Genomic DNA, 57,671 nt, shown 5'->3' with positions numbered 1-57,671 from the left:
TTTCACTCTCGCTGCCAGTACATCTACGGAAACGGATTCCGTTTCGATTTCCCTGGCTATCTGTTGCAGTTCTTTGTAAGCTGCTTCGTATGTCAGACTAGTATCCATCGGTCGTTGTTTTTGAAGTGATTGTTGCATGTACGCCGGCATCTGCCATTTGTACGGTGATCTCGTCTCCGGGAGACAGCTGTGCGGCGCTGGTAATGATCTGTCCTTTGTGCTGTACCATGGCAAAGCCTTTTTGCAATAGTGCTGCCGGACTCATAATCCTTACCACTGTTTCATGATGTACCAGTTTTTGTTGCTGCTGTTGCAGCAGTTTACGGGCATATACCTGTATATCCTTGCGGATATGCGCCAGTTCCTGTAAGCGGCTGGCGGTTACCTGACCCGGTTTCGCCAGTAATTGTCCGGATAACTGTGAAATGGCATTGCGCTGTCTCAGTAAGGTATGCCGGGCTCTTTGCGGGATGGCCTGCTTTGCACGTGTCAGTCCGTCTCTGTGTACACTCAGCAGATCGCGTGAGCGGTTAATGATACCTGTATGCAATGAAGACAGTTGCTTTTTCCTGCCTGCAATCATCTGTTGCATCCGGATAATGATCTGACTTTGCTGTGTCAGTAATGCTTCCTCAAAGGTACGGTTATGTGCAATGATAAGTTCAGCTGCTCTTGTAGGGGTTTTAGTGGCGGTATGGGCCAGCATATCGGTAATGGTCTCGTTCTTATGGTGCCCGATACCGGTGATGACTGGCACCGGGAACCCGGCGACTGCTTTACCCAGTGCATACTGGTCAAACAGCAGCAGGTCGGTCTGTGCGCCACCGCCACGGATGATCACAACAGTATCATATTGTTTGCCGGAAGCGATGATCGCGTCCAGTTGTATACATACCTGTGTTGCATTTGCCTCACCCTGTACCGCTGTAAAGTAATTGTCCGTATAGAATATATACTTATAGGCATTGGACTGCATGGTGTGCATGAAATCCTGGTAGCCTGCAGAAGAAGCAGAGGAGATGACAGCAATACGCTGGATGACCGGATTAAGCCGCAGCGCCTTATTACGGGTCATGTATCCGTCCGGCGTCTTCTGTACAATGTCAGCACACTCGGTCACTAATCGCTGTAAAGTGGCCTGTTTCTGCTGTTCCAGCTGACCGATGGTATAGCTGGGATCAATATCCATCAGGGACAATTTAAGGCCGTATACGGGATGAAACTCTACGGCAACACGTACGAGTACCTGCATGTCATTAGAGAAACGTTGTCCGGTTACATTCTCAAATTCTTTGATACGCGTGCTTCCATTTCCCCATGCTGTAGTGGATATCTTCGCAATCATCTGGTGACTGCGCGGATCTTTTTCCACCATATCAAAGTAGTGATATCCTTTGGCAGGATAAAAAGAGTGACTGGTGATATCGGCCACCACCCAATAACTCTGTCCTGAAAAAGCGTTTTTGATAGTGCCCTGTATGCCGGCTGCCAGCTGTGATAACGTTATGTAGTTTCTTGTTTCCAAAGCAGACACAAAGGTACAATAAAAAAGGCCGCCTTGAAAGGCAGCCCTTGTCTAATTCCACGTTATGAAAACAAATTTAAAAGTAGTTTGACTACTTTTCTATAATGGCAATATTAGTACTTCACCAGACGAATTGAGTTAATGAGAAGTTAAGCAACGGAACATTAACATTTTCTTATAGCCATTAACTGCCTGATTCATTTTCTGTAAATACAGCCTTCGCACGTTCATCTCCTTTTCTGATATATGGTCGGATGATCAGGCGGTTGCCTTTATCAAATGTGAACAGATTCCAGATCCAGTTTGTCAGTACCAATAGTTTGTTACGAAAACTCACCAGGAAGTTCACATGCACAAATAACCAGATCCACCATGCCAGTCTGCCGCCAAGATGAATATTCTTTGGGAGATCCGCTACTGCCTTTCCCCTGCCGACTGTCGCCAGCGAACCTTTATCAAAGTATTTAAATGGTTTTACCTTATCACTTCTGTGGATGGCATACAGGTTTTTACCAATGTACTTACCCATCTGTATGGCAGGCTGTGCTACGCCGGGATGACCTTTGGGATAGTCTTCCAGTTTCATGAGAGCAATGTCGCCAATGGCAAAAATGTTCGGGCTACCTATCACTCTGCAATTAGGATCTGTTAAGAGACGTCCGCGCTCTGTCCATTCTTTAGGTATCCCCGGGAATGTTTCTCCCGTTACACCCGCGCTCCATACTACGAGGAAAGACTTGATCTGTTCTCCTGTTTTCAGTGTGATCGTCTCTCCATCATAATCCTGTACGATCGTATTCAGTTTAATGATGACGCCCATCTTCTCCAGGTATTTCTGTGCACGGGCGCTGGACTTCGGATGCATAGGCGGCAGTACGCGATCAAGACCATCCAGCAGGTATATTTTCATCTTACTGAAATCCAGTGCCGGATAATCTTTGGGTAATACATTCTTCCGCAATTCTGATAACGCGCCTGCCATTTCAACACCTGTAGGTCCTGCGCCTACTAATACCACATTGAGCATATAATCAGAGATAGCAGGATTACCATTCAGACTGGCCCATTCAAACAGCTGCATCAGCTGACTACGCATGTTTAGCGCATCAGGTATCGTTTTCAACGGCAACGCGTAACGTTGCATGTTTTCGTTACCGAAGTAATTTGTTCTGGCCCCGGTAGAGATGATGAGATAATCATATTGTAAAGGCCCTGCCGAAGTATTGATAGTATTGGTGCCCGGATCAATAGAAAGCACCCGCAGCATCCTGAAGTGAAAGTCTTTTGTATCATGGAACAGGTTTCTTAGCGGCCCTGCAATAGAATCGGCCTGTAAAGCAGCAGAGGCGACCTGGTATAACAACGGCTGAAAGGTGTGATAGTTGTGTTTGTCGAACAGTACGATCTGGAATTTATCATCCGGCAGCGACTGTGCAGTGTTCAGTCCGCCGAAACCTGCACCTACAATCACTACGCGGGGTTTGGTCGTCGGCGGAATATTCAGGGTGATCTGCCTCATCTGTTCCATAAAACAATGATTTTGTATACGCTCTGCGGCCCAAAAACCATGCCCCCGGAAAGTGTGTTTTACTGTACAATACTGCGGCGTTCGCCTATCTGCTGGCGCCACATCGCATAATACAGTCCCTTTTGTTCAAGTAGTGCTTCATGGGTGCCTGTCTCTACGACCTTACCTTTTTCCAGTACGTAGATAGTGTCCGCATGCATAATAGTGGATAAACGGTGAGCAATCAGTATGTTCAGTTGTTCCCTTCTGGCGGAGATATTCCTGACCGTATCTGTAATAGCTTCTTCTGTGAGAGAGTCCAGCGCAGATGTCGCTTCATCGAAAATTAGCAGACGTGGATGGCGTATCAGTGCACGTGCGATGGATATACGTTGTTTTTCCCCACCTGAGAGCTTTAATCCTCCTTCACCGAGCACAGTATTCACACCATGGGGAGAACGCGCCAGTAATTGTGTGCAGGATGCCTTATGCAGGGCTTCCAGTATTTCTTCATCAGTCGCGTCAGGCTTTACAAATAAAAGGTTATCCCGGATGGTACCTGCAAAGAGCTGTGTATCCTGTGATACAAAGCCTATCTGGCGGCGCATCTGGTTAAAGCGGATCTCTCCGGAGGGAATATCATTGAAATAGATCTCTCCGGATACGGGTTGGTATAAACCCAGCAACAATTTTACGAGGGTAGACTTACCTGAACCGGATGGTCCGACAAAGGCAATCGTATCTCCGATACCTGCCTGGAAGCTGATGCCGTCCATGGCGTTCTGTGTGGCAGTCTGGTGACGGAATATGATATCTTCAAAACGGATGCTTTCCAGGAAACCCAGTTCCACCGGACTGGCAGGTTTTTGTTCCACCGGTTTGTGCATCAGCTGGTCGAATAACTGTAAGGAGCTTTCTGCTTCGCGGTAGAAAACGATAATATTACCCAGTTCCTGCAGCGGGTTAAAGATCGTGGCAGATATGAACTGCATGGCAATGAGTTCACCGGTACTTAATACCTTCCGGAAGATCAGCCAGAGTAATATGAACAGAATAGATTGCCGTAATAAGTTAAGCGTGGTGCCTTGTATAAACGACAGCGTACGTACCTGCTTTACCTTCTTGATCTCCAGGTCATAGATGTTCCGGGTGAAGGTGCGCAGGCGGCGTATCTCCGGGAATGTCAGTCCGAGGCTTTTTACGAGTTCTATATTGCGGAGCGATTCGGTAATAGAGCCGGAAAGCTTCAGTGTTTCTTTATTGATAGCGCGCTGTATTTGTTTCATCTTCCGGCTCAGTAGGCCGGTCAGGGTACCCAGTACGAGTACGCCAAAGAAGAAGACAGGTACCAGTGCCCAGTGTTTGGTGACAGCATACCATATCAGGAAGCCGACGCCTACCATGGAGGAGAACAGGATATTGATAAAGGCGTTGATAAAGCGTTCCGTGTCATTGCGTACTTTCTGCAGCAATGCGACCGTTTCACCACTGCGTTGTTCTTCGAATTCCTGGTAGGAAAGGCGGAGGGTTTGCTTCAGACCATCATTGAATACCTGCATACCGAAGCGCTGTACGACGAGACGCATGACGAATTCCTGGAAGGAGCGGCAGAGTCTTGCGATCATTGCTACGCCAATGGCTATGGCCAGCCAGAACAGCACGCCTCTTACCAGTTCATCCTGAGCTTTATTACCGGGGTGTAGTGCATAATCGTCGATGATCTTACCAAAGATCATGGGGTCTACCATAGTTGCCAATTGGCCTATGCCTGACAGAAAGAGGGATAAGGCGATCATCCAGCGGTGGGGACGCATATAAATCCAGAAGATCTTCATGCTGTGGGAAGTGGCAAAAATTGCACCACCTGCCGCCTGTTGCGCCTAAATGTCAGGTTTAGCCCGCTTTTTTGGTACTTTATTCATTTGCAATCGGTTATAAGAGGGATCGGGTATTGACTGCTATGCTGTAGCGAGGGCATACAATTTGCATTACAGGGGGTAAAAAGTTATGGAAAAACGGGTTATCGGGATGCTCCTGACTTTTCTGGGAATTGCCGGTCTGATAATGGGAGCTGTCAGCTTTATGAATAGTACCGGCGGTACGAGGAGCATCAAGGGAATTATCATCTATTCCATACTGGGAGCGATCTTTTTCTTTGCGGGCATCGGTCTGATTCGTAATACCAGAGACCGGCCATCCTGATAGGTGTCTGTCCTCCTGTACGTCCCTGATTTGTTAACTGCAATGGTCCGGCCGTAAGGTAATACCTTCCGGTAGCGCCTTACGCCGGCGAGCAGTTTTACTGCTTGAGCGTTTTTGGAAGAATACCGTATTTCTTCCTGAAAGCAGCGGTAAAATGCTGCTGATGCTGATAGCCCACCAGTTCTGCTACTTCTCCGACTGTTTTCTGTTCGTCCAGTAATAATTGTTTCGCCTTTTCCATTCTCACATGACTGACATAACCGAAAATGGTGTGTCCGAATAAGACCTTAAAACCCTGTTTTAGCTTTTTCTGATTTAGTCCGACCTGTCCGGCCAGGGAAATAATGGAACAGTCTTCCGCAAAATGTTGCCCGATATACTGTCTGGCGGCATGTAAGGCATCTATTTCCTGCGGACGCAGGGTAGCCGGTTGCAGATACTCCTCATCATAACCACTCACCTGTAACAGGAACAGTTCGATCATTTTTGCTTCCAGGAACAGTCTTTTCATCTGCCCTTTATAGGTAGTCGTATGCATCTCCGTAATGATGTGGTGCATCTTTGGCGTGATATGCATACAGTATCCCGGCCACAGGTAGTGACGGGGTGTTTGTAGTTTGTGGAAGAAGTTTTGGAGGAACTGACTTTCGTCTGTGACAAGGGAGCCAAATACAGCCATGGGCATTTCTATTTCAAAGAAGGCACTTTCCTCTCCGGGGAAAAGAATGTATTCTCCTTCCAGTTCCCGTTGATAGAAAATGCTTTGCTGATTGGCTGTCATGATAAGATGCTGGTCCGCATAAGATACACCGGAGCGTCCCTGCAATTTGAAGTGCAGTTCGACCCTTTCCTTTTCCAGGCGCATGGGAATGTGGTATTCCTGGTCGGCGGTATACTTGTACCAGAGCATCCGGGCGCTATCCATTTTCACCTCTTCGTACCGGATCACAGGACCTGTGGTCTCTTCTTTCGTAAAGGAACGGGTGATTTCTTCCATTTTATAGGAGTATGCAGGAAATGGCAGTGATGGCAATGGTTGCATAAATAGAAAATAGCTGATCAGACCTTTTTGCGTTGATAAAAGTTCCGTTTGCGTTAACCGGGAACTCTGTCTGTTGCAGATCTTTGTACAAAAATAAAGTATTATGGACTACAGGCAGCCACACGAAGTGTTACTTTTCTTTGGGAAAGGGAGGAACTGGGAGCAGGGGAATAAGGACTGCCTGGTCGCTCAGCAGCAATACTATTATCAGTTGCAACTGGAAGGTAAGGTACTGCGGACCGGTTTGCAGGTCCATGAAACCGGCCTGTTTGTTTCCCTGTTTGTCGACTCGGATGCGGCACTATTTGCTATCCTTGAGCAGGACCCTGCCCTGAGGGAGGAGGTCGCAGAGGTATTACAGGCGATTCCCCTGGCTACTGGTATAAGAGAGGCCATATAGCTGTTACCCTTAGCAGCCATGAACTTACCCTGTTCCGGCTATCCTGGCGGACCTACTTAAATGAATAATCCCGTACCCCGGACTTGCATTTCTCGATATCATAGAGTATTTTGTACATATATGTATTGTAGTCAATGGCTTATGCAAACGTTTGCGTATTTCATAAAATACCGTACATTGTATTCAGTACTTGTTATGATTTTACCGTAGAATTTATCAATCAAAGAGAGCTTGTATCCCCGGAATTTGTGTAAGTGAGCTATATCGCGATATGAAAAACAATGCTGGCAATGTTCAGGGGAACAGCCGTATAACTATCTAACCCTTACCTCATGGAAAGACGTAAATTTTTGAAACAGGCAATCGTTTCAGCTGCGGGTAGTGCATTAATACCCGGCATTGTAGCAGGCCGTTCACTATGGGAAGAACAACCTCCGTTGATAATTGACACCAAAGTGCAGGGACGCACATTTTCACACTTCTGGAGTAAATGTGTAGGAGCAGGCCGCGCTGGAGAAGTACTCCGTACGGGATCCCCCTGGCTGGAACACCTGCAGTTGGGCCAGAAACATTGCGGCTTTCAATATTGTCGTCTTCACGGGATCTTTCATGATGATATGTCTGTTTACCAGGGTGGCGTTTATAATTGGCTCCGGGTAGACGATGTGATCAACAGAATGTTGAAAGCCGGTGTAAAACCCTTTGTAGAGCTAAGTTTCTTTCCCAGGGAAATGGCCGGCGGCGCTGCTACTGCTTACTGGTGGAAAGCGAACGTTTCCCCTCCGGGTGATTTTTCAAAATGGTCACAACTGGTAACCAACTTCGCCAAACATTGTATCGAGAAATTCGGAATAGGAGAAGTCAGCAGCTGGTACTTCGAAGTCTGGAATGAACCGAATATCCGGGCTACCTGGGATGGCAGTAAAAGCCAGTATTTTGCGATGTACAAGGCGACTGCACAGGCGCTTAAAACCGTTTCTCCGCAATTGCGTGTAGGTGGTCCTGCCACCAGCAACTTTGTGGGTGATGGCCGTTTTGATGGCGAAACAGAAGATAAATCAAAGATATCAGTGACAGCAGGAGATCCGGAAGCATTGAAGTGGAAAGGCGTGTGGATAGAAGATTTCCTGGAATATTGTAAACAACAGCAGGTACCTGTTGACTTTATATCTACCCATCCATATCCGACGGATATGCCGTTTAACAATGGTAAAGGCACACTGAGAGGTGTGGATGCTACGCTGAAAGACCTGCAATGGTTGCGGGCAGTTGTGGATAAAAGCGCCTTTCCAAAGGCAGAGATCCATCTCTCTGAATGGGGAACCAGTTCCTCCGGCAGAGATGCTATGCACGATGCGCTGCCCAGCGCCGCTTATATCATCAAAGCAAATGTGGATAGTATCGGTCTGGCCGACGGCATGGCTTACTGGAACCTGACTGATAGCGGTGAAGAGGGCAGTGGTGCACAATCCTTCTCCGGCGGTAACGGATTACTCAACTACCAGGGTATTGCCAAACCCGCTTTTCATGCTTACCGCATGTTGCATACATTGGGCGATGAACTGCTGTATAACAAAGACGGTATCATCGTCACACGCCATAAGGCCGGTCAGCGGCTTACCGCTCTTGTGTATAACTATCCGGCAACACTGAAAACAGTACCTCCGTTTGGTGGTACAGATGTAGCAGAGAATACACTGAAAATGGGAGAAGCCCGCGAGTTTAACTTTAAACTACTCAATACCAACAAAGACGCACGCTTTAACGTCGAAATCCTTGACCGTGAAAACGGTAACGCACTCAATGCATTGCAACAGGCGGGTAATCCGGATGCCCTGAGTGGGGATCAGTTGCGACTCATGCAGCTAAGAGCAATGGCTGTGAGAGAAGAACAGGTATTGTCGAATAATACAGGCATATTGCTGATCGGCAAGACGCTGCAACCCTGGGATGTGATGCTGATAGACGAAACACATTAGTGCGGAACTGCCGTTCATGGAATTATGTGTTAATTATACAATCATTTTTTGCACGTATAAGACATCATTTGTATTTTGAAGATGCAAAGCATACAATTACAACATTGTCACCCAATGTGTAATTGTATGCCTGTTACAGGACCAAAGACACAGACGACATGATCAACCTTGTCATGTGTCATTCGTAATTGAAAATTGACTTTCCGCTGTTATGAAAAAACTAACCCTGCTGTTCATTAGCATCTCTCCATTCTATGCACATGCGCAAGAAGCATTGAAATTATGGTACAAGCAACCCGCCGGTAACGTCTGGACGGCAGCTCTGCCCGTCGGTAATGGCCGTATCGCCGGAATGGTGTTTGGTAATCCGGCAGAAGAACTGCTGCAATTGAATGAAGCAACTGTATGGACGGGCAGTCCGAACCGGAATGAGAATCCGGAAGCACTGGCTGCATTACCACAGATCCGTCAGTTGATCTTTGACGGTAAACAGAAAGAAGCACAGGACCTGGCGGGAGAAAAGATACAGACCAAACTCTCCGGTGGTCAGATGTACCAGCCTGTAGGGACTTTACACCTTGCCTTCCCTGGTCATGAGCACTATGATAATTACTACCGTGAACTTGACATAGAAAAGGCGGTCGCTACTACTACTTATATGGTCGACGGTGTTAAGTATACGCGTGAAGTATTTGCTTCAGTACCTGCACAAACTATCATTGTTCGCCTCAGCAGCAGTAAACCAGGTACACTGGGATTTTCAGCCTATCTCACGACTCCACAGAAGAATGCGGTGGTCAAAGCCAGTGGGAAAGATTTAACTGTAAATGGCATTACCGGCAGTCATGAAGGTGTGGAGGGAAAGGTGAAATTTAACGGGATTACCCGGGTGATTGCCAGCGGAGGAAGTGTCGCCACTTCTGATACCGCTGTTACCATAAAGAATGCGAATAGTGCGTTGCTGTTTATCTCCATGGCGACGAACTATGTGAATTACCAGGACCTGAGTGCAGATGAAGTAAAGAAAGCAAGCGCCTACCTGAATGCAGCGGTTAAACAACCTTATGCTACTTTACTGAAAGAACACATTGCTGCTTATCAACGTTATTTTAATCGTGTGAAAATAGACCTGGGCACTTCTGATGTGGCAAAAGACCCCACTGATGTACGACTGGTCAACTTTTCCAAAACATATGATCCGCAATTTATATCCCTGTATTTTCAGTTTGGCCGCTACCTGCTGATTTCCTGTTCGCAGCCTGGCGGGCAACCAGCTACTTTACAGGGCCTCTGGAACTCAGAAATGTCGCCTCCATGGGATAGCAAATACACAATTAACATCAATACTGAAATGAACTACTGGCCGGCAGAAAAGGATAATCTGCCGGAAATGCATGAGCCCCTGGTACAAATGGTAAAGGAGTTGTCAGTTACCGGACAGGGTACTGCCCGTATACTCTACGGTGCAAGAGGATGGGTGGCCCATCACAATACGGATCTCTGGCGTATCACAGGTCCGGTAGACCGGATCTTCTACGGTATCTGGAGTATGGGAGGCGCCTGGCTGGCACAGCACCTCTGGGACCGTTATCTGTACAATGGCGACAGGCGTTACCTGGCTGACGTCTATCCGGCTATAAAAGGCGCCGCTTTGTTTTTTGTAGATGACCTGGTAGAAGATCCGAAGCGTAAATACCTGGTGGTGAATCCGGGGACTTCTCCTGAAAATGCACCTTCCACCCGTCCGAACGTTTCTTTTGATGCAGGATGTACTATGGATAACCAGATCGTTTTTGACGCACTGAGCGCGGCTATCAATGCGGCTGAGATACTAGGGAAAGATGCTGCCCTGGTGGATACATTCAAGACTGTCCGCCGCCGGCTCCCGCCTATGCAGGTAGGTCAGTACGGACAGTTACAGGAGTGGATAGACGACCTGGATAATCCGAAGGATAATCACCGCCACATTTCTCACCTGTATGGTCTGTATCCTTCTGCACAGATCTCACCTGACCGTACACCCTTATTAGCCAGTGCTGCGAATACTACCCTGCTGCAACGCGGTGATGTATCGACGGGCTGGAGTATGGGCTGGAAGGTAAACTGGTGGGCCAGACTGCAAAACGGAGAACACGCCCTGAAACTGATCACTAATCAGCTGAGTCCTGTAGGCCAGCATGGTGGTGGTACTTATACTAATCTTTTTGATGCCCATGCCCCTTTCCAGATTGACGGTAACTTCGGTTGTACTTCCGGTATCACAGAAATGCTCATGCAAAGTCATGATGGGGTTATCTATGTATTGCCGGCTTTACCTCCACAATGGAAGAACGGCAATATCAAAGGCTTACGTGCAAGAGGTGGTTTCGTGATTGATGATCTGGTATGGCAGGACGGTAAGATCACCAAACTGGTGATCACCTCTACCTTAGGGGGGAATTGCCGGATCCGTAGTGCGGCGCCTTTAAAAGGGAAGAGCCAGCTGAAGCAGGCATCCGGAGAAAACAGTAACCCTTTTTATCAGGTGACGCCGGTGGCAGCGCCATTGGTACACACGAAAACACTTGCGCCATTGGAAAGCGCAGTACCGAATACTTATGATGTAGCGACTGAAAAGGGAAAGAGCTATCACTTTACAGCGTTATAGTCGTATCACTTTTAATCAAGCGGAAAGGCGTTCACCATTGGCGGACGCCTTTCCGCTTGATATCCGGCTAAAAATTCTTTGATATTCATACTAAATCCTTTGTTTTTACTAATTGCCGGCAGTCAGATTATCCTCACCTTTGTACACATGAATAACGGCGTCAGAAAATATGTACAGTATGATGCATAAAATCGTCACCCGTAAGTTTGTTTTTTGAAGGTTGGTTGCTGAAAGCATAACATATACACCACTATACATAAAGATAGCATCCTGCCAGCGCGACACGGGTATACTTATTGATGCATTAAGAGAAGTTTGTACAAACTGACACAACAGTAATATCTCACTTATTTCAGGATTGATTTAAAACAAAGAAAATGGCAACAAGCACAAAAAGCCTGACTTTCTCCTTAGGAGGTCAGCTGGAAATCAACCGTCTTGGTTACGGTGCAATGCAATTGACAGGAAAAGGAGTATTTGGAGAGGTGGCTGACCGTGAGAATGCGAAGAAAGTGCTACAGGCTGCGGTTGCAGCTGGTGTGAACTTCATCGATACTGCGGAAGCATATGGGCCTAAGTTGAATGAATCACTGATCGCAGATGCTTTACATCCTTACAAGGAGGGGCTGGTTATCGCTACCAAAGGCGGGTTCAACCGTCCGGGACCTGATCAATGGGTACCGAATGGTAACCCGGATTACATCCGCGAAAATATTGAAGGTAGTCTCAAACGGCTAAAGGTAGACACCATCGACCTCTGGCAATTGCATCGTTTTGACTCCAATGTTCCGGTAGAAGAAACACTGGCGCCTGTTGCAGAAGCCGTTAAGGCAGGTAAGATCAGGTATGTAGGTTTATCTGAAGTAAATGTAGCGCAGATCGAGCGTGCTGAAAAGGTATTGCCGATCGTCTCTGTACAGAATCTCTACAACCTGGGCAATCGTCAGTGGGAAGAAGTACTGGATTACACCACTGAACGTGGACTGGCATTTATTCCGTGGTTCCCGCTGGCTTCCGGTCCTGATACACTGGCCGACAAAATCAGTAAGATCGCTGCTGCTCACGATGCTACTACGGCTCAGATCGCATTAGCATGGTTGCTGAGACGTGCGGATAACATCCTGCTGATACCTGGTACCAAGTCTATCACGCACCTGGAAGAGAATCTGAAGGCGGCTGATATAGAACTGACGGACGAAGAGTTTGACCAGCTGTCTAAATAAGACAACACGATTACAGTAAGCTGTCCACCTGTTAAAACGGGCGGGCAGCTTTTTATTTTCTAAAAAGCAGGGAAAAATACCCAAATTCCGAGAATAGGTACAACCGTAAATCGGCTGATCTCAGACATATTTGTAGGTGTAAAAACTCAGACAGATATGATGAAGACACCGGAATTAAAAACGAATAGCCTGCACTGCGATTCTCCGGATAAGATTCCCCTTACAAAGGAACACTTCGACGCCTTGTCCATCCGGGTGTATAGCCGTTCTGACAAAGACAGCAAACATTCCCTTTTACCCCATCGGAGGGATTTTTATAAGATATTGATGGTCACTGAAGGCCAGGGTATGTTAACCGTAGGCGCCAGTACTTACTACATTGAGGAGCCCATGATCATCTTCCTGCATCCCTCAGATATTATTTCCTGGAAAGGACTTTCTTCCGGGCAGGAAGGTTACAATTGTCTGTTTAGTAAAAGTCTGCTGGACAAACATCCATTGCTTAAAATGACGATCGAAAAGTATCATCTTTTTGATGGACAGAAAAATATCATCCGTTTGCGGTATTCAGATGTTGCAGCATTGTGTACTATATTCAGTAGTATGCAACAGGAAGAAATGTCAGGTAAGCGACTGAATGAAGATGCGATGCAGACTTATCTTCAACTGTTACTGATACAATGTGCACGTATTACAGATTTTAAAGAGCCGGATCATATATCAGATGACTACAGACATGTACATACTTTTTTCAGTCTGCTGGAGAGGGAAGTAATGAATGTGCATTACACTCATCCTATTTCCATGAAAACAGCAAAGGAATTCGCCGCTAATCTCAATGTGCATCCTAATTACCTCAACACCTTATTAAAAAAACATACAGGTCAGAATGTAAGTACGCATATACGTACCCGCTTGCTGGAAGAAGCGAAGAGTTTGTTATTACAGACGGACTGGACCCTGCAGGATATTGGCTACTGTATTGGATTTGCAGAGCAACCTAATTTTAGTTTGTTTTTTAAGAAGAATGCGGGGATTACACCAGCGGAATACAGAAAGAAAATTAGGAATTAGGAATTAAGAATTAGGAATTCTTTTTTTAATAGTCTTCATATTAACAAATAAAGTCGATTCAAGTGAATCGACTTTATTTGTGTTTAAGCCTTGAGTAAGTAATTCCTAATTCTTAATTCCTAATTGAGAATTATCTATTCGCTGCTTCTTCAATTACTGCTGCTACTTCTTTCGGATGTGAAATAAACACCACATGGCTTGCTTTTATCGTAGTCACTTTTGCACCGGAACGTTTTACCATATCCTGCTGTAACTCAGGGTTGATGCTTTTGTCATCAGTGGTGAGGATGGCGTAAGCTGGTTTGTATTTCCATGGTGCATGTTTCACTGGCGTAACGAAGCAGGACAGCGCAATTGCGCCATGAGAGGCGTACATGAATTCTGCTTTTTCTTTAGGTACGTCTGCACAGAATCCAGGGTGGAATTTAGCTTTGTCATAATAGATGAAGCCTTTGTCATCCGGAGGCAGAATACCATTTTCCGGCAGAACTGGTCTTGTCTGTACCAGCTGAAAGGTAGATTCAAGAGAATCCGGCTCGAATGCAGCTACATAAACCAGGCTGGATACTTTGGGATCTGCACCTGCACCGGTAATGATTGTACCTCCATAGGAGTGTCCTACCAGTACGGTTGGACCATCCTGTTTATCTATTGCACGGTTCAGGGCGGTGATATCATCATCGAGAGATGTCATCGGGTATTGTAATGCGGTCACGTTGTAACCTTTTGCCGCCAGGATTTTGTATACGCCTTCCCATCCGGAGCCATCTGCGAAAGCGCCGTGTACGAGAATGATGTTTTTTACTTTAGGTGTTTTTTGTGCCTGCATTACTAATGGGGCACTAATAATGACAGCTGAAAAGAATAGTGCTCTGATCCACTTGCCCACGCTGGAGTTGAAATTGTTCATGATGAGTGTTTTTTTATTATGGAGATGTGTGTTTTTATCTACCCTACAAAGGTGCGGCAGGAGAGACGCGTGGCTTATAGCAATATCAAATCAGGCGTATATGAATTTCAAATATCGGGGGAAATAAAAACCGTGAGGAAGTCTCCTCACGGTTAAAGCCATTAAAAGCCGAAAGTGATTTTAACTCTACCATGGGGATCGCGACTGTATTTTGTCTTCATGTGCTTTCGCATCCACTGCTTTTTGTTTTTGGAAACCAGTTTCCAGTTGTAATGGAACCTGAACCTTAATTTGTACGGCGTACCATCCAGATCATCGGTGTAGGTCATTTCGTCCATTGGCTGGTCATAGCAGCATTTCCAGAAAGACCCATGCCATCTGCAACGGGCGCAATAGGCATGTAAGTTTTTGTTAGCGCGATTGTAAGAACCACGGTGGGTAGTTGTGTTCAGAACGCTTCTGAAGCTTCTTTCTGACGTTTTAGGAATCATATTACATTGTCTTGGTCACGACAATGCGTCAAATTCTTTTTTCATGAGGTGATAGATATGTGGTAAATGTAGAATATTCTGATTAAACCTCCGAAAGGTTGTTTTTACCATTTTTTATGTTTACTTTTTTTCCCTGTTTAGACAAAACGTTATGATGAAATCCACGGCTCCACAAAAAATCACAATAAACTACACACATGTTCTCTTATCCTGTTAGAATAGCGTTAATCGCTGCCCTTGGCGGGTTCCTGTTTGGCTTTGAAACGGCGGTTATATCCGGCGCAGAGAAAACGATTATGGAATTATGGTCGCTCAGTCCCTTCTGGCTGGGCTTTACAGTGGCTTCGAGCCTGATCGGTACTGTGTTAGGTTCGCTGGTAGTGGGCGTACCTGCCCGTATCTATGGCCGTAAGAAGGTACTGTTGGTCATCGCCGGTTTGTATATTGTTTCAGCTATTGGCTGTGCTTCTATTTCAGCCTGGCTGTTGTTTGTATTATTCCGTTTTTCTGCCGGTGTGGCCGTAGGTGCTTCTTCGGTAGTCGGACCGATGTATATTTCCGAGATATCGCCGGCACATTTACGCGGCCGTCTGGCCGGTTCTTTCCAGCTGAATATTGTAGCGGGGATCTTTATTGCCTATCTGACCAACTTCCTGTTTGTCGGTATGGGAGATGAGTCCTGGCGCTGGATGCTGGGTATCATGGTGGTACCGGCGGTCTTGTTTGGTATTCTGCTGCGTACGATTCCTGAAAGTCCGCGCTGGCTGATCCTGAATAACCGGGAATCGGAAGCTGTACCTATTTTACAACGTTTACAGGAAACGAATGTCGATGCGGCTATCCGTGCGATCAGGGAGTCTGTAAAGACCCACCAGGAGAACCTGTTCCAGAAGCGCTATGCAAAACCGATTATTTATGCGGTATTGCTGGCGATGTTCAACCAGTTGTCAGGTATTAACGCGATCCTGTATTATGCGCCCCGTATTTTCGAACTGGCGGGCTTTAGTAAAGAGCAGGCTTATCTGCAACCGGTATATATAGGAGCGGCTAATCTTATATGTACTTTGCTGGCGATGACGGTGATTGACAGATTTGGTCGTAAGACGCTGTTACTGATTGGTTCTGTGGGAATGATCGTTTTCCTGGGACTGACGGCCTACGCTTTCCGCGATCCGGCCACTCTGGGTGGTAATGTACTGATCTATCTGATAGGTTATATTGCGTTTTTCGGCTTCTCCCAGGGGGCGGTGATATGGGTATTTATATCTGAGATTTTCCCGAATTCTGTACGGTCGCAGGGAGGTGCATTGGGTAGCTTTACCCACTGGATCATGGCTGCCATTATTTCCTGGACCTTTCCGATTATTGTGTCAGGAAGTGTGATGGGAGGTTTCTATTCCTTTGTATTCTATAGTGTTATGATGCTTTTACACCTGCTGTTTGTCTGGAAGATGATGCCGGAGACCAAAGGCCGGTCTTTGGAGGAAATCCAGAAAGAGCTGGGTATAGAATAAGAACCGGTATTATTCCTTCGATTAAAACCTTACTACGCCGTTATTACGCCGCTATTTCTTCGTTCCGGAACGGACAGATAAGGGGGTAATAACGGCGTAATGGCGCTATACAACGAAGAACAAAGGCTGATATCGAAGGTGACAGGGTTTTTAGTTCATACAGCCTTTTGACCGGTCATCCCGAATCGGTCTTTCCGGCAGGTTCACTTCACTTTTATTTCCTACTTTTAGTGAAAATCAAAATCAAACCAAACAAAATTTTAGCATGAAGCAATTATTAGCAGCCTTACTGCTGTCCCCAGGTGTGTTGTTAGCCCAGAAAGGGGATTTCACAATCAAAGGCAAGATCGGCAACCTGAATGCACCTGCCAAACTGCACCTGGTGTACCGTACTGGTGGCGTTGAAGTAAAGGATTCTGCTGAACTGAAAGATGGCGTATTCCAGTTCAAAGGATCAATAGAAGAGCCAGGTCAGGCGATGATGGTATTAAAACATGTTAATCCGCCGGCAGATCCACGGATGAGAGATATGATCGTTTTCTACGTAGAAAAAGGTACAATCACCCTGAACAGCGCTGACTCCCTGAAAAAGGTTACCTTCAGCGGTTCTCCGTTAAATACTGATAATCAGCAGCTGCAGGAATCTCTGAAAAGCGTAACCACTGCTTATCAGGCACTGAATGGCGAATATATGGCTGCTGATGAACAGAAGCGTAACAGCCCTGAATTCCAGCAGTACCTGGATGAAAAGCTGGCGGTAATCCGTGGTCAGCAGGGTGATGTTTATAAAACATTCATTGCCAAGCATTCAAAGTCAATGGTGAGCCTGGATGTGATCCAGCAGTATGCTTATGAGGCATCCGATAAGGTAGGTCAGCTGGATTCTATGCTGAACAGCCTGGATGGTTCTCTGAAAAAGACCAAGAATGGTCAGGAACTGGCAAAACTGATCGGTAGCTGGAAAGCAACTGTGATCGGTGCTGAAGCGCCACTCTTCACTCAGAACGATACCCTGGGTAAACCAGTGAATCTGAAAGACTTCCGTGGTAAATATGTATTGGTTGACTTCTGGGCTTCCTGGTGCCGTCCGTGCCGTATGGAAAACCCATATGTTGTAGCAGCTTTTAACAACCACAAGGACAAAGCTTTCACCATCCTGAGCGTATCCCTGGATCAGCCAACCGGTCATGATGCATGGATCAATGCAATCCACAAAGACGGTCTGGCCTGGACACACGTATCCGATCTGAAATTCTGGGACAATGACGTCGCTAAACTGTATGGCGTAAAATCTGTTCCGCAGAACTTCCTGCTGGATCCACAAGGTAAGATCGTTGCTAAGAACCTGAGAGGTGAGGAGCTGGATAAGCGCCTGAATGAGTTACTGAAATAAGCGCGACGCTACAGGGCCGTTTTATGAATAATGAACGGCTGACAGCATTCGCAGTATAATAAATAGTCCATAGCAGACCGTAATTATTGTAGAGTTATTCGCTGATCAATTGTTAATTTGGTAAGCAGATAACTGTACAGGGACGACGGTACCGCTATGGACTATTGTATTTTCCAGCCATCCGTCTCCTGTTTAATAACCGGAAAAAAGTCACAGATGAACGTTTTTATTGAAGACAAAGATATTCCCTGGGAAAACCCTGATCCGGGCATACGCCGGAAGGTAATGGCTTATAATGAGCAATTAATGATGGTAAAGGTAGAGTTCCAGCAAGGGGCTGTAGGGGCATTACATTCGCATTATCATACCCAGATGGCGCATGTGGAAAGTGGGGTGTTTGAGATTACCATTGATGGCGAGAAGAGGATACTGAAAGCGGGAGATGCATATTATATACCGTCCAATGTGGTACATGGCGCAGTATGTCTTGAGCCGGGTGTGCTGATTGATGTATTTAATCCGTACAGGGAGGATTTTATAAAGTAAAAAAGCCCATAGCAGGTACAGGAGGTGACGGGAGTACTGTTTTTGCATTCTTTCGTTGGCGCCTGCCTGATGGGAGGGGGACAATAACGGTAATGGATGCTTTTTTGAGGAATTGTGAACAGAGAACATCATGAAAAAGAAGCATTTAAATTTTCCGGAGCGTGATACGGGCTCAGGAAATTCAGTATTTTTAACCTGTTCAATTCTTCACTTAAAAAGCGAATTATATGTTGTCACAAAGAATGCAGGAAGCCCTGAACGCCCAGGTAGCGATGGAAGCACAATCTTCTCAGGCTTATCTGGCAATGGGCAGCTGGGCAGATATTCAGCCTGGTCTGAAAGGCGTCACCAAATTTTTCTTCAAGCATAGTGATGAGGAACGTATGCACATGTTGAAATTGATCCATTATATCAATGAAAGGGGTGGTTTTGCCATCGTACCCGCACTTGCGCAACCGGTACTCACATTTGTGTCTTTAAAGAAGGCATTTGAAGAGTTGTTTGCTCACGAGGTGAAGGTAAGTGAAGGGATCAATGAGCTGGTGGATATCGCATTACAGGAAAAGGACTATGCGACCCACAATTTTCTGCAATGGTATGTAAATGAGCAGATTGAGGAAGAGCGTCTGGCACGTGAGTGTAATGACAAGCTGGAATTGATCGGTGATGACAAGAGTGGCTTATACCTGTTTGACCGCGATATCATGACTATGGACCAGGAATAGTTTGATATACAACTAATTGAAGGCCCGTTCTGCGCAAGTGGAACGGGTTTTTTATTACCCCATCTGAGGGGTGGATTTTCCTAATGTATGGTAGGAAATATATATTATAAATAATTAATTCAGAAAGTTTTATTATTTTTATTTGCCATATACTTTTACTACATTGCCGTCTGAAATATAAGGAAAAGTTAGAATGCAAAAGGAGGTTAATATAAATGATCTATGGGAGCGCATCACAGTTGATAGCGACTCTAAATCATTTGAGGTTTTTTTCCATGAATTAAACCCAAGACTCGTGAAATTTTGCACAATGTATGTTCAGTACCAGCAGGTTGCGGAGGAAATAGTGTCGGATGTTTTTGTAAAATGCTGGATGGACAGGGCTAAGATGCGGGACGTTCAGAAGCCTGAAACCTATCTTTTCATTGCTGTAAAAAATCATGCTCTCAACTACAATAAGCGGTTCTCCAGTGTCCAATTGGTGAACCTGGACGACCATGAGGGAGGTGCGCAACTGGTTAACAGTGCGTCTCCGGAGATGGAGCTGGAGAAAAAGGAGCTGCTTTTCCATATGGATCAGGCCATTTCTTCTTTACCCCGTCAGTGTAGTATCATTTTCCGGCTGATTAAGGAGAATGGTATGAAATACAAGGAAGTAGCCGAAATCCTGAATATATCCCCCCGCACGGTGCATACGCAGATGCTACGTGCCATGAAGAAGATGACTGTAGCGATGGAGCCTTATCTGAAAAAGGCAAACAAACAGACGCCGGACAATATTGATAGTATTGTGACGGCTTTACTGCTGATATGGATATTTATGGGTAATTAGCCCTTAATATTATATGTTAAAAAAAATTTTAAACCTTGTACGCATAACAGGTATTAAATGTTGTCTTATATGCAAAGGGTTATTCCAACGGACAATGAGTGAACGTTTTTTTGAAATTGTTATAAAGGACCTGGCTGGTGATTCAACACCTGAAGAAGGCCAGGAACTGAAACATATCATGAGTGAGGATGCTGTCGCTGCAAGACAGTATGAACTGTTCCGCATGTACTGGGCCCAGAATCATCACGATCATATCGATAACAGAAGACTGTTTTCAAATGTGCAGATGCGTATCAGTGAACTAGAGAAAGAAGCAGGTACTGATGATATAGCACCGCTGATGACGCCGGTACGCGGAAAAGGTCGCCTGGTATGGTTATCGGGAATCGCTGCTTCTGTAGCGTTGCTGATCACTGCCAGCGTGTTTTATTACCGCTCACAGCATGATCCTCTGACGGCTAAATTCACCTCCAGGGGTGAAAAGTCCACTTTCATGCTGGACGATGGCACAAGGGTTACGCTGAATGCAGACAGTAAACTGGAGTATGCAGCTGATTTTCCAACGAAGAGCAGAGAAGTGTATCTGACAGGTGAGGCTTTCTTCGATGTACATGGCGATGCGCAGAAACCGTTTATTATTCATACGGACAAAATGGATATCAAGGTGTTAGGTACGGCATTCAACGTGAAGTCCTATCCAAACGAAACCTCTACGGAGGCTACATTGCTGAGAGGTGCGATTGAGGTGACGGTAGCTGATAATCCGGATGAAAAGATCGTACTGAAACCATCACAGAAAGTAGTTGTAAGCGACTACGATTCTACCCGTAAGAAAGCGGTCGCCTTGAAAGATGTAGTGCCATCCTTAACAACGATGACCTATTTCAGCCAAAAGGATACCATGATCATGGAAACTTCCTGGTTACAGAATAAACTGACTTTCCATGATGAAGATTTCGCGACGCTGGCAAGGAGAATGGAACGTTGGTACAATGTGAAGATCAGCTTTAACGCGGATCGTAAAAAGCAACTCAGATTTACCGGTATCCTGGAAGGAGAGACAGTAGCGGAAGCATTCCATGCACTGAACCTGACAGAAGATTTCGCATATAAGATTGAAGATTCGACGATAGTGATATATTGATCCGAACGATGGGACGAGAATAAGAAGCCTAAAAATTCCTTTCAAACATTGGAAGGTGAGATGAAAACCCTATATGAAGCCAATACCTATGTTAAAACACTATGATTATACCTATGTATGCGCTCTTTCATTTCACCAGAAACAAAGTATTAACGCCTAAAATTTGTCTATGGGAAATGAATTTGACTACTACTAAATAATGCGGGCACTGTTTTTAAGCGGTACCCGCGAACCAAGAATCAATATCCTTACAGAAGGTTTTGAACAATCCTGAAAATTTGAAAGACTTTAATCACCCTTAACATCTAAGTTATGATTTCTATCCTACGTCCCAGGGGCGTAAAGATCCCTTACGGGCTTTTAAAGCCAATGCTACTTATGAATGTAGTACTGGGATTGGTGCTTACCACCAGTCTTAATGTACTGGCAAAAGCTTCTTTTGCAACGAAGATCACTCTTAATCTGCGTGATGTGGAATTTAAGAAAGTGCTCACTGTAATTGAAAGCCAGAGCGACTATCGTTTCATGTTCAGTAACAGGAACATACCAAATGATAACAAGGTAGACATTAACGTGAAAGATGCTCAGATCACCACAGTGATGGATCTGATCCTGAATAATTCTGGTTTTACTTACCAGGAATTATCTAACAACCTGATCGTGATCATGCCAAAAGGCGCTATGCTGAAGGCGATCAAAGTAACAGGTAAAGTACTGGACCAGACAGGTGAAGCGCTGATCGGTGCATCTATTAAAATAAAAGGGACTTCCGATGGGGTAGCTACGGATGAAAATGGTGCCTTCACCATTAGTGTTCCGGATGACGCTGTGCTGGTTGTATCTTATGTAGGTTTTAAAACACAGGAGATCCCTGTTAGTGGTAAAACGGCTATTACAGTTACACTGCAACCAAATCAAAGTATAATGAATGAGGTGGTAGTAACGGCGCTGGGTATCAAAAGAGAGCAAAAAGCGCTCGGATACGCGGTAAGTACTATCACATCTGAACAAATTACAGCTGCCGGCGCTACCAACTTTGCTTCTGCATTGTATGGTAAAGCTGCTGGTGTGAAAATCACCACCGCTCCAGGTGGTGCTACCAGTGCGGTGAATATCCAGATTCGTGGTGTGAACTCCCTGAACTATAACACCCAGCCGCTGTATGTAGTGGATGGTGTGCAGATCAGGAACAACAACGAAAAAGGTGCTGGTGGTACAAACAATACTGATTACTGGTCTGATAACCGTATCCGTGGTAACGGTATCCTGGATATCAACCCTGCAGATATCGAAAGTCTGACAGTACTGAAAGGTGCAAGTGCGACTGCACTGTATGGATCTGATGCAGCGAGTGGTGTGGTGGTAATTACTACTAAAAAAGGTATGAAAGGAAGAGGTCTGGGTGTTGATCTGAACTATTCACACACCGCAGAAAGGGTTGCCTTTGCACCAAGATATCAGAATGAGTACGGTTCCGGTTATGACAGAACAACTGCGGGTGCGAATGCGAACGCAGCAGGTTGGGTCCCCATTGGAACTGACGGAACAGTAAGGCCTTACTTCAGGGCCTATGCGCAGTTTGGACCAAAATTGGACGGCCAGCTGGTACCCTGGTGGGATGGTAGTATGCACTCATATTCCCCCCAGCCCGACAACTATAATCAACTCTTTCAGAAGGGATACAATTCAAATTTGAATGTATCCCTTTCGAATATGACAGAAAAAGCGAATTACCGCTTCTCTTACACCCGTAACGATTACAAAGGTGTACAGATCGGTGGTGATCAGCAGCGTAATACTTTCAACCTGAACAGTACTATCAAGCTGCACAACAAGGTGAGTTTAGACGTGGTAAGTGGTTATGTAAACACGAAGATCACCAACAGACCATTACAGATGGCGCGTATCTTCAATGACTTCGCCGGTTACTTCGGTCGTCAGGAAGACTTAGCGGTTGTGTTTGATAAATACAAAACCAGCAAAGGTTACAAATATGTTACGCCTGAAAATGCGGCACAGAACCCTGATGAAGCTATCAAATATCCTATCCGTGCTTACAACCTGCTGGATTTCCTGTGGAAACAGCTGCGTAACCAGGAGATAGAAAAACAGGATCGTTTAATATCCAGTGTTACATTGAATATTGACCTGGCAAAAGGACTGAGATTCCGTACCAGGTTAGGTAATGACTTTACCAGTGTGAACACTGAAACTAAAGAATACAACGAAAAGCCGATCGCGTTCAATAGTGGAAGCAGTACCGGATCTTATGGCGTGGCAAAAGGCCGTTACAGCATTGTGTACAGTGACCAGTTACTGACTTTTGCAAGAGATGAAGAGAAAAGAGTATTTGGTTACTCTGTGAGTGCAGGTCTCCAGACACGTAAAGAAACCTATAGTGATCAGGTGTCCACTACCAATGGTGGTCTCGTAACCGCAAACTGGTTCAGTATCAATAACTCCTATAATATTCAGAATACATCTGAGCGTCGTAGTGGTGCGTTTAAATACGCATACCTGGGTATCCTGAACCTGAGTTACATGAACTACCTGTTCCTGGAAGGTACTGCCCGTCAGGAGTACTCTTCTACACTGCCTCACAAGAACAACAGTTATTTCTATCCTTCTGTGAACTCCAGCTTTGTGTTCACCGAAGCGTTCCATCTGCCTACTATCTTCTCTTATGGTAAGGTACGTGCTTCCTACGGTCTCGTAGGTAACGCTCCTCCTCCATTTGAGTCTAACGTTACCTATACGCAGAAACCAATTTCTACAACTACCGGTTCTATTCCTTTGCTGATCGCACAGAGTGATTATGGTAATGAGCAGCTGAAATCAGAGAAGAAAACAGAGATAGAGATCGGTACAGAGGTAAAAATGCTGGATAACCGTTTTGGTTTTGACATCTCTTACTATGACAGTAAAGTAACTGACCTGTTAATGCGTTTGAACGTTGCGGTAAGTAATGGTGCTAAAACAAGGATCACCAACGTAGGTAAACTGCACAGTAAAGGTATCGAGGTAGCGTTGACTGGTACTCCGGTAAAAGGTAAAATTACCTGGAATACCCGTCTGAACTTTGCGAACAGTACTTCCAGCATAGAGGAACTGACGCCAGGTGTATCTCAGATCGTAATGCTCTTTGCATCCAGAGATGCGGTGAAAGTAGTAGCTGAAAAAGGCCAGCCTATCGGTAATATCTACATGTACCCACGTAAGAGAGACGATAAAGGAAACCTCGTTATCACTGATAATGGACTGTATGATGTTGATATCACCAAGTATGAGAAGAAAGGTAACCTGTTGCCTAAAATCGTTGGTGGTTTCGCGAATACTATCACTTACCACAACTTATCACTGGACTTCATGTTTGACTACCGTTTCGGTGGTATGATCGTTGCTACGCCGTTTAAATTCATGACAGCTGCCGGTATGTACGAGAACACACTGCAGTACCGTGATGAAGCGCATGGTGGTCTTCCTTACTACCTGGATACTGATGGTAAAACAATGATTCAGTTGCCAAGTCACAATTCAATTTCGCCAAATGGTCCGGTTTATCATGATGGTGTGATCCTGGATGGTGTGACTAAGACTGGTGCGAAAAATACCAAGATGGTACAGGCTGGTTATTACTACCTGAACCAGTTCAATGACTCTCCAACCGCCTGGAACGAAGTGACTCTTTCAAAGAACGATTACGTAAAACTCCGTGAGGTAGTACTGGGCTACAACATTTCCAAAGCAACAGCTGCAAAACTGCACCTGCAGAGTCTGCGTCTGTCTCTGATCGGAAGAAACCTGTTGTATGCATATAGAACTATGAAGAACCTGGATCCGGAAGCTCCAATGGGTAGCAGCTGGTTGAAACAGGGTATTGATGAAGGTTCTTCCGGTGCAACCCGTAGCTATGGTTTCAGTCTTAACGCCAGCTTCTAATTAATAAATGTGACTTGTTACAAACAGTTATGATTATGAAAAAAACATTAATAAAAATAGGTTGTTTTATCGCGCTGAGCGTTGGCCTGGCGGGATGTAAGGGCGAACTGGATGATTATTATATCGATCCTGATAAAACCAGCAACCCTACTATTGAAAAATTATTTTCTTCTATACTCGATAATAACCGCGTAAGACCTAACTATAGTGAAATGCGCGAGATCGTTCTTCCGATGTGTGCAGCTTTCTGTCAGACTGCTGCTTCCGATAACAAGGAAGAAAGATACCTGCAGCCGGCCAACCCGGTTCAATCGCTGTGGAATGATTACTATACGCCAAGTAACCAGGGTACTGATCTTAACTATAATACCGGTAATGGTATCGTAGCGCAGTATCGTACGATGGAGCGTCTGTATCGTGAGCTTCCGCTGGATGAACGTCCGAACTTTACCATCTTCATGAAAGCCGGCCAGGCATTGTTACTGGACCAGACTGCACAGATGGTGGATATGTTTGGTGATATTCCTTTTACAGAGGCAGGTTCACTGGATATCGACAACACCATTTCCAATGCGAAATTTGATGACCAGCGTATGCTGTATGATACCGTACTGGTAGGTCTGAAAGACCTGGCTGACTGGTTCACTGCAACAACGCCTAATGCGATCGCTACTGCTTCTTTCAATGCACAGGATTACCTGATGAAAGGAAGTATTGACAAATGGCGCCGTTATATCAACTCTGTTCGTCTGCGTTACCTGATGCGTATTTCCAGATCAGATGTTGAAGAAGCAAGAGCAAAATCAGAAATACAGGAAATCCTCGCCAATCCGATCCTTTATCCACTGGTAGACGGAGATGGTATTGGTGATAACTACAGTCCTGCAAGCACTGACATCCTGTTATATCAGCTGACGAACTACACCAACACGCCGATGAACTCCTTTACAGAGATCAGGGCACAGATGGCGCCGGACTACATGCTGAATAAGGTAATGTTACCATCCAACGATCCACGTATTCCTTTCATGTTTGATAAGAATACCCGTACGGATAAAACACCAAACCGCTGGTATCAGGCAATGAGCCAGACGGAAGTACGTCAGACGGACAGTATGAATAACTATTCTATCTGGGATTCTACTACTTACCTGACAAACGGAAAACTGCCAGGTATCTATATGTCTGCAGCAGAAGTAAACTTCCTGAAAGCGGAAGCCTTTGAACGCTGGGGACTGACCGGTGGTACTGCACAGGGTAGCTATGAACTGGGTATCCGACAGGCAATTGCATTCATCAACTTCCTGAACAAGCAGAACCCAAGTGCAAGAGAAGCGCTGCCACAGCCTTCTACTGCAACTGTATCTGCCTTCATCAGTAATCCGAACATTGCCTATACTGGTACTTCAACAGAAAAACTGGAAAAGATATATATACAGAAATGGCTGCATTTTAACATATTGCAGGGCCGTCAGGCATGGGCTGAGTACCGTCGTACCGGCTATCCACGCATTACTGTAATTCCTTCAACGCGTGTAGATTATGAGTTGCCTCCTACCAGGTTCCTGTATCCTGCGAGTGAGACAGGTTATAACTCCAGCTACGAAGCTGTGAGGGAGAAAAATACGCGTAATGCAAAAATTTTCTGGATGGGAGAATAACAGACAGGATTTAAGAATTATAATTTAGATGGGGGGCAAGGCCACAAAGCTAACAATGGCAGACATTGTTATCTTTGTGGCCTTGCCAGTTTTACATAGGTCTCATATGATGAAGAAGTACATGTTGATAGCGGCGTTGCTGGTCGTGTCATTGTTCGCCGCCAACGCTCAACGCAAAGCCACCCTCGTCAGGGAGGAATTTATTATGGAAAAGCCGCCGGTACCGGCAGCACATGCGTCTACTATTACCGCGCTGCCGGATGGTGATCTGCTTGCCTCCTGGTTTGGCGGAAGCCGGGAAAGTGCACCGGATGTTTGCATCTATACAGCCCGCTTTCATAAAGGAAAATGGTCTGCTCCTGAAGTAGTCGCCAGTGGGGTAATCAATGACAGTACCCGCTATGCCGCCTGGAACCCGGTATTGATCACCACAAAGGCTGGACGGGTGATACTGTTTTATAAAGTAGGACCTAATCCCCGGGAATGGTGGGGGATGCTGATCTCCAGTACAGATAATGGACTTAGCTGGTCCGCTCCGGAGCGTTTGCCTGGTAATATACTCGGACCTATCAAGAATAAGCCGGTGCAACTGGCAGATGGCAGCATCTTACATCCTTCCAGTACTGAGAGCCTGGATGAGAAGGACTGGCATATTCATGTGGAATTGTCAGACAGTACCGGGCATCAGTGGAAGCGTGTGCCTATTGACTGTGATACTTTTGGGGTAATACAACCTTCTGCACTGTTTCATGCTGGAAAGCGCTTACAAATGCTTTGCCGTAGCAGACAGAATGCGATTGTACAGACCTGGTCCACCGATAATGGGCAGACCTGGTCTCCGCTCACGAAACAATCAATGCTGAATCCTAATTCCGGCATAGACGCAGTCACTACCCGGAATGGCCAGCAGGTACTTGTGTATAACCCGGCTGTGTCCGGAAAGGATTGGTGGAATGGGAGGAATGAACTGAGAGTGGCGGTATCTATAGATGGAGAACACTGGAAAGATGTATATGTACTGGTGAAGGAAGCGAAAGGCGAGTTCAGTTATCCGGCGATCATACAGACAAAAGATGGGATACTACACATTACCTATACTTATGACAGAAAGAATATCAGGTATGTGGCACTAAAATTATAAGGTTATTATTTATATAAGAAGCAAGAGGTAGTTCACCCGAAAGGGCGGACTGCCTCTTTTTTTTGAAAAGATCTTCCGTAATTCGTAGTATAAAAATGCTTTCTTATGGCTCAACCTGAAGTATGGATGCGGGGGCCGCTTCCTGGTGTACCCGCTTTATTGCAACCAGTGGCACATGCGTTATTGCAGGCGCAGGAGGAAATACATGCCCTGTTACAGGACTTTCCTGATGAACTTTTATGGGAGCAGCCGGCAGGCGTTGCTTCTGTCGGATTCCATTTGCGGCATATTGCCGGTGTATTGGACAGATTATCTGTGTATGCAGCTGCAGGGACATTGTCAGAAGCGCAGCTTGCTTATCTGGCAGGAGAGAAGATACCGGGAGCGGTAACAACAGAGATGTTGCTGGCAGCATTAGATGAACAGATTGCAAAGACGATTGCAAAGTTAAAGGAGACAGATGAGACTACACTGACAGCATTCCGTGGCGTCGGCAGGAAGCAGTTGCCGTCTACCGTAATGGGTTTATTATTTCATGCAGCAGAGCATACGATGCGACATACCGGGCAATTACTTGTTACAGTAAAAGTGGTACAGTCGTAACCGTTAGTAGGAGCAATTGTTAACCTTTTTTATTTTTCTAAGAATGTTTATAAAATTTTTAACAAATAGTATTTGTGAGATTTTTACTAAAAAAAGTAATAAATGCCCCAAAAAATAGATGTTGACAAATATTTTCCTACTTATACTACTAGTTTTTGCAACTTATTAATTGTTAATGAATTTTTAAAATTGTTAATGCAAATTAAAATTAACAGTTAATATTTTGCATTGTGAAAAAAGTCTCTATTTTTACCGCAGATTGCTAAAACGATTATGCAGAATAAGCTGTCTGAAAAACCGTAACAACGTAATGGAAAAAAGGGGAACATGCTATGTCAGCGAACGGTGTATGTCATGTGTCTATTCAAAAAAATAAACGTTATTGAACAAAAATAATTTCACTTGTTAAAAACCATTTGTTAATCGGAACCAGTATCATTTTGCGAGTAACTATTATGAACTTATTTCCAGCTTTAGCTTAAGGAAATGTTTGATCCCGTGTAACTGTGATATGCAGTACATAAGGGGATTTTATTAACTCAGCTTTCATTACCTGCAAGGTTAATGAGATAGGGAAACGCATGCTTGATCCCTGCTGTGCCACGTGCAGCATGGGGATGGGGCCGTATTGCCAGATACGCTGCTTTATTACCAAAATTGAAATATATGAAGAGAGGCTTCTCATTTTTTTCCCGGGTATGCCTACACAGCTTATGGATGCTACTCCTGTCGCTGGTAGCGTTTTCCCAGAACAAGGTCATCACCGGTAAAGTAACCGATGCACAGGGGAATACTCCCTTACCAGGAGTGACGGTACAGATACAGGGTACGAGTAAGGGTACACAGACTGCACCGGATGGTACTTACAAACTGGAAGCGCCACAGGGTGCTACTACACTGGTTTTCACGTTTGTCGGATATAAGAAACTGGAACAGCCTATCAGTGCTTCAGGCACTACGAATGTGACGATGGCGGCTGACGTTACTGCATTGAAAGATGTGGTGGTAGTCGGTTATGGTACACAGAAGAAAACAGAGGTTACTTCCGCAATCACTTCTGTTACAGCTGAGGACTTCAGACAGAGTGGTGCGCGTAACGCAATGGACCTGGTACAGGGTAAAGTGGCTGGTTTACAGATCACACGTACCAGCGGTTCCAACCCCAATAATGGTCCGGCTATACAGCTGCGTAGTGTGACCACATTGAATAAAAATCAGGGGCCATTAATTGTAGTAGATGGTATTCCTGGTGGTAATCTCGACCTGCTGCAACAGGATGATATCGAGTCTATCTCTGTGCTGAAAGATGGTTCTGCTGCTGCGATTTATGGTACACGCGCAAACGCGGGCGTTGTGCTGATCACTACGAAAAGAGGGAAGGCGGGCGCTCCACGTGTAGACTATAATACGTATTTCCGCAAAGAGTATACACAGCGTATGCCCAAGTTCCTGACAGCTGATGAATATGCTGCAAAGATTGCCAGTGGTGAAATCAAATCAGAAGACAAAGGCCACAGAACTAATTTTCCTGATCTGCTGATCAATCATGATAATCTTACACAGTATCATAACCTGGCTTTTTCAGGGGGTAGTGAAAATACCAGTTACCGTGCGAGTGTATATTATTCCAATCTGGAAGGTGTATTAAAAGAGAATGAGCGCCAGCAGTATGGTGGTCGTCTGAGTATTACCTCAAAAGGTCTGGACAATCGTCTGACCGGCCAGTTTAACCTTGCCACTAATGTTAACAATGCGAATCTGCTGACGGATGGTGGCAACCTGGTGGGATATTTTACTTTCCAACCTACTTATTCTCCTTATAATGACGATGGTTCCTGGTACTTCGAACAGACGAGCACCAATGAACTGGCCCGTTTACACCAGCAGACTTACAAACGTCAGCAGCAGACAACTTCTGCAGATGCAAAAGTGTCACTGGATCTCGTGAAAGGATTGAAGGCATCCATCTTTGGTGCGGTAACCCGCGATAGCTGGACAGATGGTCAGTACGCTGATCGTGCGTCTGAGCTTTCTATAGAGACCTATCAGGGAACTGGTTGGGCAGCACAGAACAGTGAACTTAAATTAAAGTATGCAGTAGAGCCTACGCTTGAGTATAATCTGACTGCGAATCAACATACGATTTCAGCAGTAGCTGGTTACAGCTATCGTTATGATGTGGATCAAGGTTTTGATGGTAGCAACTATGGTTTTCTGAATGACAGATTTCATGAAGACAATCTGGGCGCTGGTAACCAGATCAAGTTAGGTAAAGCGACACTTGGCAGTTACAAAAACGACAATACGCTGATCGCATTCTTCGGAAGAGTGAACTATGTATTCAACGATAAATACATGGCATCAGCTATTATACGTCGTGAAGGCTCCTCTAAATTTGGTGTTAATAATAAATGGGGAAATTTCCCGGCTATCTCTGCGGGATGGAATCTGCACAAAGAAGATTTCCTGAGTAATGTTAGTTTCATTGATCAGTTGAAAGTACGACTTGGTTATGGTGTAACCGGTAACTCTGATTTTGATAACTATGCTTCCCTTGTACTGTTAGGGACTGGCGGCGCATACATTTATCCTGATGGTGTATGGCGTGAGACGTATGGCCCTAACACGAATCCGAACCCGGACCTAAGATGGGAAAAGAAAGCTGAGTGGAACTTCGGTATTGATTACACCTTCTTTAAAGGTCGTTTAGGTGGTTCCATTGACCTGTTTAGTCGTAAAACAACAGACCTGATATCCACATTTAAATCTCAGGTACCATCACAGGTACAACAGGACATCTGGACTAACGTGGGTACTTTCAAGTCAAAGGGTATAGAGTTGATGGTGAATGCTGTAACAATGGATAAGAAAGATTTTCGCTGGAATACAGATGTTACTTTCAGTACGGCAAGTAACATAGTGTCTTCTTTCTCTAACCAGACTTACAAGATGACATTCCTTGACCGTGGTGATATCGGTGGCTATGGTGCACTTGGAAACGCGCTGAGAACATATGAAGGTGGTAAACTGGGTAACTTCTATGGTAAACGTTTTGCCGGATTCACTGATGATGGTAAATGGCGTTTTTATAAGAGAGACGGTTCTACAGGTCCTGCGGACGAGATCAGCCGTGACAATGATCAGACGGTGATCGGAAACGCTATTCCCAAATACTATGCATCCATGACGAATAGCTTTAAATATAAAAACTGGGACCTGCGCATCTTCATGCGTGGTAAGTTCGGCTTCGATATTCTGAATACTAATGAATTGCTGTATGGGAACAAGGCAGCTTTGCCAAGTAATGTGCTGCAAACTGCATTCACCAAACACGCTAAACTGAATGATAGTTTCCAATATTCCGATTACTATCTTGAAAACGGTAGCTATTTAAAACTGGATGAGGTAACCCTTGGTTACAATGTTCCATTCAAAAATAAATATATCCGTAACATGCGGGTATACTTCACAGGAGGTAATCTGGCAACTATTACCGGTTACTCAGGCAACGATCCTGACTTTGTAAAAGATACAGGTCTGAATCCGGGTATTGATGCATTGAACAACAGTGATGACCGCAGATCTTATCTGAGCACAAGATCCTTCATGCTGGGATTAAATGTGGGCTTCTGATAACCTAATTAAAAAATTAAGATGAAACGAATTTCGAAAATAGCAACATATGCAGCGCTCGCATTACTTCCTGTATTTGGGAGCAGCTGTACCGACTTGACTGAAAATGTGTATGACCAGATCGATACACGTAATTTCTATAACAATAAAGAAGAAGTAGTATCGGCAGTATTAAGACCATACACCCATGCGAATGCCTGGGTAACGCCTGGTCAGAATGGATGGTGGCGTTTGAGTGAGTTATCGGCAGATCAGCTGGCATGGCCACAGAAAGGTCGTCATGGTTATGATGGTGGTAACTGGATACGTCTGCACTATCATACCTGGTTGGTGGATGATGGTCCGATCCTGGACTGTTGGTATTTAACATGGACAGGTTTGGGCTTTTGTACAACAGCTATTGAGAATCTGGAACGTCGTGAGGCCGGTGAGATGGGTATTACTCAGGCGGAAAAAGATGCATACGTGTCTGAGTTAAGGTTATTGCGTGCATTCCACTATCTCCGTATCATGGATATCTGGGGTAATGTGCCTATCGTGACACAAGTAGGTATTCCTGTTAGTCCACCTACAGCAACGCGTAAAGAAGTATTTGACTTTGTTGAAAAAGAGATCCTTGATCATATTGAAGATGCGCCGTTGTTGAGTAAAGCGTTGATCGGACGTATGTCCAAAGCGGGTGCTTATTCCATGCTGGTAGAGCTGTATCTGAATGCGGAGAAATGGAGTGGTACACCAAGATGGGATGACTGTATCGCTGCTGCCAATAAACTCATCAATGGTGAAGCGGGTGGTATGAATGGTACACTTGCGCTGGATACTAATATCACAGATACTTATAAGCCGACCAACGATCTGTCTAAGGAAATCATTTTTTCTATAGCATATGATTACCAGGTGGCAGATTTTACACCACAGTGGACCGGTGACTTCTATCACTTTAACCAAGGTCTTATCAATGGTAATGACCGTAATGGTAATGATGGTGTTGTTGTTATTCCTGGTGTGTATACCACTTTCAGCGATGCAGATAAGCGTAAGAAAGAATGGATATCAGCAGGTCCGCAATGGAAATATGGTTCAGCCGATACAATACCTGTAATTGCAAGTGGTGGTAACGAGTATAACGGCGAACAGCTGGTATTCGTTGACAATATCCGTAAGAACAAGCTTGGCAGCACTACATCAGATATGACACAGGGTGAAGAAAACAGCGGTGTTCGTTTCAATAAATACAAACTGGGACCGATCAACGATCCTCATTACAGAAGCACTGACTGGGCTGTATATCGTCTGTCATGGGTATATTTTGCAAAGGCTGAGGCACTGATGCGTAAGAATGGCGGAACAGCTACTCAGGAAGCGGTTGACCTGGTGAATGCCTGTAAACAACGTGCTTTTGCGCCTGCAGTATGGGAGGCGAATAAGTATACTACTTCTACGCTGACTATGGATGAACTGCTGGCCGAACTGGGTCGTGAGTTTATCTTTGAAGGTTACCGTCGTCAGGAGCTGATCCGTTGGAATAAGTTTACCACTGCTACCTGGTGGGATCACAGGGCTTCTGAGTCATTCAGAGAACTTTTTGCAATTCCTCAGGTACAACGTGCACTGAATGTTAACCTGGAACAGAATCCTGGTTATCCTAAATAGTCGTATATCCGCATTGTTTGCCGTGCGGTTTACATAACACAAATGCCGTCCGCTTAGCGCGTGACGGCATTTGTGTTTAAAGCGATCCTGGATTGTATGCAGGAATGAAAATACTACAATAGGGTTATTGATTATACATCATCAAAGAGGGATAGTTGTATGGTATTATCCGGCCGGTTATTGACCGGTACGATCTCTCCAAAATTAGACAACGAGATCCCCAGTAAGCGTACCGGTTTGTCTTCCGGTTCTGTTGACAGTAACAGTTGTTTCGCCGTTTCCAGTATTTTTTCCAGGTCACCGACAGGAACAGGGAATGACTGATTACGTGTGATCTGTCTGAAGTCGCTGTACTTGATTTTTAATGTAACCGTTCTGCCTTTCAGGCCATATCTTTTTAGTCGTTCGTATACCGTTACTGCGATCTTTTCCAGTTCGGCATTCATTTCTTCTGTGCGCGTCAGATCATAGGGAAAGGTATCTTCTGCCCCCAGGGATTTTGTTTCACGATGTGGCTGTACTTCTCTTTCGTCGATGCCTCTGACAATCCTGTAATAGAATGCGCCCACTTTCCCGAAGTGTGTTTTCAGGTCATTTTCTGATAAGCGTTTCAGGTCAGCACCGGTGTGCAGGCCCATTCGCTTCATCTTATCTGCCGTGACTTTTCCTACACCAAAGAATTTTTCGACCGGTAGTTTTTCCATGAAGGATTCAATAGAGGAAGGACCGATGAATGTGAGTCCGTCGGGTTTATTCAGATCGGATGCAATTTTTGCGACAAACTTATTCACAGATACGCCTGCGGATGCGGTGAGTTGCAGTTCATCTTTTATGGCTTGTTTGATCAGTTTTGCAATTTCGATGGCAGAGCCGATCTGTTGTTTGTCTTCGGTCACATCCAGGAAGGCTTCATCGAGCGAGAGGGGTTCTATGATATCGGTATGGCGGGAGAATATCTCCCGTATTTTGCGGGAGGCTTCTTTATACACATCAAATCTCGGGCGGATAAAGATCAGTTCAGGGCAAAGCTGTAATGCTCTTTTGGAAGGCATAGCAGAGCGTACACCAAACTTACGTGCTTCATAGCTGGCTGTTGCCACTACGCCGCCTCTACCTTCGGGAGATCCTCCAACTGCTATTGCTTTACCGCGATATTCAGGGTTGTCGCGTTGCTCTACAGATGCATAAAATGCATCCATGTCAATATGAATGATCTTCCGTAGTTTCTTATTTGTTTCACTCTCCATGTTAGCCGTAGAAGTACAAAGCTACGTCAGTTTGCCGAGGAATTCTTCTGCATGATGCAGGTGTGATTTTAGCACCTGTTTATCCATCTTATCGAGCATCTTTACCAGCATACCCAGCCTTTGATTATCTCCCAGAAAATCCCTGTGTTTATGCATAAAACGCCAGAAAAGACCATCCCATACCTGGCACCAGTCGCCTTTAGGGTAGTTGCTCATTTTCAGGATGTAGTTACTGCTGCTGATGTAGGGTTTTGTGCTCATCAGTCCACCGTCGGCAAACTGACTCATGCCGTACACATTGGGCACCATGACCCAGTCATACGCGTCGATATATAATTCCATGAACCATTGATAGACGGCATCCGGGTGGAGCTCGCAAAGCAACATGAAATTGCCCAGTATCATCAGCCGCTCTATGTGGTGCGTGTATCCATGTCTGAGTAATTTGTGGATGGTCTGGTCGATAGGCGGAATGCCTGTATTACCGGTATAAAAACTATCCGGCATTGGCCGTTCATGATCCCAGAAATTGGTCGTACGTTGTTTGCTGCCTTCGCGTCTGTAGAGTATTCTGATAAATTCCCGCCAGCCGAGTATCTGGCGGATAAATCCTTCCAGTGAGTTCAGCGGCACTTTATGTACAGGGGCCATGGCGATTGCTTTTTCAAGGATCTGCATGGGTAGTAGCAGTCCTATGTTTAATGCAGGTGTGAGCATACTGTGATAGAGAATGCTTTCTGTCTGCACGATGGCATCTTCGTAGATACCAAATTTGCGGAAACGTTCTTCCAGGAATTGTTCCAGCCAATGCTCGGCCTGCTGGTGTGTAACGGGATAGCGACATGTAGTTGCGTCTCCGGGATTGTTTTTATAGTGTTGTTGTACGTAGCTGATGGCTTCTTTTAAGTATTTACCGGCAGGAGGGAAGCGGGGATCAGGAATGCTTTCACCTTTGGGGATCTTTTCCCGGTTATCAGCATCGAAGCTCCAGTGGCCGCCCACAGGTCCCTTGACGTCGATAAGGATCTGACGAGTTTTACGCTGATGAATGTAGAAGTCCTGCATGAAATAGCGCTTCCGTCCGTCAAAGAAAGTCGTCACTTCATCAAGACGGTTAATGAACCCAGGGTTGATGTAAGTTACAGGAGCGATGTCGTATTGCCGGCAGTAACGGTTGATACGTCGTTCCAGTAAATAATCGTCTGTTTCTGCGTAGTGCAGTTCATATACTTTTTTACTGTGTAACCATTTGATCAATGCCTGTATCGTTGCGTGTTGTTCCGTGCTATCTATATAGCTGACCTGATAGCCTTTCTGTTCCAGGAAATGAGCGTAATACTGCATACTGGCGCGGTGTAAGGTGAGTTTATGCTGGTGAAAGGGGTATTGCGTGAAATAGAGCGCTTCTTCCACCAGGTATACCTGTCTGCTTTTATCCAGTGCCGGATGTTGTTCGTATAACTGATGTGGAAATATCAGCGTGACCGCTTCCAGTGTCATATGGGGCTATTTTAAATAAGAGCAGCAAAGAACATACCCTTTCCAGATAGGGGAGGATTCGCCAAAAAAATGTTAAAGTGGTCTCTTCATTTATGGAAAGACCGATTTTGTAGCATCATACCGAAAACATTCATTTACCCTAAATTCTATTATGCTATGCAGTATGCCTTACTTTTCCTTGCAAGTTTATCAGTACCTGTGTGGCTGAGTTCCGGTCCGGGCATTTCCAGCCGTCGTACGGAGAAAATAGCTTCCGCGCTGACAGACGATAAAAAGGTCATCGAATGGTATGTGAAGCCGGGTAACAATTGGGTATATCAGAACAGCAACGGCGATTGCTATCTGTATGTCAATATCAAAGGCGGGGAGGGAGAGGCGAGTAAGCCAAGGGTGCCGCTGAATATATCACTGGTGCTGGACAGAAGTGGTTCCATGAGTGGGGACAAGATCAAATACGCCAGACAGGCCGCAAAATTCCTGATAGATCAGCTGAATAGCACGGATCATCTGTCGATCGTCAACTATGATGACCGGGTAGAGGTGACCAGTCCTTCTCAGTCTGTTAAAAACAAAGAAGCGCTGAAGGCCGCTATCGATAAGATCCACGACCGTGGCTCTACTAACCTGAGCGGTGGTATGCTGGAAGGCTATACACAGGTGAAAAGTACCCGTAAAGAAGGATATGTGAACAGGGTGCTGTTACTGACAGACGGGCTTGCCAATCAGGGGATTACAGATCCGCTGGAATTGAAAAGACTGGCTGAGAACAAGTATAAGGAAGATGGTATCGCGTTATCCACCTTTGGTGTGGGAGCAGACTATAACGAAGACCTGCTGACCATGCTGGCGGAAAATGGCCGGGCGAATTATTACTTTATTGACAGTCCGGATAAGATCCCACAAATATTCGCCGGGGAATTAAAAGGGTTGCTGAGCGTCGTGGCACAGAACGCCTGGGCGGAAATCAGTATTCCGCAGGATATGGAATGTACATATGTGTATGGCTATCCTTACGAAGTAAAGGGAGGTAAGGTCCTGGTCCGTTTTAACGATCTCTATGCGAATGATGAAAAGGCCATCCTGATCAAATTGAAGAGTAAGGGCACCTATACGACGAATCTGCGTTTTGACTGTACTGTGGGGTATACCAATGTTTCTTCCTTTGAACAGGTAAAAGAAAGTAAACCAGTGCAGATAAAGATGACCAGCGATAAAGAACTGGTGGCAAGCGGAGAGGATAAAGAAGTGCAGGAAATGCTGGCATTGTTTGAATCCACCCAGCGCTTTGATGATATCATGGCCGATGTGGATAAAGGTCAATACGATGCAGCCCGTAAGAAAGGACAGGCGGCTGTGCAGGTGCTGAAGGATAAACAGCTCCGGTATAATTCTCCTAAGCTGCAGGAGCAGGTCAATAAAATGTCCTCCTATGTACAGCAGATGGATTCTGTGAGTGTGATGCGGGAATCTGAGAAGAGTATGTATCAGAAGATGAATAAGTCTTCCAACTACAATGTGAAAAAGATGAAGAGTGTTAAACAATAACGGCAACCATCAATAAGAGAACGCCTGATCATTATGATCAGGCGTTGCTGTCTTATTTACTGTAGTGCTTAGTCTACCATAACGAGCACCTACATGATAATACATACTTATGCTTTCTCCAGTACTTCGAATTGTTCATCTGCACTTGGACCATAACTACCCGGGATTTTAACATCCAGGAGGCGGAGGTCTACACCTAATTGCGCCCTGTGGTGTACGATCTGGGAATAGCTGATGCGGATGAATTCAGCTTTGGTGGATTTGCTATAGATATCTTCCCCATTTCTCAGGATCCATTGTTCATTCAGTTCAGGCAGCTGTGCTTTCTCCAGTCTTGCTTTTCCGGCGGCCAGGGTTTCTTCGAAATAGGCCAATAATTCTTTTACATTGGTGATCACTTTAGGATCGTAAGGGGCAGTGGCGAAGTCCAGTTCTGCTGTATCCAGCACCATGCTTACCCAGCCTGGAAGCTCGGCGATGTGCGTGGCGAGTCTGATCACAGACATGCTTTTTGGATGGGGTTGCCAGTTGAACTTGTCTTCCGGAATGATAGAAAGCATCTTACGGGTGGTTTGTGCTTCCTGTTCCATTTCTTTAAGGAGAGATTGAATGATGTCCATATTGCGTTGTTTTGTGATTCTGAAACAAAGTAACAAGCGCCTTGTGACAACCCTATGTCAGTAGTCCGTCAGTACCTGAAAAATTTTTTCTAATCTACCAGTAATGCCTGGTATTCTTTCTCAAAAGACTCCTCGTAAATGTGATCGTATTCCTTTGCAAAGCTGTTATAAACCGCTCTGGCAGCGGCATGTTGTTTCAGGGGGACCAATGCCCTGCATTTAAACATAATGGTGTCTTCGCTGAGCGGGTCAAAGTTGAGGATGCTGTTGGCGATGGCAATCACCTGTTCCGGGGTGTATAGCTGTATTCAATGATGCTAACTGGTATTTTACCTCTGCTACGTATGGTAACGGTCTGAGCTTTACCAGGACATTTATCAACACCTGCCTGAATATTGACGGTACACCGTTCACCAATGAGGCGGGATATGCGACGCAGACATTCGCGCAGGAGACACAGGGCCGCGACATGCGTTTGCGACAGACGATCCGTATGGGATCTTATACCCGTACCGATAATGGAAAAACGGTTGCAGCTCCGCCTGTATTTTCTTATACTTACACTGGCTATATGCCGATCAAGTTTACGCTGGATGATACTTATTATGATGGCGGTACAACCAGGACGAATTCTATCACCCTGATGCGTTATGCAGAGATCCTGCTGAACTATGCGAGGCGATGGCGGAACTGGGTAAGTTGTCGGATAATGACTGGGCGAAAACGGTTGGCGCACTGTGTGCCCGTGCTGGTATTACCGGTGGTATTACGGCTAAGCCGACGGTGGCTGACAATTACCTGAAAACAAAATATTTTCCAGGTATTATGGACCTGAATAGCGATGGCGTGCCGGATGTATGTTTTTACAAGACCGCACCAGCTGAGCAGGTAAAGGGAGTTACGTATATCAATGTAAGCCCTGTGCTGAGCAGTGGTACGATCTGCAGGTACTGTCGGATGATATACATGGTGAGTTGTACTGGCTGGATAATGTATCCCGTGAGTGAGCTGATTACAAGTATCTTTATCCGGTGCCTTATACCGATCTGCAGCTGAACCCTAAACTGGGACAGAACCCGGGTTGGGAGCTGTAAGGAATTAAATTAAATGATCATTATAAACACGAGATGCAGATGAAAAGAAAGATGCTCCTGATGGCTGTTTTTACCGTGCTGAGTTACGCTGTAATGGCGCAGAAAATGACGGTGGCCACTTACAACATGCGTAATGACAATAACAAGGAAGACGCTGCTCATGGCAACGGTTGGAAACAGCGGTATCCGGTGATCGCTTCCATGATCCGCTTTCATGGTTTTGATATTTTCGGAACACAGGAATGTATGCACCACCAGTTAGAGAACCTGAAAGACAGTCTGCCCGGTTATGCGTATATCGGGATAGGCCGTGATGACGGAAAGGAAGCCGGTGAATATTCTGCTATCTTTTACAATGGTGTAAAGTTTAAGTTGCTGGAACATGGAGATTTCTGGATGGCGGAAGAAACAGACAAGCCAAAGAAAGGCTGGGATGCGGTATTGCCAAGGATCTGTACCTGGGGTAAATTCAAAGAGATCAAAACAGGATTTACTTTTTACTTTTTCAACCTGCATATGGACCACGTAGGTGTGAAAGCGCGCGCGGAGAGTGCGAAGCTGGTAATGGATAAAGTAAGAAAGATGGCAGGGAATATTCCGACCATTCTGACAGGTGACTTTAACGTGGATCAGCAAAGCGAATCTTATACACTGATCAATACTTCCGGTTTGCTGAAAGATGCGTATGAAACGACTGCGATCCGTTATGCGGAGAATGGTACTTTCAATGCATTCAATCCAAACAGCAAAACTGACAGTCGTATCGATCACATTTTCCTGACCAGACAATTCCGTGTGGAAAAGTATGGTATACTGACGGATACTTATCGTGGTCCGGTGGTAACAGAAAATGGAGACGACAAAGTGAGTTCGGCTGATTTTCCCAAAGAGGTATCACTGAAGAAGTATGTGGCGCGTGTGCCATCAGATCACTTCCCGGTGATGGCGATTATTACCTGGAAGTAAGCGATCTGTAAATAATTATGTAAAAAGCTCCTGTCGGTACCATCCGGCAGGAGCTTTTTGAATTTTTTCTGAAAATATTTTTTTTTAAGATGCTATAGTTAGGAGAGCCTGCATGCTGGTACTGATAATCCCCATATGCTGTTTGACTAAGAACTGTTTAAAAATGTTATTTTTTCTTTCTATAACGAGTAGTAGTACTCACTTGTGTTTCAATGAGTACATATTTTAGGGGCTGCTGATTAGCAACTAGTTGGAGAAAAAGCGAAAATGGAATCTGTTGGAACACGCAATTAACGGGCATCCTACTGAAACTACCAGGGTATATATTGCGTATGTTTCTCATATATTATACACGCTTAAGCTTTCGTAATTTTTTATGATGCACTTACCTGAAAACATGATCATTACTGTAGTATTTGGACTAATGCTGGCCCTCATTGTTTTTCTGCTGACCAGGCATAATTTTTCCAAACATGGCAAGACAGACTATCAGAAGAAGATAGAGATTGCCAACAACGAAATGCTGTATTCCATCAGGCCTCTACTTGTTGAAAAGAAGGTGCCTTCGAAGGAAATCCTTGGAGCAGTTCGTTACTCAACCGCCAAGAAGTATGGAGTGGAACAAAATGACCTTTACGATGAATTTTCTCTGACGAGCGACTTAATTAATGAAACGATTGCCAATTCATTTCTGACTTCAGATGAGAAGCTGGAGTTCTGTAGTCTGTTGCAGTCTATCAAATAAATGAAAGCTACTTTTTGCCGGCAACTGCCTTCTAAGTTAATTCTTAGAAGGCATTTTGCTTGTTGGCTTTTTAGTATTTTTTGCCGCTGTAGATTTAGAGGAGTTTGATTTGTCAGTATCCGTTTTGGTTTTGGAAACTGTCTTAGCGGTAGTTGGTTTACTGTTTGTTGCTTTTTCTGCGGATGTTTTAGCAGTAGCGGGTTTAGGCATGGTTGCCTTTGGAACCGGTTTCTTGCTGTTAATCCTTTTTATTTCAGCGCTGGCCAGGTCTTTAGCTTCCTGGTCACCATATTTTAAAGTCTGTTCGTAATACATCACGGCATGTTCATCATCTCCCTTTTTGGCGTAGATATTAGCGATGTTGTTTAATACGATATAATCTTTCGGCGCAATAGCATTGGCTTTCAGGAAAGTCTTCAATGCATTTTCCGTATCTTCTTTCAGCGTGTATGCCAGACCGAGGTCGGAGAGACTTTCTACGTGTTTAGGATAATATTTCAGCACGGTTTCGGAGATCAGCTTGATGTTGTCAGCCTGGCTTTTACCTACGTTGTAGATCTGGGCAACGTATTCCTGCACGGCATTCAGCATGAACTGTTCTGGTTTTTCCAATGCTTTGTTATCGGACCATTTCCATTTGTTATCGATGGTGCTGCCGTAGTTGATAGCGGACACCAGTTCTTTGGTCAGATTGGTATAATTATAGTTTTCACCCAGCATATAGATTTTGCCGAAGCGCATATCCAGACGGTTGGGGAATTTGGAGATACCGGTATTAATATATTTAAAACCTTTGTTCAGTGGCTCTTTTTTGTAACCTACCTCACTGGTATAACCGGCAGGATCACCATTTTTGCCAGCTTTGAGGGCATTGGAGCCGTTGGCAGTATGGTTAATGGTCACTACCTCTGTTTTACTTTTGGAAACGTAATAGTTGAAGTATGCGATATAGAGTTCAGCGTCATTGGGTTTCGCTTTTTCCCATTTCGCCAGCAGTACACGTTGTTTGGTTGTGTCGCCGCTAGTGCTTAACTTTTCGAAATCCTGCTTATAGTTTTGGGCAATAGTAGGGACAGAGAATGCTGTGGACAGCAATAGGAATGTAGAAAATCTTTTCATATTCATAGGATTGGAATAAACGGTACTACGCCGTTGATATAAAAAATCGAACCTTGTTCTTACTGGTTAGACCAGACCTTGGAGTACAAAGTTACTGAGATAATACTATTATTTGCCAGATTTCGACCTAACGGTCATAAATAAGTTGCTTTCATAGATGCTTTGCGGTGAGATAACCGTTTCATTTACAGGGAGATTGTCCCCATAACGTTCATGGATAATCTCTTTCACTGGTTCACTGCTGAGATCAAATTCTTTCATCTGCTGCAATTTGCCCACTTCTACGCCAGCGGCTCTCTTATAGATCTTCCATATCAGCTCTGAGCAGTATATTTTATCGTCGGACCATTCGAAGTATGCGTCATAGGATTTGCCCAGCATTTTTTTGCCTTCGGCTTCCATCTTTTGCAATACCTGCGGTGTCAACTGTTTATCTGCATTTTTCAGCCGGCGTACTACATATTTTTTTCCTTCCCCATGTGAGATCCATTCGTCCAGTGGTGTCATTCGGACAGGTTGTACCGCTTCCAGTACATAGTCTTCATTGCCTACTTTCCAGATCATGCCGCAGTGACTGAACTGCGAATGTGTGGCGAGTCTTACCGCGTGGCATTGCGGAGACATAGATGTTTGAAAAATAAGGTCCCCTGAGCGCAGCGGCGCTTCCTCTCTAAAACCATACAGTAAAGTAAGGGTACTTAATGAGGTAATAACCAATCCTATTGCGAGTATCTTCTTCATACGTAATCGGGAAACTGGATATAAGCGCTTACGTTATACACATATAAATTTAGTTAATTTTATCGCTACGCAAATGTTAAAATACTGGAAACATAGGTGTTCCTATTGTATTTTAACTCCTTTTTGTGCTTTTTTACCCCTTTTGGTGAGGAAAATTGATGAGTGGTAGCCTATCGCTGAGTGCCACTACTTACTGTTTTAAGTATCGAATCAGCTATTTTGCGGCTATATTTTACATTTTGCGTCATGATGAACCGGGAATTTCACCGAGTTGGCGATAAAGCAAAGCTGGTTTGCTTTTGCATGAAGTGCATTCGCTTTATCGATCATGGCAGGATCCGTTACTGTTACTTCGGGATGCAGGGTTACCTCTGAGAAGTGGCCACCGCCATCTGCTGTTTCTATCATCGTACCGGTGGCATTATCCACATAATCAACGACTATGACGCCTGCTTCTGAGCAGAGGTGCAGGTACCAGAGCATATGACAGGAGGATAGTGACGCTACCAGCATTTCTTCCGGGTTATAACGGGTCTTGTCTCCCCTGAAGCTGGGATCAGAGGAACCTGGAATTTCGGGTTTGCCATCGACCTGCAGGATGTGATTGCGCTCGTAAGCCTGGTAGGCGGAAGTACCGGAACCGGTATTGCCGGTCCAGCGGGTTGTCATCTTATAATGGTGCATTCCTTTCATAATAATATCAGATAAGTGCCTGTTTAGCCATTGTATTCCGCGAGCCGTTGCAGGAGGGGGAGGAAAGCTTCTATCAGTGCCAGTTCTTCGGCAGAGAAGAGTTTATCCATTGCTTTTACCAGCCATTCTTCTTTAATACGTCTGTTTTCATACAGGTGCCGGGTCCCTTTTTCTGTCAGCGATACAACAGATTTCCTTTTATCGGTTTCGTCCATTACGCGGTTGACGCAGCCCACCTCTTCCAGCCGGTTGAGGATCTGGGAGATAGCCTGTGCCGATATGCGCTCCATTTCTGCCAGGGCGGAGGGCAGCAATTTGCCGTGCTGATCGAGCAGGCCCATTGTGAGTAACTCTGCGTTGGAGAAATCGGAGCTGATGTTTTGTTTGCGTAGCTGCCTGACAAGACGGGTGACCGTACTGCGCAGGGAAGCGGCTACTTCATAAGTGTTTGTGGACATAATACAGAATCAGTTTACAAAGTTACTTTACATTTTTTGAACTATTGCATGTTGGCGGGTAGATTGTCTGCCGAAATGCTGTTTCCAGCTACTGACGGGTGTTTTATGTCTATAATAGCTGGTTTTAACACGTTTTTGAGACTGTAGTAGGAGAATAGAACGGCTGTGTTTCATAAAAAAGCTGTACTTTTGTAAAGTAACTTTATTAATTTACTTAATCAAATGTCAGTATTTCGTTCATTAAAACACCATAACTTCAGACTTCACTTTATAGGACAAGCCATATCACTTATCGGGACATGGATGCAAAGGGTAGCTATCAGCTGGCTGGTATACCGCATCACAGGGTCTGCTTTGCTACTTGGACTGGTGACTTTCCTCAGTCTGATACCTTCCCTGGTGCTGGCGCCTTTTGCCGGCAGTTTCATCGACAGACATAATAAGTTCAAGGTAGTCATGGTCACCCAGATTGCACTGATGGTGCAGGCGGGTGTGTTGGCGGCTATGGTCTGGCTGAATTATTACAGTATGATCTGGATCTCGGTATTGAGTCTGGCGCAGGGGCTGATCAATGCTTTTGACACCACGGCCCGGCAGGCGCTGATGGTGGACCTGGTAGATGATAAGGAAGATCTTCCCAATGCGATTGCGTTGAACTCTTCTGCATTCAATGCGGCACGACTGGTAGGACCTGCGCTGGCGGGTATCATCCTTAGTTCCTTTGGGGAGGATATCTGTTTTCTGATTAACTTCCTGAGTTTTATTGCGGTAATTTGTTGTCTGGTGATGATGAAACTGGCGCTGATACCGGCTTCCCGTTCGGATGTGAATATCTGGGCTGACCTGAGGAAGGGGTATGATTACCTCCGGGAATCACCGGATCTTTCTTCCCTGATATTGCTACTGGCGGCTTCCAGTCTGCTGGTGATACCTTATACGACTTTACTACCTGTTTTTGCCAAAGACGTTTTCCATGGTGATGCGACTACCTTCAGCTGGTTTGAGAGTGCTGCCGGTTTAGGTGCATTGTTTGGAGCGGTGTTTATGGCAACACTCAAACCCGGCCGTGATCTGATACGGCTGACTATTCTTTCCAGTACTGTATTTGCTGTGGCTTTACTGGGACTGGCAGTATCCTCTTCAATTGTCCTGGCGCTGGCGGCGACTGCTGCTACAGGTGGCGGACTGATGATCCAGAACTCTGCTATCAATACTTATCTGCAGACGCACGCTTCTTCTGAAATGCGCGCACGGACGCTGAGTTATTATATCATGTCTTATCAGGGAATGTTACCAATTGGTAGTCTGGTGATCGGATATCTTGCACATTATTTTGGAGTAGGTGTGGTAGTATTTGCAGAAGGGATTATGGGTATACTGATCGTATTGGTGTTTATGTTGCATCAGCGGGGTATCAGTCATTGGATAAGGGTGCTGCACGTAATCAGACTGCGTTACCTGAGATAACGAATAACTATAAAAAAGCGTTCAGCCTGGCGCCGCAAAGGCCAGACTGAAGCGCATATAGGAAAACAACAATGGAAGCAAGGCCAGGCATAGATTATGTAAAAGGCCGGTTAGACAAACAACAGGGTTGGGGATATCAGTGCAAGCAGCAGGCGCCTTGCCACTATGCACTGACGGAGACCGCGGCTCCTAACAACATAATGGATGAGTGCTTGGGTACTATTTGATAAGCACCACGTTAAAGGCTCTTACAATTGTTTGCACATCACTGTTAGAGCGCTTTGTGTTTTTGAAACGGATGGCTGTGAAATTATTCTCATTTACATCCGGGAGATACACATACAATGTTTTCACTTCTCCAGTGGAAAAAAAGATGGTACATACGCCTTCGTATGAAATAGCAGCAGGTTGCAGCTGCATATCAATTCTGAACGTTACATTACTTTGTGTGAAAGCCTGATCAAACAGCACGAGCTCCTGGTGCTGATCTCTTTCATCGCCGAATACCATTACCAGATCATCGGGTGATGTGGATAAAGTGTCAATGTTATCTACCGAACCAAAAGAGGTGATCTGCAATACCCCATCTGAATTTTTCAGTTCTCTGTTGTCGATGGTTGCTACAGTTGTCACGGAGCCACCGGAGGAGAGCTGGGCTGGCCTGGATAAGTAACCAGGATTGCCATTATTAAAATAGGTTGCTACAAATTGGTTCATTCTTGATTTCAGCATAGTATATAAAAGATATTTAAGTCGTATCTGTGAATAGCTGCATCTGTATGTCATGCGCAGCCATGGGGGTGGCTTATCGCCATTGGATGCAACTCAGTTAATTGCTGCCGGGTAGGCAGTAAAATGAATGTGTTCTTGAAGGTGGCGCCTGCACTAAGCATGCGAACGTGCAGGCACCGTTAATCAGGAGTTTACATAGTCAAAATGTATTGCTTAACAAGATTGTTTCATACGCTGAGGTGAAAAAAGTACTTACATAACCAAAGATTTGTACGTTACAAGATTGATTTTAAATTGCACAGCAGTTATTTTATTACTGCTGAACAGGGATTTATATTCAATAGGAATGGTGTTTTATTTGTTTGATCTTCATGATTACCCTACAAAGATACAGGTGCATTACGCAGCCATCATGCGTAGTGAAAATAGGTGGAAAATATTCTTTAAACAGGTCGTATGTATGTAGCAAACGTGGACTTGATATTGTGTCTGTATTTAGCGGGGTTATTTGCTGCGAGAGCTATATGTGGTGCGGGTTGACAGGTGTTTTGTTGATATGAGGATAGCCGCCGGATGGGCCGGCAGCGACATGGTATATTTCAGTAAGAATCAATAGGTATGATGTGGTTATGAACAGTATGCAATACGATGGCAGCAGGTACTATTCCCGTTGAATAAAAGTGAGTAATAACCGATAATGTGGTGTGTGTAATTGCACCTGTTCTTCATGATGCATAATGATTGTTTTTGTAGCAGGAGATGTACAAACAGTTTCCTGTATCTGCGGTTTTTGTATAGCAATAATATCGGCCACGAGATGCTGTTTGTTCGCTATGATACTGGTTCCGTTGAAGGCTCTTATCTGTAAGGTAACAATCAGTGTGCCTGTGCCGGGAATAGCCACAGGATGCATTAATCCACCAAAAGTAGCCGTTGCATCAATACTGAAAGCAGTTGTTTGTGTGCCCATTATGCGATGTGTTTTACAATCAATACGAGTAGCGATCATTTTTACTTCCAGCATTGTAATGCCTTTGTAGTGCCGTAATGTTTGCGCAGGTATATGTAATACATTGTCCGCGGAAAAGAAGGGTGCGACAGGGAAGAAATGATCTATACCGGCATGTTGATTAAAACGAAAGCCTTTAATTACGTTGATATGATTACCTGCAGCGGGAATGAGCAGCTTTGTGAGTCTGTTGACATGGGAGCTGTCGCAATGCACATCCAATGCTGCATAAATAGCATGACGGATGAAGGCACCTTTTTTACTGGCCATACCAAAGCGTTGTGCTGCGCGTTGCGTAGCGGCAGTCTGGCGTACTGTGTCCGGGGTACTACGCAGGAAATAGTCTCCCTTTCGATAGTAGCCGATCATATTCCCCAGGCGGCCGGTGAACTGAATAATGGATGTTTGTTTTGCCATAGCAATGTATACTGTTTGGCAGTAAATATAGGATTACCTGCTGCTATCGGAGAACGAACCCACTGCGGATTTTCTAATGGTATTTCGGGTGGTATTGCAGATTATTTAAAGGTAATGCGTGTATGGTTGAATAAGTGTTAATGTGCTTCGTGTACTATGTGGAGAAATACGAAAAAGGAGAGAAATGGATATTTCTCTCCTGTCAACAGAGAATGAAAACTACAGCTTTTACGAAGCATTCACATGCATATAAAAAGATAAAAACAGGATAAAAAATTGGAAGCGACCATTCTAATGCTCTACCGACTGAGCTACCTGTCGACGATGTCAGACAGAGGAGGGCTCGAACCTCCGACTCATAGATTAACGAAGTAACGCTTTCCTACGACACCTGTTTTATAAGAACGGGGTAATATTCGAACAATAAGTTGTTGGATCTCTGCCTATGCACTCGGCCACCCGCCTTTCGACGGAGGGGGATTTCAACCCCCGTGAGAGATTTAGTCGAATTGGAGTCGATGTATTACTGCTCTACGACACCCGTTCTAAGATTTTAAAACATAAACAACAGAGGTAACTACTGGAAGTGTCTTTGTGTTCTACCTAAAAGAGCGAAGTAACACTTACCCACGACACTCGTCGTTATGTTTTGTAGCCCTGGCAGGACTCGAACCTGCATTCCCCTTCAGGCAGTACGACTGTAAATACGCATCCCTACTTTCGATACTTCAGATTTCGGTGCACTGTAAATTCTGACCATTGCCAGGCGTACCGGCAACGGTATGATCCGTACACTCCATGGTAATATTTTTCCACGGGCTTTTTCCGCTTAAGCTACAGGGCCGGGTATTATACATCCCTCCCTTTTGGAGGGATGTATGAATAAGGTTAACAATAATGAACTGCTATAAAGCAAGGCCGGCAATTTCAGTGATGGCGTCTCCTCCTTTGTCAATCGCATCCAGGACTCCGAAGATCTTGTCACTCCATCCCGCAATGAGGAAAACATCATCCTGACGCACATCCAGCGGTACGGTATTGTAACCCGCCAGATTGAACAGGTAAAGCTTTGCGTTTGGCGCTATCTGCTTGTATTTTGTCCATTTAGCTGACATGCTGTTGGATGCACTGGTATTACCCGTATTGCTATCCCACAACTGTCCGTCGGTAAACAACATAATCTTATCAGCTACATATCTTTTATTGATCAGATCATCCAGCACCAGGTAACCATTCGTGGAATAACCCACTTCACCTTCTCGTCTGTAGAATTCATCGATGTTGCCGAGAATATTATCCGGAGACATACTCACTGTTTTCCAGGAATCACCGAACATACCTGTCACGACGTGCTTACATTTATGTTGTAACAACATGGCCAGTAAGAGACCGATGTCATACAGTAAAACGGTGCTCTTTGCAGATATTGGTTGCTGCATGGAACCGGAAACGTCGCACGCGATGACAACCTTTGTATACTCGTCAAATCCTTTCAGGTGTGCTACGCTGGTCTGTAATGCTTTTTCCAGTGCTCTTTTCAGTTCGGTGATATAACCGTGCCGGATATTCTTAATCTCTCTGTAGGCAGACAGGTAACGGAATGGCAACTGTTTTGCATTCATGACAGCCTTTTTATCGGCCAGCATTTGAAATACCTTCTTCAGGTATTGTGTATCGACATTGTAATCAAGCATGTTACGCACGTTTCTCAATGCCGCCATATATCCCAGTTTTCCGCTTTCTATCAGTTCCGTCCATACCCATTTGAAAGCTTCTTTTTTAGCGTATTCAGAATCGTATTTCGCCTGACCAGCTGCGGATAATGCAGTTTCCCATGTATAAGGCGTATCCAGGTTATCTTCTACTATCTTATTGAACAGTGCCTGCTGTGCGTCATCCTTTGCTTTCGGATGTACAATGAACAGCGCATCTTTCAAGGTGATATCCGTCTTACGGTTATATTTAGCGAACTGGTATTCGTCGAATTTGTTGAAAGCAACAGCGAGTCCTTTTTGCAGCTGCTTACTCAGGTGATTGAGCTTTTTAGTCTCTTTCCTTTCGTTTGCCACTGCATAGTAGGCCAGTATTTCTGTAATCTCGTCGGCCCGCTGGATAACGCGTCCTGTCAGTTTACCTACCAGGTTGTCTCCTTTGTGCACTTTAGCCAGTTCCACTGTCAATACCGTTGGTACTGAACGCAGATACATCCTTTCCCTGGTGTAGACTGCAAGTCTTGCTACGAATCCAGGATCATTTTTAGCGATCAGTGTACGCAGACGTTCCAGCTTCTCTGTGCTTTTCTCATAAAACTGGTCTTGCAGAGAAGCAGTAACTACAGCACTGTACAGTTCCATTTCAGGTGTCAGGGTGTATGCCGCTGCTCCTGCATGGTTGACTACTTGTTTGATAGTTTTGAGCTTGTTGAATCTCATGACCGTTTGTTTTTGTTTGATGATACAAAGTTGGAAGGCATGTGCGCACTTTTTTTGCGCAGGAGAAATTTTTTCCGGGATTTTTAAAAAAAAGTGGGTGATGGCCTTTGTGCGGGTATATAATATAGATACAGAAACGGCCTGCCGGGGAAAAATGTACAAGACATAGGGAAGAGTATCCATTTTCCGGCGATAGACTTTGTTGCAATTTTACATCGTCAATAACGACAAACACACACACATCAAACATAAAAAAATGAAAACGTTCAATGTTCCATCAAGAGAAGAAGTAAGTGCCAACAATCAGACACTGTTTGACAATCTGAAAAAAGGTCTGGGTAAAGTGCCTAACCTGTATGCAACAATGGCTTATTCTGAAAATGCATTGGCTACCTACCTGGCATTATCAACCGGTAAAACCTCATTGAAAGCAAAAGAGAAGGAAGTAGTGAATCTGGTTGTAAGCCAGGTGAATGATTGTGACTACTGTCTGGCGGCACACACTTATATTGGTAAACTGAACGGCTTTTCTGATGAACAGATCATAGAGATCCGCAAAGGTAGCGCCTCTTTCGATCCTAAGCTGAACGCACTGGCTGCACTGGTTAAAAACCAGGTGGAAAACAAGGGTAAAGTGGATCCTGCGCTGGTAGATGCATTCTTTGCTGCAGGTTTTACAAACGAAAACCTGGTAGATGTGATCATCGTGATTGGTGATAAGGTAGTGACCAACTATCTGTATGCTGCAACGAAAGTGCCGCTTGATTTCCCTGCTGCACCAGCATTATCTTAACAATTCTGCTTAATCATATATGGACGACCGCGGATCCTTTTATAAAGGGGTGCGCGGTTTTCCCGTTTATAGCCTTTCTAAAAAGAAAAAGGCCCCCTCGTATAAACGAAGCGGCTTTACTTCCTGATTAACATAACCATAGTGAACTAATATCTTCTTCGAAAACTCAATTTTTTAATCATGACGTCATCGTCTATATCGGAGATAAGGCAATTCTCGCTCAGCACTGTGTTAGCAGCGCCGAGCATGTACATGTATGTTCTGAGGGAATGTGTACAATCAGGTAACCATCCGAGGGAGGCATCCCCCAGTGAATCCAGGGGTATGCCATTGTGCACATGGTCGTAACCAAATGCATCCAGCAGTGTAGGTATAAGGTCAGGCAGATTGTAATACCTCTCGCTGGTTGTGATCAGCGAATTGTGAAAAGAAACAAAAGCAGCGTCACCCACACAAGGCGATCCAAATGTGTATAAGCGGCAGGGATGCAGGGTGTAAGCATCTCCCACGGCAAACAGCGTAGCCATCGCCGCACCCAGACCATGACCGGTACATACCATAGGCTGTGTGTCATCTTCCGACTGCATATTGGTATAATGGATGCTATATCTGATATATTTTAACAGCCCTTTGGGTTTTGTTTGCCCGGGCTCTGAAAAGGTCATTCCGTTGTACATATCCAGAAATCCGGATACGACATTTCCACTGTTATTGCCAAAAGGGCTTGGAGAAGGGAGTATATCGAGCCGCTCTGCCCAGTCAAGAAACTCAGCAGATCCTCTGAGCGCCAGCACATAAGTAGTAGGTGCATCCGGTGAAAAGTTACTTCTGGCCAGAAAACCACTATATGCGAGTCCTGCCTTGCCTTTACCGGTATCTTTCCTGTGAAGATTATAGACCAGCGTATAACCCGGTGGGAAGAAGGGGTATTGTTCCTGTGACGGACTCTGTTCCTTTACCTGGTACGCAGCGTCTATAAAATGCGCATATTTCAGTGCTATGGCCTGTGTTGACTTTACCATAAACCCGCTTGTTAATCAGTGAATATGCCGTGAATTTACCAGCATATTCACTGACCAGGGGGCCAAATGGCATAAAATGCGCTTTTAGAGGTATAAGTGGTTAAACCTGCGACATAGCGGGTTGTGGTTGTGGGGTTGCTTTCTTCTTTTTCAACAGATAATGGGCGATAGTAATCTCCACCAGGGGAATCGCCATCAGCAGACAAAGGGTAATCAGGATCCCTTTTTGTATGCTTTTCAGGAAATGATCTACCTGGATCATCGCGATTTTGGCAAATAAGCCCGTCCGAAGTACTTCATCGATGCGGGAAGCCATCAGCTCTTTACTGACGTCTTCATCCAGTCCCAATTTTTCCTTCAGCAGTTTGTGAATGGTATGTTTGGCAAACTGCGCCATGCCTTTGCCTTTGGTCAGTTTCAGCAACCAAGGTAAAATGACATTGCTTCCTTGCTGTAAAGTCTGCTGTTGTGCAAGCAATGAATCGTATTGTGTATAAATGACTTCAGCTACGGCATCTATCAGCTGGTCCGTAGTGAGATTAGACAGGGAGGCATTATTATCACGCAGATAGTTGCTTACAGCAGCGGATGTCTTTGCATCAATAGACGAGGGAATATGTTCTATATAAACCGACGTGTGTGCTTTGATATCTTTTCGCAGCCCGTTGAAGAAGCCCCATTTCATACCGAAAAAGCCAGCCAGGAGCGGCAATATCACGAAATAACTATAAGCCAGGATGCGAAGGGCGGTATATTTGCGGGGAACCAGTACTCTCTTACGGAAGACGATCAGCAGGATCAGTGTTAGTAGTAATGCGCCGATTCCATATAAAACAGCGCCTGTAATGATAGTGGCGGGATCAACAAAATCGCCCAGTTGGGATAGGGTTTTAAACATTTCTTTCATATTACAATGCTACAATGTGAAGTACTAAGATATATAAATTCTCATCATACTTCATATTGTAGCATCATTTATTGCTGAACGGCTCAGGCATTCTGCCTGACAATCTGTTCAAGGTTGCTGGCCGGTACCACGCCAGATTGACGCCATACAATCTTTCCCTGTTTGAAAAGGATCAGGGTAGGTACACCCTGTACATTGTATGCATTGGCAGCGGCCGGATTTTTATCTACGTCTACTTTTAAAATAGTGGCAGCATCACCTACTTTCTGCTTCAGCTGGTCCAGTATAGGCGCCTGCATTTTACAGGGGCCACACCAGGTAGCAAAGAAATCAACTAACACGGGTTTGTCACTATTTATAATCTCTGAAAATGTTGCCATGATTTGTAACTATTAGTATGTATACGGTATCACAAAAAATATGCAAAAGTACCGGTTCCTGTAGTTGTGGCAGTCCCTGCTATTTTTTGAGATAGCCGGACGGGAAAGGCGATTTCCTTTAAATTTACAGATATATCTGTAAAAAGTACAAGGGTTGAAAATCACGGAATTATCACCTTTGTGCAACTATCTAATTCTTTAATATTTAACGTGAATAAAATGGAATACAGATTTTTAGGAGGATCAGGATTGCAGGTGCCGGTATTGACATTCGGTACGGCCACTTTCGGCGGAAGTAATGAATTTTTCAAGGCATGGGGTAGTACGCAGGCAGATGAGGCGACAAGGATGGTCAATCTTTGTCTGGATGCCGGCGTTAACTTATTTGATACAGCAAATACTTATTCTGATGGTTTGTCTGAGGAGATCCTTGGTAAAGCCATTGAGGGGAAGCGGGATAAGGTGTTAATATCCACGAAGTCAACCTTTCCTATGAGTAACGCATCCGGCGCAAATTATCAGGGTTCCGGCCGTTCGCAGCTGATCAAAAATGTGGAAGCGAGTCTGAAGCGACTGAATACAGACTATATAGATATTTATCACATGCATGGTTTTGATGGTAATACGCCTGTGGAAGAGGTATTACGCGGACTGGACGATCTTATACAAAGTGGAAAGATCAGATATATCGCGGCTTCTAATTTTTCCGGCTGGCACCTGATGAAATCACTGTCTGTGTCTGAACGGTATGGCTGGAATAAATATGTGGCGCACCAGGTGTATTATTCACTGGTAAACAGGGAGTATGAGTGGGAGCTGATGCCATTGGGTGTTGATCAGAAAGTGGGTGCGCTGGTATGGAGTCCGCTGGCTGCCGGTATGCTCGGTGGTAAATACCGTCGTAATCAGCCTTATCCGGCTGACAGTCGTGTAGCCCAGGGTGGTAGTCCGGTACCTTCATTCGCCGTGCCGGATGAACTGTTATATAATGTAGTGGATGCATTGGACGAAGTAGCCGCAGAAACAGGCAAATCAGTGGCGCAGGTAGCGCTCAACTGGTTATTACAAAGACCGACAGTGTCCAGTATCATTATCGGCGCCAGGAATGAAGAGCAGCTGAAACAGAATCTTGCTGCGGTAGGATGGAATCTGACGGTAGACCAGGTAAAGAAACTGGATGCGGCCAGTGAGGCGCCGACGATTTATCCGTACTGGCATCAGCGTGGTAATCTGAAATTAAACCCGCTGCCGAAGTTTTATTAGAAATTAGGAATTAGGAATTAAGAATTAAGAATTGGAATGCAGCGGAGATCTTCGCGTTAATTCTTAATTCTTAATTCTTAATTCTTAATTCTTAATTCTTAATTCTTAATTCTTAATTCTTAATTCCTAATTCTTAGTTCTAAGCCAAATCACTTAATATTTGCGTTAGGCTTATAATTCGCATACCACTGTCCCAGTGTCGTCAGTTTACCATCCGCAGCAATCAGCGAAGAAGGCCATAATGCTGGTTGGATTGGTGAACTTGAGAACCAGGAATAGCGGTGTACATAAGGCAAGTCTTCCAGTTGTGGCAGCAGACGCTGCATGAAGGCCAGTACCTGTTCCGGTTTGTACATATTGGCTTCCATTGTTTGTGCATTATGGTCTGCCGTAGCAAATTCCGTGATCCAGATAGGCAGTTGGTATTTGTTATACAGGTCCCGCAGCGTTTTCACGAAGTGTGCGTCATCCGTTCCTACATACATGTGTACACAAATGAAATCTACACGGCGTTTTTGCTGTATAGCTTTATCCATGAAAGTATAGAGCCATTTTACATCAGGCCACTGGGTAGCAGGGCTACCCAGTGGTAAGCCAATGCTTTCCAGCTGAGGCCAGAGGGCCAGGGCTTCATCTTCGGACATGTTGGACTGATCTTTCGCATCAGGTTCATTGAATCCTAATACATATTTGACAGTACCGGCTGCTTTCAGTTTTTTAACGGAGTCGATCAGGGCAGTGGTGACATTCCCTTTACCCCAGAACATCGGTACGAAATCACAGTTCTGTGGTACTGTTTTAGCTGGCATCAATGTACCCCAGGTATAGAACCAGTGACTTTTCAGGTTCACTACGTTGCCGTACCAGGTACCGTAATCAGTGTTGGTACTGAAGTCTGCTCCTTTTTTGCTGGCAGGCTTTACGTATACGACTTCGTTTCCGTTTCCGTTACCGCTTCCGCCTCCGTTTGTTGGGTCGTTGTCTTTGTCTTTTCCGCAGGATGCAAGGAACAGGGAGATGCTCATTAAGAGCGCGAGTTTCAATTTGGTCATTCCAGGATTTTTAAGTTGGCATTCAGAATATGGTTGTACTTGGTAATACAGCACAATGATATTACATTTTAATATTATTTCATGTTAAGCCGTGAAATTTATACTGAATGTTGTAGTAACTCACTTTCATTGGTGGTATATAACTACCACATTAGGTAGTAGATGTCGCGCAAAGTCCGTGGTAACTTTACGGGTATAAGTTACATACTATTTTTTGAAAGATATAACCATCGCTATCCTCATTGAAGAACCAGGTGCTGACCAAAGACACACAGGCACATTATGCAGAAGGCCGGTAATTACCGGCCTTCTTAATTATAATTATTCTGCATATTTATTCTCAAGATACTGATAGATGGCGCTCATATCCGAGGTAGCCAGTCCCTGTGTCAGTGCATCCTGTAAGGTGTCGAAGAGGGCATTGCCGATAGGCGTATCGAGTCCCTGGCCTTTGGCCAGTCTGATATCTTTTGCCAGCAGACCTAACTGAAACGCAGGTGTGAAATCATGGTTAACGATGTTAGTTGCTTTCAGATTGGTAATGGCGCTGCCTATAGGACCATTGTTGATCAGGGGGAGGAATTGTGCGGGCGGTATGCCATTATTCTGTGCAAATATCACTGCTTCCGATAATCCCTGTAATGTGATGCCCAGGAAGGTGTTAATGGCCAGTTTTGCATAGTTGCCGGCGCCGGCATCACCCAGCAGGTGTGCTGCCTTACCGAGTGCATTGAAGATGGGTTTAGCACGTTCAAAATCTTCAGATCTTCCACCTGCCATAATCACCAGCTGGGCTTCCTGTGCAGGTTTTACGCTACCAGACACAGGTGCATCCAGGTACCAGATACCTGCTGCTTCGCATAAAGTAGCCAGTTGCCGGGTTGTATCCGGAGATACGGTACTCATATCGATTGCCAGCATATCCCGCTGTAATGTGGCGGAAAGCACGCCGTCCGTACCTTCATAAATTTCTTTTAATGCTGCATCATCGGTTACCATGGTGATGATCATGTCTTTGCTTTCTGCCAGTTCCCTGGGAGAATGCGCCACTTTAACGCCCAGTGTCTCCTGCAATGCGATCGCCTTGTCTGTTGTACGATTGTATACTGTTACGTCAAAGCCGGCTTTGACGAGGTTTGTTACCATAGGAACACCCATATGGCCTAAACCTGCCCAACCTATTTTCAAATGATTCATAAGGCTATGTTTGATGGTCTACATAAAGCTAGGAAATATATCTACGTTTTCCATGAACGGAAGGGCCTGTCGGAAAAACGGCCAGTATTAACGGTTGTCAAGCCAGTGCAGGAATTCTGTGGCTTTGTTTTTCCCGATGATGATCTTTTCGGGTGTGGCTGTTTTCAGGTGTACAAGTAATTTACGGCCGAAGTAATGTTCTACTTCGTGTACTGCATTGAAGTTGATAAGATACTGCCGGTTGATGCGGTAAAACTGTTCCTGCGGCAGTTGGGCGCTGATCGTATCCAGGGATTGATTGAGCGTATATTCTTTCGCGTCGAAAGTCACCAGGGCCGGGAAGTCATTTTTGATATAGAAGAAAGCGATGTTCTCTACTGCGATCACCACATATTTGTTATCTCTGAATACCAGAAAACTTTTCTTACCCTGTTGCAGGGGCAGTGGGTAGATGGGGTTTACATCCTGCTGTGCCAGTGAACGGCGTA

The 57,671-nt window shown here is 44.9% G+C and carries 49 protein-coding genes and 1 pseudogene (2 of these 50 only partly in view); 26 read left to right on the top strand and 24 right to left on the bottom strand.

What is annotated here, in order from left to right:
- From xseB to CPIN_RS35620, 4 genes are all read right to left on the bottom strand, one after another.
- Positions 1-108 carry the 5' portion of an exodeoxyribonuclease VII small subunit gene (gene xseB / locus CPIN_RS35635; RefSeq protein WP_012794763.1) on the bottom strand. Its footprint begins 99 nt before the window's first position, so 108 of the gene's 207 nt are visible here — the first part of the coding sequence; it begins with the start codon at positions 106-108; its stop codon lies off the left edge, out of view.
- The gene (xseA, locus tag CPIN_RS35630) at positions 98-1,534 is read right to left on the bottom strand and encodes an exodeoxyribonuclease VII large subunit (RefSeq protein ID WP_148230704.1); all 1,437 of its coding nucleotides are present in this window, start codon (positions 1,532-1,534) and stop codon (positions 98-100) included. Before xseA ends, xseB begins: the two co-directional genes overlap by 11 nt.
- Positions 1,535-1,709: 175 nt before the next feature.
- Positions 1,710-3,053: an NAD(P)/FAD-dependent oxidoreductase gene (locus CPIN_RS35625; protein ID WP_012794761.1), complete on the bottom strand. Its 1,344-nt coding sequence runs from the start codon at positions 3,051-3,053 to the stop codon at positions 1,710-1,712.
- 59 nt (positions 3,054-3,112) lie between these two features.
- Complete coding sequence (locus CPIN_RS35620) at positions 3,113-4,867, bottom strand: ABC transporter ATP-binding protein (protein ID WP_012794760.1); 1,755 nt, start codon at positions 4,865-4,867, stop codon at positions 3,113-3,115.
- Positions 4,868-5,039: 172 nt separating this feature from the next.
- On the opposite strand from CPIN_RS35620, the gene CPIN_RS35615 reads away from it, so the two are divergent.
- The gene (locus tag CPIN_RS35615) at positions 5,040-5,234 is read left to right on the top strand and encodes a hypothetical protein (RefSeq protein ID WP_012794759.1); all 195 of its coding nucleotides are present in this window, start codon (positions 5,040-5,042) and stop codon (positions 5,232-5,234) included.
- 97 nt (positions 5,235-5,331) lie between these two features.
- Here the strand turns inward: CPIN_RS35615 and CPIN_RS37365 are convergent, their stop codons facing one another.
- Complete coding sequence (locus CPIN_RS37365; RefSeq protein WP_012794758.1) at positions 5,332-6,276, bottom strand: helix-turn-helix transcriptional regulator; 945 nt, start codon at positions 6,274-6,276, stop codon at positions 5,332-5,334.
- 103 nt (positions 6,277-6,379) lie between these two features.
- On the opposite strand from CPIN_RS37365, the gene CPIN_RS35605 reads away from it, so the two are divergent.
- From CPIN_RS35605 to CPIN_RS35585, 5 genes are all read left to right on the top strand, one after another.
- Positions 6,380-6,676 carry a hypothetical protein gene (locus CPIN_RS35605; protein ID WP_012794757.1) on the top strand — a complete coding sequence of 99 codons (297 nt, stop codon included), beginning with the start codon at positions 6,380-6,382 and terminating at the stop codon, positions 6,674-6,676.
- A gap of 332 nt (positions 6,677-7,008) precedes the next feature.
- Entirely contained in the window at positions 7,009-8,655 is a 1,647-nt protein-coding gene (locus CPIN_RS35600) for a GH39 family glycosyl hydrolase (protein ID WP_012794756.1), read from the top strand.
- 211 nt (positions 8,656-8,866) lie between these two features.
- Positions 8,867-11,302, top strand: a complete 2,436-nt coding sequence (locus tag CPIN_RS35595) for a glycoside hydrolase family 95 protein (protein ID WP_012794755.1) — start codon at positions 8,867-8,869, stop codon at positions 11,300-11,302.
- A 377-nt stretch (positions 11,303-11,679) separates the two neighbouring features.
- Positions 11,680-12,525, top strand: a complete 846-nt coding sequence (locus CPIN_RS35590) for an aldo/keto reductase (protein WP_012794754.1) — start codon at positions 11,680-11,682, stop codon at positions 12,523-12,525.
- Positions 12,526-12,681: 156 nt separating this feature from the next.
- On the top strand, positions 12,682-13,599 hold the full coding sequence (locus tag CPIN_RS35585) for an AraC family transcriptional regulator (RefSeq protein ID WP_012794753.1): 918 nt from the start codon (positions 12,682-12,684) through the stop codon (positions 13,597-13,599).
- Positions 13,600-13,729: 130 nt separating this feature from the next.
- On the opposite strand, the gene CPIN_RS35580 is transcribed toward CPIN_RS35585, so the two are convergent.
- Positions 13,730-14,509, bottom strand: coding sequence for an alpha/beta hydrolase (locus tag CPIN_RS35580; RefSeq protein WP_012794752.1), 780 nt, complete (start codon positions 14,507-14,509; stop codon positions 13,730-13,732).
- Positions 14,510-14,670: 161 nt separating this feature from the next.
- Positions 14,671-15,000 carry a hypothetical protein gene (locus tag CPIN_RS35575; RefSeq protein ID WP_044220490.1) on the bottom strand — a complete coding sequence of 110 codons (330 nt, stop codon included), beginning with the start codon at positions 14,998-15,000 and terminating at the stop codon, positions 14,671-14,673.
- A gap of 197 nt (positions 15,001-15,197) precedes the next feature.
- Here CPIN_RS35575 and CPIN_RS35570 point away from each other — a divergent pair, with 197 nt between their 5' ends.
- The 12 genes from CPIN_RS35570 to CPIN_RS35515 all read left to right on the top strand — a co-directional run bounded on the left by CPIN_RS35570 (position 15,198) and on the right by CPIN_RS35515 (position 33,784).
- Entirely contained in the window at positions 15,198-16,514 is a 1,317-nt protein-coding gene (locus CPIN_RS35570) for a sugar porter family MFS transporter (RefSeq protein WP_012794751.1), read from the top strand.
- A gap of 265 nt (positions 16,515-16,779) precedes the next feature.
- Positions 16,780-17,907 carry a TlpA disulfide reductase family protein gene (locus tag CPIN_RS35565; protein WP_012794750.1) on the top strand — a complete coding sequence of 376 codons (1,128 nt, stop codon included), beginning with the start codon at positions 16,780-16,782 and terminating at the stop codon, positions 17,905-17,907.
- A 216-nt stretch (positions 17,908-18,123) separates the two neighbouring features.
- A complete protein-coding gene (locus tag CPIN_RS35560; protein WP_012794749.1) occupies positions 18,124-18,453 on the top strand; it encodes a cupin domain-containing protein in 330 nt (109 codons plus the stop codon).
- Positions 18,454-18,680: 227 nt separating this feature from the next.
- A complete protein-coding gene (locus CPIN_RS35555) occupies positions 18,681-19,178 on the top strand; it encodes a ferritin (protein WP_012794748.1) in 498 nt (165 codons plus the stop codon).
- Positions 19,179-19,371: 193 nt separating this feature from the next.
- Entirely contained in the window at positions 19,372-20,010 is a 639-nt protein-coding gene (locus CPIN_RS35550) for an RNA polymerase sigma-70 factor (RefSeq protein ID WP_012794747.1), read from the top strand.
- Between the two features lie 94 nt (positions 20,011-20,104).
- Positions 20,105-21,154, top strand: a complete 1,050-nt coding sequence (locus CPIN_RS37360) for a FecR family protein (protein ID WP_052306945.1) — start codon at positions 20,105-20,107, stop codon at positions 21,152-21,154.
- A gap of 378 nt (positions 21,155-21,532) precedes the next feature.
- On the top strand, positions 21,533-25,093 hold the full coding sequence (locus tag CPIN_RS35540) for a SusC/RagA family TonB-linked outer membrane protein (RefSeq protein ID WP_012794745.1): 3,561 nt from the start codon (positions 21,533-21,535) through the stop codon (positions 25,091-25,093).
- 35 nt (positions 25,094-25,128) lie between these two features.
- Complete coding sequence (locus CPIN_RS35535) at positions 25,129-26,754, top strand: SusD/RagB family nutrient-binding outer membrane lipoprotein (protein ID WP_012794744.1); 1,626 nt, start codon at positions 25,129-25,131, stop codon at positions 26,752-26,754.
- A gap of 106 nt (positions 26,755-26,860) precedes the next feature.
- Positions 26,861-27,895 carry a sialidase family protein gene (locus tag CPIN_RS35530; protein WP_063715272.1) on the top strand — a complete coding sequence of 345 codons (1,035 nt, stop codon included), beginning with the start codon at positions 26,861-26,863 and terminating at the stop codon, positions 27,893-27,895.
- Positions 27,896-28,000: 105 nt separating this feature from the next.
- Positions 28,001-28,498, top strand: coding sequence for a DinB family protein (locus CPIN_RS35525; RefSeq protein ID WP_012794742.1), 498 nt, complete (start codon positions 28,001-28,003; stop codon positions 28,496-28,498).
- A 666-nt stretch (positions 28,499-29,164) separates the two neighbouring features.
- Positions 29,165-32,131: a SusC/RagA family TonB-linked outer membrane protein gene (locus tag CPIN_RS35520; protein WP_148230702.1), complete on the top strand. Its 2,967-nt coding sequence runs from the start codon at positions 29,165-29,167 to the stop codon at positions 32,129-32,131.
- Positions 32,132-32,152: 21 nt separating this feature from the next.
- Positions 32,153-33,784 carry a RagB/SusD family nutrient uptake outer membrane protein gene (locus CPIN_RS35515; protein WP_012794739.1) on the top strand — a complete coding sequence of 544 codons (1,632 nt, stop codon included), beginning with the start codon at positions 32,153-32,155 and terminating at the stop codon, positions 33,782-33,784.
- 131 nt (positions 33,785-33,915) lie between these two features.
- On the opposite strand, the gene dinB is transcribed toward CPIN_RS35515, so the two are convergent.
- Both dinB and CPIN_RS35505 read right to left on the bottom strand, forming a co-directional pair.
- Positions 33,916-35,031 carry a DNA polymerase IV gene (dinB, locus tag CPIN_RS35510; protein WP_012794738.1) on the bottom strand — a complete coding sequence of 372 codons (1,116 nt, stop codon included), beginning with the start codon at positions 35,029-35,031 and terminating at the stop codon, positions 33,916-33,918.
- Between the two features lie 21 nt (positions 35,032-35,052).
- Entirely contained in the window at positions 35,053-36,531 is a 1,479-nt protein-coding gene (locus CPIN_RS35505) for a cryptochrome/photolyase family protein (protein WP_012794737.1), read from the bottom strand.
- Between the two features lie 156 nt (positions 36,532-36,687).
- Here CPIN_RS35505 and CPIN_RS35500 point away from each other — a divergent pair, with 156 nt between their 5' ends.
- On the top strand, positions 36,688-38,076 hold the full coding sequence (locus CPIN_RS35500; RefSeq protein WP_012794736.1) for a vWA domain-containing protein: 1,389 nt from the start codon (positions 36,688-36,690) through the stop codon (positions 38,074-38,076).
- A gap of 107 nt (positions 38,077-38,183) precedes the next feature.
- Here CPIN_RS35500 and CPIN_RS35495 read toward each other — a convergent pair whose 3' ends face one another.
- On the bottom strand, positions 38,184-38,696 hold the full coding sequence (locus CPIN_RS35495) for a DinB family protein (protein WP_012794734.1): 513 nt from the start codon (positions 38,694-38,696) through the stop codon (positions 38,184-38,186).
- An 89-nt stretch (positions 38,697-38,785) separates the two neighbouring features.
- Positions 38,786-38,980 carry a hypothetical protein gene (locus CPIN_RS35490; RefSeq protein WP_044220487.1) on the bottom strand — a complete coding sequence of 65 codons (195 nt, stop codon included), beginning with the start codon at positions 38,978-38,980 and terminating at the stop codon, positions 38,786-38,788.
- A gap of 14 nt (positions 38,981-38,994) precedes the next feature.
- On the opposite strand from CPIN_RS35490, the gene CPIN_RS38835 reads away from it, so the two are divergent.
- The 4 genes and pseudogenes from CPIN_RS38835 to CPIN_RS35475 all read left to right on the top strand — a co-directional run bounded on the left by CPIN_RS38835 (position 38,995) and on the right by CPIN_RS35475 (position 41,501).
- Entirely contained in the window at positions 38,995-39,498 is a 504-nt protein-coding gene (locus CPIN_RS38835) for a RagB/SusD family nutrient uptake outer membrane protein (protein WP_148230701.1), read from the top strand.
- A 220-nt stretch (positions 39,499-39,718) separates the two neighbouring features.
- Positions 39,719-39,790, top strand: a pseudogene (locus CPIN_RS39735) (hypothetical protein); the annotation flags it as partial.
- Between the two features lie 39 nt (positions 39,791-39,829).
- On the top strand, positions 39,830-40,756 hold the full coding sequence (locus CPIN_RS35480) for an endonuclease/exonuclease/phosphatase family protein (RefSeq protein WP_012794733.1): 927 nt from the start codon (positions 39,830-39,832) through the stop codon (positions 40,754-40,756).
- A gap of 376 nt (positions 40,757-41,132) precedes the next feature.
- Positions 41,133-41,501, top strand: a complete 369-nt coding sequence (locus tag CPIN_RS35475; protein ID WP_012794732.1) for a hypothetical protein — start codon at positions 41,133-41,135, stop codon at positions 41,499-41,501.
- A gap of 36 nt (positions 41,502-41,537) precedes the next feature.
- Here the strand turns inward: CPIN_RS35475 and CPIN_RS35470 are convergent, their stop codons facing one another.
- From CPIN_RS35470 to CPIN_RS35455, 4 genes are all read right to left on the bottom strand, one after another.
- On the bottom strand, positions 41,538-42,620 hold the full coding sequence (locus tag CPIN_RS35470; protein ID WP_187294725.1) for a tetratricopeptide repeat protein: 1,083 nt from the start codon (positions 42,618-42,620) through the stop codon (positions 41,538-41,540).
- 108 nt (positions 42,621-42,728) lie between these two features.
- Positions 42,729-43,361 (bottom strand): YiiX family permuted papain-like enzyme, encoded by a 633-nt coding sequence (locus CPIN_RS35465; protein ID WP_012794730.1) that lies wholly within the window; start codon positions 43,359-43,361, stop codon positions 42,729-42,731.
- A 225-nt stretch (positions 43,362-43,586) separates the two neighbouring features.
- On the bottom strand, positions 43,587-44,054 hold the full coding sequence (locus CPIN_RS35460) for an OsmC family protein (RefSeq protein WP_012794729.1): 468 nt from the start codon (positions 44,052-44,054) through the stop codon (positions 43,587-43,589).
- Positions 44,055-44,077: 23 nt separating this feature from the next.
- Complete coding sequence (locus CPIN_RS35455; protein WP_012794728.1) at positions 44,078-44,512, bottom strand: MarR family winged helix-turn-helix transcriptional regulator; 435 nt, start codon at positions 44,510-44,512, stop codon at positions 44,078-44,080.
- A gap of 222 nt (positions 44,513-44,734) precedes the next feature.
- Here CPIN_RS35455 and CPIN_RS35450 point away from each other — a divergent pair, with 222 nt between their 5' ends.
- Positions 44,735-45,979, top strand: coding sequence for an MFS transporter (locus CPIN_RS35450; protein WP_012794727.1), 1,245 nt, complete (start codon positions 44,735-44,737; stop codon positions 45,977-45,979).
- Between the two features lie 219 nt (positions 45,980-46,198).
- On the opposite strand, the gene CPIN_RS35445 is transcribed toward CPIN_RS35450, so the two are convergent.
- The 3 genes from CPIN_RS35445 to CPIN_RS35435 form a co-directional block, all read right to left on the bottom strand.
- Positions 46,199-46,711 carry a hypothetical protein gene (locus tag CPIN_RS35445; RefSeq protein WP_012794725.1) on the bottom strand — a complete coding sequence of 171 codons (513 nt, stop codon included), beginning with the start codon at positions 46,709-46,711 and terminating at the stop codon, positions 46,199-46,201.
- A gap of 661 nt (positions 46,712-47,372) precedes the next feature.
- Positions 47,373-48,137 (bottom strand): hypothetical protein, encoded by a 765-nt coding sequence (locus CPIN_RS35440; RefSeq protein WP_012794724.1) that lies wholly within the window; start codon positions 48,135-48,137, stop codon positions 47,373-47,375.
- Positions 48,138-49,042: 905 nt separating this feature from the next.
- Complete coding sequence (locus tag CPIN_RS35435; protein WP_012794723.1) at positions 49,043-50,569, bottom strand: TROVE domain-containing protein; 1,527 nt, start codon at positions 50,567-50,569, stop codon at positions 49,043-49,045.
- 256 nt (positions 50,570-50,825) lie between these two features.
- On the opposite strand from CPIN_RS35435, the gene CPIN_RS35430 reads away from it, so the two are divergent.
- A complete protein-coding gene (locus CPIN_RS35430; RefSeq protein WP_012794722.1) occupies positions 50,826-51,362 on the top strand; it encodes a carboxymuconolactone decarboxylase family protein in 537 nt (178 codons plus the stop codon).
- 146 nt (positions 51,363-51,508) lie between these two features.
- Here the strand turns inward: CPIN_RS35430 and CPIN_RS35425 are convergent, their stop codons facing one another.
- The 3 genes from CPIN_RS35425 to trxA form a co-directional block, all read right to left on the bottom strand.
- Positions 51,509-52,384, bottom strand: coding sequence for a lipase family protein (locus CPIN_RS35425; protein WP_012794721.1), 876 nt, complete (start codon positions 52,382-52,384; stop codon positions 51,509-51,511).
- 100 nt (positions 52,385-52,484) lie between these two features.
- Positions 52,485-53,282 (bottom strand): hypothetical protein, encoded by a 798-nt coding sequence (locus CPIN_RS35420; RefSeq protein ID WP_012794720.1) that lies wholly within the window; start codon positions 53,280-53,282, stop codon positions 52,485-52,487.
- Between the two features lie 92 nt (positions 53,283-53,374).
- Positions 53,375-53,671, bottom strand: coding sequence for a thioredoxin (trxA, locus tag CPIN_RS35415; protein ID WP_012794719.1), 297 nt, complete (start codon positions 53,669-53,671; stop codon positions 53,375-53,377).
- A 219-nt stretch (positions 53,672-53,890) separates the two neighbouring features.
- Here trxA and CPIN_RS35410 point away from each other — a divergent pair, with 219 nt between their 5' ends.
- A complete protein-coding gene (locus CPIN_RS35410; RefSeq protein ID WP_012794718.1) occupies positions 53,891-54,934 on the top strand; it encodes an aldo/keto reductase in 1,044 nt (347 codons plus the stop codon).
- A gap of 149 nt (positions 54,935-55,083) precedes the next feature.
- Here CPIN_RS35410 and CPIN_RS35405 read toward each other — a convergent pair whose 3' ends face one another.
- From CPIN_RS35405 to CPIN_RS35395, 3 genes are all read right to left on the bottom strand, one after another.
- Positions 55,084-55,986: a glycosyl hydrolase gene (locus CPIN_RS35405; RefSeq protein ID WP_012794717.1), complete on the bottom strand. Its 903-nt coding sequence runs from the start codon at positions 55,984-55,986 to the stop codon at positions 55,084-55,086.
- A 321-nt stretch (positions 55,987-56,307) separates the two neighbouring features.
- Complete coding sequence (locus tag CPIN_RS35400) at positions 56,308-57,183, bottom strand: NAD(P)-dependent oxidoreductase (protein WP_012794716.1); 876 nt, start codon at positions 57,181-57,183, stop codon at positions 56,308-56,310.
- An 87-nt stretch (positions 57,184-57,270) separates the two neighbouring features.
- Positions 57,271-57,671, bottom strand: partial view of a LytR/AlgR family response regulator transcription factor gene (locus tag CPIN_RS35395; RefSeq protein WP_012794715.1) — the 3' portion only. It continues 349 nt past the right edge of the window; 401 of the gene's 750 nt are visible here — the last part of the coding sequence; the start codon falls outside the window, past its right edge — the gene reads right to left on this strand; it ends in the stop codon at positions 57,271-57,273.

The sequence above is a fragment of the Chitinophaga pinensis DSM 2588 genome (genome assembly GCF_000024005.1).
GTDB lineage: Bacteria > Bacteroidota > Bacteroidia > Chitinophagales > Chitinophagaceae > Chitinophaga > Chitinophaga pinensis.
The sequence above is the reverse complement of the archived record's forward strand: the minus strand, read 5'-3'. Positions and strand labels throughout refer to the sequence as shown.

Excerpts from the sequence above, each read along its gene's own strand:
- CPIN_RS35520 (WP_148230702.1), top strand. The coding sequence starts at position 29,165 with ATGAAGAGAGGCTTCTCATTTTTTTCCCGGGTATGCCTACACAGCTTA.
- CPIN_RS35605 (WP_012794757.1), top strand. The coding sequence starts at position 6,380 with ATGGACTACAGGCAGCCACACGAAGTGTTACTTTTCTTTGGGAAAGGG.
- CPIN_RS37365 (WP_012794758.1), bottom strand. The coding sequence starts at position 6,276 with ATGCAACCATTGCCATCACTGCCATTTCCTGCATACTCCTATAAAATG.
- CPIN_RS35500 (WP_012794736.1), top strand. The coding sequence starts at position 36,688 with ATGCAGTATGCCTTACTTTTCCTTGCAAGTTTATCAGTACCTGTGTGG.
- CPIN_RS35550 (WP_012794747.1), top strand. The coding sequence starts at position 19,372 with ATGCAAAAGGAGGTTAATATAAATGATCTATGGGAGCGCATCACAGTT.
- CPIN_RS35430 (WP_012794722.1), top strand. The coding sequence starts at position 50,826 with ATGAAAACGTTCAATGTTCCATCAAGAGAAGAAGTAAGTGCCAACAAT.
- CPIN_RS35470 (WP_187294725.1), bottom strand. The coding sequence starts at position 42,620 with ATGAAAAGATTTTCTACATTCCTATTGCTGTCCACAGCATTCTCTGTC.
- CPIN_RS35560 (WP_012794749.1), top strand. The coding sequence starts at position 18,124 with ATGAACGTTTTTATTGAAGACAAAGATATTCCCTGGGAAAACCCTGAT.
- CPIN_RS35615 (WP_012794759.1), top strand. The coding sequence starts at position 5,040 with ATGGAAAAACGGGTTATCGGGATGCTCCTGACTTTTCTGGGAATTGCC.
- CPIN_RS35460 (WP_012794729.1), bottom strand. The coding sequence starts at position 44,054 with ATGAAAGGAATGCACCATTATAAGATGACAACCCGCTGGACCGGCAAT.
- CPIN_RS35410 (WP_012794718.1), top strand. The coding sequence starts at position 53,891 with ATGGAATACAGATTTTTAGGAGGATCAGGATTGCAGGTGCCGGTATTG.
- CPIN_RS35555 (WP_012794748.1), top strand. The coding sequence starts at position 18,681 with ATGTTGTCACAAAGAATGCAGGAAGCCCTGAACGCCCAGGTAGCGATG.
- CPIN_RS35575 (WP_044220490.1), bottom strand. The coding sequence starts at position 15,000 with ATGATTCCTAAAACGTCAGAAAGAAGCTTCAGAAGCGTTCTGAACACA.
- CPIN_RS35620 (WP_012794760.1), bottom strand. The coding sequence starts at position 4,867 with ATGAAGATCTTCTGGATTTATATGCGTCCCCACCGCTGGATGATCGCC.
- CPIN_RS35505 (WP_012794737.1), bottom strand. The coding sequence starts at position 36,531 with ATGACACTGGAAGCGGTCACGCTGATATTTCCACATCAGTTATACGAA.
- CPIN_RS35480 (WP_012794733.1), top strand. The coding sequence starts at position 39,830 with ATGAAAAGAAAGATGCTCCTGATGGCTGTTTTTACCGTGCTGAGTTAC.
- CPIN_RS35565 (WP_012794750.1), top strand. The coding sequence starts at position 16,780 with ATGAAGCAATTATTAGCAGCCTTACTGCTGTCCCCAGGTGTGTTGTTA.
- CPIN_RS35535 (WP_012794744.1), top strand. The coding sequence starts at position 25,129 with ATGAAAAAAACATTAATAAAAATAGGTTGTTTTATCGCGCTGAGCGTT.
- CPIN_RS35595 (WP_012794755.1), top strand. The coding sequence starts at position 8,867 with ATGAAAAAACTAACCCTGCTGTTCATTAGCATCTCTCCATTCTATGCA.
- CPIN_RS35465 (WP_012794730.1), bottom strand. The coding sequence starts at position 43,361 with ATGAAGAAGATACTCGCAATAGGATTGGTTATTACCTCATTAAGTACC.
- CPIN_RS35570 (WP_012794751.1), top strand. The coding sequence starts at position 15,198 with ATGTTCTCTTATCCTGTTAGAATAGCGTTAATCGCTGCCCTTGGCGGG.
- CPIN_RS35400 (WP_012794716.1), bottom strand. The coding sequence starts at position 57,183 with ATGAATCATTTGAAAATAGGTTGGGCAGGTTTAGGCCATATGGGTGTT.
- CPIN_RS35540 (WP_012794745.1), top strand. The coding sequence starts at position 21,533 with ATGAATGTAGTACTGGGATTGGTGCTTACCACCAGTCTTAATGTACTG.
- trxA (WP_012794719.1), bottom strand. The coding sequence starts at position 53,671 with ATGGCAACATTTTCAGAGATTATAAATAGTGACAAACCCGTGTTAGTT.
- CPIN_RS35625 (WP_012794761.1), bottom strand. The coding sequence starts at position 3,053 with ATGGAACAGATGAGGCAGATCACCCTGAATATTCCGCCGACGACCAAA.
- CPIN_RS35440 (WP_012794724.1), bottom strand. The coding sequence starts at position 48,137 with ATGGCAAAACAAACATCCATTATTCAGTTCACCGGCCGCCTGGGGAAT.
- CPIN_RS37360 (WP_052306945.1), top strand. The coding sequence starts at position 20,105 with ATGAGTGAACGTTTTTTTGAAATTGTTATAAAGGACCTGGCTGGTGAT.
- CPIN_RS35600 (WP_012794756.1), top strand. The coding sequence starts at position 7,009 with ATGGAAAGACGTAAATTTTTGAAACAGGCAATCGTTTCAGCTGCGGGT.
- CPIN_RS35420 (WP_012794720.1), bottom strand. The coding sequence starts at position 53,282 with ATGTTTAAAACCCTATCCCAACTGGGCGATTTTGTTGATCCCGCCACT.
- CPIN_RS35585 (WP_012794753.1), top strand. The coding sequence starts at position 12,682 with ATGATGAAGACACCGGAATTAAAAACGAATAGCCTGCACTGCGATTCT.
- CPIN_RS35405 (WP_012794717.1), bottom strand. The coding sequence starts at position 55,986 with ATGACCAAATTGAAACTCGCGCTCTTAATGAGCATCTCCCTGTTCCTT.
- CPIN_RS35475 (WP_012794732.1), top strand. The coding sequence starts at position 41,133 with ATGATGCACTTACCTGAAAACATGATCATTACTGTAGTATTTGGACTA.
- CPIN_RS35590 (WP_012794754.1), top strand. The coding sequence starts at position 11,680 with ATGGCAACAAGCACAAAAAGCCTGACTTTCTCCTTAGGAGGTCAGCTG.
- CPIN_RS35425 (WP_012794721.1), bottom strand. The coding sequence starts at position 52,384 with ATGGTAAAGTCAACACAGGCCATAGCACTGAAATATGCGCATTTTATA.
- CPIN_RS35450 (WP_012794727.1), top strand. The coding sequence starts at position 44,735 with ATGTCAGTATTTCGTTCATTAAAACACCATAACTTCAGACTTCACTTT.
- CPIN_RS35530 (WP_063715272.1), top strand. The coding sequence starts at position 26,861 with ATGATGAAGAAGTACATGTTGATAGCGGCGTTGCTGGTCGTGTCATTG.
- CPIN_RS35580 (WP_012794752.1), bottom strand. The coding sequence starts at position 14,509 with ATGAACAATTTCAACTCCAGCGTGGGCAAGTGGATCAGAGCACTATTC.
- CPIN_RS35445 (WP_012794725.1), bottom strand. The coding sequence starts at position 46,711 with ATGCTGAAATCAAGAATGAACCAATTTGTAGCAACCTATTTTAATAAT.
- CPIN_RS35525 (WP_012794742.1), top strand. The coding sequence starts at position 28,001 with ATGGCTCAACCTGAAGTATGGATGCGGGGGCCGCTTCCTGGTGTACCC.
- dinB (WP_012794738.1), bottom strand. The coding sequence starts at position 35,031 with ATGGAGAGTGAAACAAATAAGAAACTACGGAAGATCATTCATATTGAC.
- CPIN_RS35495 (WP_012794734.1), bottom strand. The coding sequence starts at position 38,696 with ATGGACATCATTCAATCTCTCCTTAAAGAAATGGAACAGGAAGCACAA.
- CPIN_RS35455 (WP_012794728.1), bottom strand. The coding sequence starts at position 44,512 with ATGTCCACAAACACTTATGAAGTAGCCGCTTCCCTGCGCAGTACGGTC.
- CPIN_RS35515 (WP_012794739.1), top strand. The coding sequence starts at position 32,153 with ATGAAACGAATTTCGAAAATAGCAACATATGCAGCGCTCGCATTACTT.
- CPIN_RS35435 (WP_012794723.1), bottom strand. The coding sequence starts at position 50,569 with ATGAGATTCAACAAGCTCAAAACTATCAAACAAGTAGTCAACCATGCA.